Annotated in this window: 44 protein-coding genes, 2 tRNA genes, 2 pseudogenes and 1 riboswitch; of the genes and pseudogenes, 33 read left to right on the top strand and 15 right to left on the bottom strand. The window is 70.0% G+C overall.

Annotated features, from left to right (window positions below; translation table 11 throughout):
• The first annotated feature begins 212 nt into the window (after positions 1-212).
• The 3 genes from serA (at position 213) to L6E10_RS38590 (ending at position 6655) form a co-directional block, all read left to right on the top strand.
• Positions 213-1808 carry a phosphoglycerate dehydrogenase gene (serA, locus tag L6E10_RS38580; protein WP_240012042.1) on the top strand — a complete coding sequence of 532 codons (1596 nt, stop codon included), beginning with the start codon at positions 213-215 and terminating at the stop codon, positions 1806-1808.
• Between the two features lie 237 nt (positions 1809-2045).
• A complete protein-coding gene (locus tag L6E10_RS38585; protein ID WP_374237653.1) occupies positions 2046-5321 on the top strand; it encodes a S8 family serine peptidase in 3276 nt (1091 codons plus the stop codon).
• Between the two features lie 296 nt (positions 5322-5617).
• Positions 5618-6655 carry a 3-isopropylmalate dehydrogenase gene (locus L6E10_RS38590; protein ID WP_191301032.1) on the top strand — a complete coding sequence of 346 codons (1038 nt, stop codon included), beginning with the start codon at positions 5618-5620 and terminating at the stop codon, positions 6653-6655.
• A gap of 73 nt (positions 6656-6728) precedes the next feature.
• On the opposite strand, the gene L6E10_RS38595 is transcribed toward L6E10_RS38590, so the two are convergent.
• Positions 6729-7148 (bottom strand): YciI family protein, encoded by a 420-nt coding sequence (locus L6E10_RS38595; protein WP_236225127.1) that lies wholly within the window; start codon positions 7146-7148, stop codon positions 6729-6731.
• Between the two features lie 131 nt (positions 7149-7279).
• A riboswitch (cobalamin riboswitch) is annotated at positions 7280-7355 on the top strand.
• 53 nt (positions 7356-7408) lie between these two features.
• On the opposite strand from L6E10_RS38595, the gene L6E10_RS38600 reads away from it, so the two are divergent.
• The 6 genes from L6E10_RS38600 to L6E10_RS38625 all read left to right on the top strand — a co-directional run bounded on the left by L6E10_RS38600 (position 7409) and on the right by L6E10_RS38625 (position 13499).
• Entirely contained in the window at positions 7409-8431 is a 1023-nt protein-coding gene (locus L6E10_RS38600) for an iron ABC transporter permease (protein ID WP_236225128.1), read from the top strand.
• Complete coding sequence (locus tag L6E10_RS38605; protein WP_236225129.1) at positions 8431-9171, top strand: ABC transporter ATP-binding protein; 741 nt, start codon at positions 8431-8433, stop codon at positions 9169-9171. Before L6E10_RS38600 ends, L6E10_RS38605 begins: the two co-directional genes overlap by 1 nt.
• A complete protein-coding gene (locus tag L6E10_RS38610; RefSeq protein ID WP_236225130.1) occupies positions 9168-10145 on the top strand; it encodes an ABC transporter substrate-binding protein in 978 nt (325 codons plus the stop codon). The genes L6E10_RS38605 and L6E10_RS38610 overlap by 4 nt, the downstream gene beginning before the upstream one ends.
• A gap of 267 nt (positions 10146-10412) precedes the next feature.
• Entirely contained in the window at positions 10413-11996 is a 1584-nt protein-coding gene (cimA, locus tag L6E10_RS38615; protein WP_236225131.1) for a citramalate synthase, read from the top strand.
• A 17-nt stretch (positions 11997-12013) separates the two neighbouring features.
• Complete coding sequence (locus L6E10_RS38620; protein ID WP_236225132.1) at positions 12014-12772, top strand: fumarylacetoacetate hydrolase family protein; 759 nt, start codon at positions 12014-12016, stop codon at positions 12770-12772.
• 67 nt (positions 12773-12839) lie between these two features.
• Entirely contained in the window at positions 12840-13499 is a 660-nt protein-coding gene (locus tag L6E10_RS38625; protein ID WP_236225133.1) for a response regulator transcription factor, read from the top strand.
• Between the two features lie 3 nt (positions 13500-13502).
• Here the strand turns inward: L6E10_RS38625 and L6E10_RS38630 are convergent, their stop codons facing one another.
• The gene (locus L6E10_RS38630) at positions 13503-14759 is read right to left on the bottom strand and encodes an FAD-dependent oxidoreductase (RefSeq protein WP_236225134.1); all 1257 of its coding nucleotides are present in this window, start codon (positions 14757-14759) and stop codon (positions 13503-13505) included.
• 434 nt (positions 14760-15193) lie between these two features.
• Between L6E10_RS38630 and L6E10_RS38635 the strand changes: the two genes are divergently transcribed.
• The 3 genes from L6E10_RS38635 to L6E10_RS38645 all read left to right on the top strand — a co-directional run bounded on the left by L6E10_RS38635 (position 15194) and on the right by L6E10_RS38645 (position 16292).
• Positions 15194-15877, top strand: a complete 684-nt coding sequence (locus tag L6E10_RS38635) for an HAD family hydrolase (protein WP_236225300.1) — start codon at positions 15194-15196, stop codon at positions 15875-15877.
• Positions 15878-16027: 150 nt separating this feature from the next.
• Positions 16028-16099 (top strand) — tRNA-Gln (locus tag L6E10_RS38640).
• A gap of 120 nt (positions 16100-16219) precedes the next feature.
• Positions 16220-16292, top strand: a tRNA-Glu gene (locus tag L6E10_RS38645).
• 505 nt (positions 16293-16797) lie between these two features.
• Here the strand turns inward: L6E10_RS38645 and L6E10_RS38650 are convergent.
• Positions 16798-17499 (bottom strand): IclR family transcriptional regulator, encoded by a 702-nt coding sequence (locus tag L6E10_RS38650; RefSeq protein ID WP_176929766.1) that lies wholly within the window; start codon positions 17497-17499, stop codon positions 16798-16800.
• A gap of 73 nt (positions 17500-17572) precedes the next feature.
• Here L6E10_RS38650 and leuC point away from each other — a divergent pair, with 73 nt between their 5' ends.
• From leuC to L6E10_RS38665, 3 genes are all read left to right on the top strand, one after another.
• A complete protein-coding gene (leuC, locus tag L6E10_RS38655) occupies positions 17573-18979 on the top strand; it encodes a 3-isopropylmalate dehydratase large subunit (RefSeq protein ID WP_236225135.1) in 1407 nt (468 codons plus the stop codon).
• Between the two features lie 2 nt (positions 18980-18981).
• Positions 18982-19584: a 3-isopropylmalate dehydratase small subunit gene (gene leuD / locus L6E10_RS38660; protein WP_236225136.1), complete on the top strand. Its 603-nt coding sequence runs from the start codon at positions 18982-18984 to the stop codon at positions 19582-19584.
• Between the two features lie 187 nt (positions 19585-19771).
• On the top strand, positions 19772-20470 hold the full coding sequence (locus tag L6E10_RS38665) for an HU family DNA-binding protein (protein ID WP_236225137.1): 699 nt from the start codon (positions 19772-19774) through the stop codon (positions 20468-20470).
• A gap of 547 nt (positions 20471-21017) precedes the next feature.
• On the opposite strand, the gene L6E10_RS38670 is transcribed toward L6E10_RS38665, so the two are convergent.
• The 6 genes from L6E10_RS38670 to cofC all read right to left on the bottom strand — a co-directional run bounded on the left by L6E10_RS38670 (position 21018) and on the right by cofC (position 27547).
• A complete protein-coding gene (locus L6E10_RS38670) occupies positions 21018-21935 on the bottom strand; it encodes an NUDIX hydrolase (protein ID WP_236225301.1) in 918 nt (305 codons plus the stop codon).
• Positions 21935-24214 carry an RNA degradosome polyphosphate kinase gene (locus tag L6E10_RS38675; RefSeq protein WP_236225138.1) on the bottom strand — a complete coding sequence of 760 codons (2280 nt, stop codon included), beginning with the start codon at positions 24212-24214 and terminating at the stop codon, positions 21935-21937. The genes L6E10_RS38670 and L6E10_RS38675 overlap by 1 nt, the downstream gene beginning before the upstream one ends.
• A 59-nt stretch (positions 24215-24273) precedes the next feature.
• Positions 24274-24465 carry a cold-shock protein gene (locus tag L6E10_RS38680; RefSeq protein ID WP_090095394.1) on the bottom strand — a complete coding sequence of 64 codons (192 nt, stop codon included), beginning with the start codon at positions 24463-24465 and terminating at the stop codon, positions 24274-24276.
• 103 nt (positions 24466-24568) lie between these two features.
• Positions 24569-25723 (bottom strand): acyltransferase, encoded by a 1155-nt coding sequence (locus tag L6E10_RS38685; RefSeq protein WP_236225139.1) that lies wholly within the window; start codon positions 25721-25723, stop codon positions 24569-24571.
• 172 nt (positions 25724-25895) lie between these two features.
• On the bottom strand, positions 25896-26870 hold the full coding sequence (locus L6E10_RS38690) for a hypothetical protein (protein WP_236225140.1): 975 nt from the start codon (positions 26868-26870) through the stop codon (positions 25896-25898).
• A 53-nt stretch (positions 26871-26923) separates the two neighbouring features.
• Entirely contained in the window at positions 26924-27547 is a 624-nt protein-coding gene (gene cofC / locus L6E10_RS38695) for a 2-phospho-L-lactate guanylyltransferase (protein ID WP_236225141.1), read from the bottom strand.
• Between the two features lie 136 nt (positions 27548-27683).
• Here cofC and L6E10_RS38700 point away from each other — a divergent pair, with 136 nt between their 5' ends.
• From L6E10_RS38700 to L6E10_RS38715, 4 genes are all read left to right on the top strand, one after another.
• Positions 27684-28331 (top strand): 1-acyl-sn-glycerol-3-phosphate acyltransferase, encoded by a 648-nt coding sequence (locus L6E10_RS38700; RefSeq protein WP_236225302.1) that lies wholly within the window; start codon positions 27684-27686, stop codon positions 28329-28331.
• A gap of 2 nt (positions 28332-28333) precedes the next feature.
• Entirely contained in the window at positions 28334-29344 is a 1011-nt protein-coding gene (locus tag L6E10_RS38705; RefSeq protein ID WP_236225142.1) for an NAD(P)H-dependent glycerol-3-phosphate dehydrogenase, read from the top strand.
• The gene (locus tag L6E10_RS38710; RefSeq protein ID WP_236225143.1) at positions 29341-30408 is read left to right on the top strand and encodes a cystathionine gamma-lyase; all 1068 of its coding nucleotides are present in this window, start codon (positions 29341-29343) and stop codon (positions 30406-30408) included. The genes L6E10_RS38705 and L6E10_RS38710 overlap by 4 nt, the downstream gene beginning before the upstream one ends.
• Positions 30409-30525: 117 nt before the next feature.
• Complete coding sequence (locus tag L6E10_RS38715; RefSeq protein ID WP_236225144.1) at positions 30526-30984, top strand: cysteine dioxygenase family protein; 459 nt, start codon at positions 30526-30528, stop codon at positions 30982-30984.
• On the opposite strand, the gene L6E10_RS38720 is transcribed toward L6E10_RS38715, so the two are convergent.
• Positions 30965-31609, bottom strand: coding sequence for a pyridoxamine 5'-phosphate oxidase family protein (locus L6E10_RS38720; RefSeq protein ID WP_236225145.1), 645 nt, complete (start codon positions 31607-31609; stop codon positions 30965-30967). The two genes, L6E10_RS38715 and L6E10_RS38720, sit on opposite strands and share 20 nt — an antisense overlap.
• Before the next feature lie 168 nt (positions 31610-31777).
• On the opposite strand from L6E10_RS38720, the gene L6E10_RS38725 reads away from it, so the two are divergent.
• Complete coding sequence (locus L6E10_RS38725) at positions 31778-33148, top strand: PLP-dependent aminotransferase family protein (RefSeq protein ID WP_236225146.1); 1371 nt, start codon at positions 31778-31780, stop codon at positions 33146-33148.
• Here L6E10_RS38725 and L6E10_RS38730 read toward each other — a convergent pair.
• Positions 33132-33308: a hypothetical protein gene (locus tag L6E10_RS38730; RefSeq protein WP_236225147.1), complete on the bottom strand. Its 177-nt coding sequence runs from the start codon at positions 33306-33308 to the stop codon at positions 33132-33134. The genes L6E10_RS38725 and L6E10_RS38730 overlap by 17 nt on opposite strands.
• A 100-nt stretch (positions 33309-33408) precedes the next feature.
• On the opposite strand from L6E10_RS38730, the gene L6E10_RS38735 reads away from it, so the two are divergent.
• Complete coding sequence (locus L6E10_RS38735; protein ID WP_236225148.1) at positions 33409-34461, top strand: D-alanine--D-alanine ligase family protein; 1053 nt, start codon at positions 33409-33411, stop codon at positions 34459-34461.
• Here the strand turns inward: L6E10_RS38735 and L6E10_RS38740 are convergent.
• Together L6E10_RS38740 and L6E10_RS38745 are read right to left on the bottom strand one after the other, a co-directional pair.
• Positions 34458-35018: a DUF3515 domain-containing protein gene (locus tag L6E10_RS38740; protein ID WP_236225149.1), complete on the bottom strand. Its 561-nt coding sequence runs from the start codon at positions 35016-35018 to the stop codon at positions 34458-34460. The two genes, L6E10_RS38735 and L6E10_RS38740, sit on opposite strands and share 4 nt — an antisense overlap.
• 19 nt (positions 35019-35037) lie before the next feature.
• On the bottom strand, positions 35038-35271 hold the full coding sequence (locus L6E10_RS38745; RefSeq protein WP_053736927.1) for an Lrp/AsnC ligand binding domain-containing protein: 234 nt from the start codon (positions 35269-35271) through the stop codon (positions 35038-35040).
• A gap of 97 nt (positions 35272-35368) precedes the next feature.
• Between L6E10_RS38745 and L6E10_RS38750 the strand changes: the two genes are divergently transcribed.
• The 7 genes from L6E10_RS38750 (at position 35369) to L6E10_RS38780 (ending at position 41309) form a co-directional block, all read left to right on the top strand.
• Positions 35369-36337, top strand: a complete 969-nt coding sequence (locus tag L6E10_RS38750; protein WP_236225150.1) for a thiamine-phosphate kinase — start codon at positions 35369-35371, stop codon at positions 36335-36337.
• Positions 36338-36347: 10 nt separating this feature from the next.
• Entirely contained in the window at positions 36348-36803 is a 456-nt protein-coding gene (locus tag L6E10_RS38755) for a GNAT family N-acetyltransferase (RefSeq protein WP_236225151.1), read from the top strand.
• 10 nt (positions 36804-36813) lie between these two features.
• Positions 36814-37335: a gamma carbonic anhydrase family protein gene (locus L6E10_RS38760; protein WP_236225152.1), complete on the top strand. Its 522-nt coding sequence runs from the start codon at positions 36814-36816 to the stop codon at positions 37333-37335.
• A 20-nt stretch (positions 37336-37355) separates the two neighbouring features.
• A complete protein-coding gene (locus L6E10_RS38765) occupies positions 37356-38030 on the top strand; it encodes a uracil-DNA glycosylase (RefSeq protein WP_236225153.1) in 675 nt (224 codons plus the stop codon).
• 135 nt (positions 38031-38165) lie between these two features.
• Positions 38166-38525 carry a hypothetical protein gene (locus L6E10_RS38770; protein WP_236225154.1) on the top strand — a complete coding sequence of 120 codons (360 nt, stop codon included), beginning with the start codon at positions 38166-38168 and terminating at the stop codon, positions 38523-38525.
• Entirely contained in the window at positions 38522-40066 is a 1545-nt protein-coding gene (locus L6E10_RS38775; RefSeq protein WP_236225155.1) for a caspase domain-containing protein, read from the top strand. Before L6E10_RS38770 ends, L6E10_RS38775 begins: the two co-directional genes overlap by 4 nt.
• A gap of 40 nt (positions 40067-40106) precedes the next feature.
• Entirely contained in the window at positions 40107-41309 is a 1203-nt protein-coding gene (locus L6E10_RS38780; RefSeq protein ID WP_236225156.1) for an MFS transporter, read from the top strand.
• A gap of 13 nt (positions 41310-41322) precedes the next feature.
• On the opposite strand, the gene rpmB is transcribed toward L6E10_RS38780, so the two are convergent.
• On the bottom strand, positions 41323-41514 hold the full coding sequence (gene rpmB, locus L6E10_RS38785) for a 50S ribosomal protein L28 (protein ID WP_030467945.1): 192 nt from the start codon (positions 41512-41514) through the stop codon (positions 41323-41325).
• 148 nt (positions 41515-41662) lie between these two features.
• Between rpmB and L6E10_RS38790 the strand changes: the two genes are divergently transcribed.
• The 3 genes and pseudogenes from L6E10_RS38790 to L6E10_RS38800 all read left to right on the top strand — a co-directional run.
• On the top strand, positions 41663-43273 hold the full coding sequence (locus L6E10_RS38790; protein ID WP_236225157.1) for a DAK2 domain-containing protein: 1611 nt from the start codon (positions 41663-41665) through the stop codon (positions 43271-43273).
• 14 nt (positions 43274-43287) lie between these two features.
• A pseudogene (locus L6E10_RS38795) lies at positions 43288-43785 on the top strand (OB-fold nucleic acid binding domain-containing protein); the annotation flags it as partial.
• A gap of 1020 nt (positions 43786-44805) precedes the next feature.
• Positions 44806-46470 (top strand): annotated as a pseudogene (locus L6E10_RS38800) (helicase-related protein); the annotation flags it as partial.
• A 238-nt stretch (positions 46471-46708) separates the two neighbouring features.
• Here L6E10_RS38800 and L6E10_RS38805 read toward each other — a convergent pair.
• Positions 46709-48088, bottom strand: a complete 1380-nt coding sequence (locus L6E10_RS38805) for a hypothetical protein (RefSeq protein WP_236225158.1) — start codon at positions 48086-48088, stop codon at positions 46709-46711.
• 319 nt (positions 48089-48407) lie between these two features.
• Between L6E10_RS38805 and L6E10_RS38810 the strand changes: the two genes are divergently transcribed.
• Complete coding sequence (locus tag L6E10_RS38810; RefSeq protein ID WP_236225159.1) at positions 48408-51785, top strand: pyruvate carboxylase; 3378 nt, start codon at positions 48408-48410, stop codon at positions 51783-51785.
• 125 nt (positions 51786-51910) lie between these two features.
• On the top strand, positions 51911-52984 hold the full coding sequence (locus L6E10_RS38815) for an MBL fold metallo-hydrolase (protein ID WP_236225160.1): 1074 nt from the start codon (positions 51911-51913) through the stop codon (positions 52982-52984).
• Positions 52985-53073 lie beyond the last annotated feature (89 nt).

Genomic DNA, 53073 nt, shown 5'->3' on the forward strand with positions numbered 1-53073 from the left:
GGGCGTCACCCTCACAGGTGAACCCCACGTAGACCCCCACCCACTCCCATACTCCAAGACGCCGACAGTGACCTGAGCCACCCGCTGGAAGGCGCGAGCGAGCCCGGTGTCTATGCTCGTTAACAGTCCGGACACATTGCGGTGCCCGGTCGGCGCGGGCCAGCCGCCCCCGACCACGCCCGCGCCCCACGATCCGACCCTTCCTGGGAGCGATGTCCGTGAGCAACACGAGCCGACCCGTTGTCCTCATCGCCGAGAAGCTCGCGCCGTCCGTGCTCGACGCTCTCGGCGACGGCGTCGAAGTGCGCCACGTAGACGGCACCGACCGCCCGGCCCTCCTCAAGGCCGTCGCGGATGCCGACGCCCTGCTGGTCCGCTCCGCCACCCAGGTCAACGCCGAGGTCTTCGCGGCCACCCGCAAGCTCAAGGTCGTTGCCCGTGCCGGTGTCGGTCTCGACAACGTCGAGGTCCCGGCGGCCACGCAGAACGGCGTGATGGTCGTCAACGCGCCGACGTCGAACATCGTCAGCGCCGCCGAGCACGCCGTCGCGCTCCTGCTCAGCGTCGCGCGCCAGATCCCGGCCGCGCACGAGACGCTGCAGAACCACGAGTGGAAGCGCTCCAAGTTCAACGGCGTCGAGATCAACGGCAAGACGGTCGGCGTGGTCGGCCTCGGCAAGATCGGCCAGCTGTTCGCGCAGCGCATCGCCGCGTTCGGCGTCGAGCTCATCGCCTACGACCCGTACGTCTCGGCCGCGCGCGCCGCCCAGCTCGGCATCGAGCTCGTGAGCCTCGAGGAGCTGCTGGAGCGCGCCGACGCGATCAGCATCCACCTGCCGAAGACGCCGGAGACCAAGGGTCTCATCGGCGCCGAGCAGCTGGCCAAGGCCAAGCGCGGCGTCATCATCGTCAACGCCGCCCGCGGTGGCCTCATCGACGAGGAGGCCCTCGCCGAGGCGGTCAAGGAGGGCCAGGTCGGCGGCGCCGGCATCGACGTGTTCTCCACCGAGCCCACGACCGAGAGCCCGCTGTTCAACGTGCCGGGCATCGTCGTCACGCCGCACCTCGGCGCGTCCACGGCCGAGGCGCAGGACCGCGCGGGCACCGACGTCGCGAAGAGCGTCATCCTCGCGCTGGCCGGCGAGTTCGTGCCGGACGCCGTGAACGTCCAGGGCGGCGCTGTCGGCGAGGAGGTCCGCCCGTACCTGCCGCTGGTGCAGAAGCTCGGCACCGTCCTCAGTGCACTCTCGCCCAAGGCCCCGACCAGCGTCACCGTCGAGGTCCGCGGCGAACTGTCCAATGAGGACGTCGAGATCCTGCCGCTCGCCGCTCTGCGCGGTGTGTTCTCCAAGGTCGTCGAGTCGCAGGTGACGTTCGTGAACGCGCCGAGCCTCGCCGCGGACCTCGGCGTGACGGTCGAGCTCACCAAGGAGACCGAGAGCCCGAACCACCGCAGCCTCGTCACGGTCAGGGCCGTGCAGGCGGACGGCACGACGAACAGCGTGTCCGGCACCATCAGCGGCATCGCGCAGGTCGAGAAGCTGGTGAACATCAACGGCCGCAACTTCGACCTCAGGGCCGAAGGCACCGTGCTGCTGCTGGAGTACCCGGACCGCCCGGGCGTCATGGGCACGGTCGGCACGCTGCTCGGCGAGGCCGGCGTGAACATCGAGGCCGCGCAGATCAGCCAGACCGGCAGCGACGCCGTCATGGTGCTGCGCGTCGACCGCCCGGTCGACACGCAGGTCCTCGACCCGATCGGTGCCGCCGTCGGTGCGCGCACGGTCCGCTCTGTCGACTTCGGATAGTCACGACATACGGGAAGGGGACGGTCAAAGTCCCCTTCCCGTGTCTATCGCTGTTCACAACGAACGCGTAACAGGCAACTATCCGTAGACCATATTCATACTTTCGGGGCAATCGCAGAGACACGCTCAGCGATTAGCGTCCCCACGAGGTTGACCCGGTGCCGTAGAGGGCGCGGCGCCGTTCGGGTCGAAGGCACACACCTCGGTTGGGGCAACGTTGTGAAAAGACGATCGAGTCTGGTGGTGTTCTCTGCCATCACCACACTGCTGATCGCACCCGCCACGGCACAGGCTCAGGGCGAACCGCTCGCGCAGCCGGTCAAGGGTGCACAGGGGCTGGACGCGAAAGCGTTGCACCTCAAGGTCTCTCCCAGGCTGAACTCGTCCGGCGCGGTGACCGCGTTCGTCGCGCTCGACCGCAAGCCGGCCGTCGACGCGTTCGACGAGAAGAAGAGCCAGGGCAAGGAGGCCGCCAAGCAGGCGGCCAAGCAGGCGAAGAACGACGTGTCCGCCACCGCGGACCAGGTCGTCGGCCAGCTCAGGAGCGCGGACGCCGGGACCAGGGAGCTGTACCGCACCTCCAACGGCGTCCCCGGCGTCGTCGTGAAGGCGGACGCGGCGAAGGTCCGCGAGCTCGCGCAGCGCCCGGACGTCCTCGCGGTCTACCCGGTCGTGCCGAAGAAGCGCCAGAACTCGAACGCCGTCCAGCTCACCAGGACGCTCAACGTCTGGCAGCAGTACGGCAAGCTCGGCGACGACGTCCGGGTCGGCATCATCGACACCGGCGTCGACCACACCCACGCGAACTTCGGCGGCCCCGGCACGGTGGACGCGTTCCGCGCCGTCGACCCGCGCGTGAAGGACCCGAACTTCCCGACCGCGAAGGTCGTCGGCGGTTACGACTTCGTGGGCGAGGAGTACGACGGCGCCAGCGAGGACCCGGCGATCAACACGCCGAAGCCCGACCCGAACCCGATCGACTGCAACGGCCACGGCTCGCACGTCGCGGGCACCGCGGCCGGCTTCGGCGAGAACGCCGACGGCAGCACGTTCTCCGGTGACTACACCAAGCTCGACGCCGAGAAGCTCAACGCGATGAAGATCGGCCCCGGCACCGCGCCGAAGGCCCTGATCTACGCGCTCAAGGTCTTCGGCTGCGACGGCTCGACCAACGTCACCTCGCAGGCGCTGGACTGGTCGCTCGACCCCGACGGTGACGGCGACTTCTCCGACCACCTCGACGTGGTCAACCTGTCGCTCGGCTCCGACTACGGCGCCCCGGACGACCCCGACAGCCTCTTCGTGAAGAAGCTGTACAAGGTCGGCGTCATGCCGGTCTTCTCCGCGGGCAACGGCGGCGACCTCTACGACATCGGCGGCTCGCCGGGCAACACGCCCGAGGCGCTGACGGTGGCGTCCGTGCGCGACTCGTACGTGCTGCGCGACGGCGCCGAGGTGCAGGGCCAGGGCCTCAAGCCCGGTCAGTACAGCCAGAACTTCGCCGGCTACCTCGGCTACGACAAGACGCTGCCGGTCGTGAAGCTGACGCAGGCGGGCAACCTCGACGGCTGCCAGCCGATCACCGACGCCGTCGCCGGCAGGTTCGTCTGGCTGGAGTGGGACGACAACGACGCCACGCGCCGCTGCGGTTCGGGCGCCCGTGCCAACAACGTGCAGGCCGCCGGTGGCCAGGGCGTGCTGCTGTCCTCCACCCTGGAGAACTTCGCCGCGGGCATCGCGGGCAACGCGGCCATCCCGATGTTCCAGTTCACCGGTTCGGCCACCGCGGCGGTCCGCCCGGCGCTGGACGCGGGCACGCTGACCGTCCGCCTCGCGGGCGAGCTGCGCACGTCGACCCCGACGTACGACCAGTCCATTTCGGACACCCCCAGCGCGTTCACCAGCCGCGGCACCCGCAGCGGTTCGATCAAGCCGGACGTCGCGGCGCCCGGTGACACGATCTCGTCGGCCGCCGTCGGTTCCGGTGACGACCGATCGGTGATCTCCGGCACGTCGATGGCGTCCCCGCACGTCGCCGGCATCGCCGCCCTGGTCCGCCAGGCGCACCCGGACTGGACGCTCGAGGAGGTCAAGGCCTCGATCATGAACACCGCCGGTGCGGACGTGAAGGAGGACGGCAAGACCTTCGCGCCCAACCGGGTCGGCACGGGCCGCGTGGACGGCAAGTCCGCGATCGACAACCAGGTCCTCGCGTACGTGGAGGAGGACAACGGCTACGTCAGCGCGAACTTCGGCGTCGTCGAGGTCTCCGAGCCGGTGCGGAAGACCAAGACCATCAAGATCGTCAACAAGTCGACGAAGGCCGTCGAGTACGAGGTCGGCTACACCGCGGCCACGACGATCCCCGGCGTGAGCTACGTGCTCTCGCAGGACAGGGTGAAGCTGAGCCCGCGCGGCGTCGCCCGCGTCAAGGTGACGCTGAAGATCGACGACCCGAAGGCGCTGCGCAAGACCGTCGACCCGACGGTCGCCCCGACGCAGCTCGACGTGCCGCGCCAGTTCCTCGCGGACGCCTCCGGTCGCGTGACCTTCACGCCGACCGCCGGTGCCGCGGTGCCGCTGCGCCTTTCCGTCTACTCGGCGCCCAAGCCCGTCGCGGACATCTCCACGGCCGGCAGCCTCCGCTTCCGGGGCAAGGACACGCAGGCGGTGCTCAACCTGACCGGCCGCGGCGTCGACCAGGGCACGGGCTCGCAGGCGTACCGCTCGCTCGTCAGCGTGCTCGAGCTGCAGGCCCAGTCGCCGAAGCTGCGCGACTGCCGCCGCAACGTCACCGAGAACTGCGCGCTCAACGAGACCGCCAAGGGCGGCGACCTCCGCTACGTCGGCGCGGCCTCCACGGCCCCGCTCGCCAAGGCGCAGGGCAAGCCCGAGGAGTCGCTGCTCGCGTTCGGTGTCGCGACGTGGGGCAACTGGTACAACCTCGGCATCAACACGGTCCCGTTCGTCGACATCGACACCAACGGTGACGGCACGGCGGACTTCGAGGTCTACGCGAGCCGCCTGACCGACACCGACCTCCTGGTCGCGACCACCGTCGACCTGAAGACGGGCGAGACGGTCGACATCCAGGGCGTCAACGGCCTGTTCGGCGACGTGGACGCGAACGTGTCCGACACCAACGTCGTGGTCCTGCCGGTGCTGCTGTCGGCACTGGGCATCGACGCGACGAAGGACACCTCGCGCCTCACGTACACCGTCGGCACCGCGGGCTACTACCCGGCGCCGGGCAACGCGAACAAGCTGATCGACGTCATCGACCGCCCGCTGTCCTTCGACCCGCTCAAGCCGGGTCTGTGGGCGCAGGGCGGCGGCGACGCGGCGCTGGCACACGTCGCCAAGCCGGGCACCGCTCTCGTGGTGAACAAGGACGACGCGGCTCTCAAGGCCGACAAGTCCGAGGGCCTGCTGGTCCTGCACCACCACAACGCCAACGGCGACCGCGCGTCGGTCGTCACGGTGAGGCCGAGCGGCCGGGGCGGCGCCTACTAGGCACCGCGGGCCACGGCCAGATCGGATGTTTCACGAGAGGCCCGGTTCTCCTCGGAGAGCCGGGCCTCTCGGTCTGTCACAGGGTGGAACTGCCGGTTGTCACCCCTTGACGCGACCCCCTTCCTGCGGTCGAGTGACACTCGAAAGCGGGCAATGGGCCGTGTGAGTGTCCCGCAGTACGGGAGATAACACCCCGAAGGGGTGTCCGGCATGCGGCGAGCGGCCGCGGTGGCGGTAGCCTTTCGCAGAGGAAAGTAGTCCCACCAATTGGGGACTGACACCTGGGAGGTGTGTGGATGCGGCTCGCAGTGATCCCAGGAGACGGGATCGGGCCCGAGGTCATCGCTGAGGCCCTGAAGGTCCTCGGTGAGGTCGTTCCGGCGGCCGAGATCACTCGTTACGACCTCGGCGCGGCGCGCTGGCACGCCACGGGAGAGTTGTTGCCCGAGTCGGTGCTCGGTGAGCTCCGCCAGCACGACGCGATCCTGCTCGGCGCGGTGGGCGACCCGTCGGTGCCGAGCGGAATCCTGGAGCGCGGTCTGCTGCTGCGGCTGCGCTTCGAGCTCGACCACCACGTGAACCTCCGCCCGGCTCGTCTCTACCCCGGTGTCCGCAGCCCGCTCGCGGACCCGCCGGAGATCGACATGGTGGTGGTGCGCGAGGGCACCGAGGGCCCGTACGCGGGCAACGGCGGCCTGCTCCGCAAGGACACGCCGCACGAGATCGCCACCGAGGTCTCGCTGAACACCTCGTTCGGCGTCGAGCGCGTGGTCAGGGACGCCTTCGCGCGTGCCTCGAACCGCCAGCGCCGGCACCTGACGCTGGTGCACAAGACGAACGTCCTCACGCACGCCGGCTCGCTGTGGTCGCGCGTCGTCGAGGAGGTCTCGCTGCAGCACCCGGACGTCACCGTGGCCTACCAGCACGTGGACGCGGCGACCATCCACATGGTCACCGACCCGGGCCGCTACGACGTGATCGTGACGGACAACCTGTTCGGCGACATCCTGACCGACCTCGCCGCCGCCGTCACGGGCGGAATCGGCCTGGCCGCGTCGGGCAACATGGACGTGACCCGTCGCAACCCCTCGATGTTCGAGCCGGTGCACGGTTCCGCGCCGGACATCGCGGGCCAGGGCATCGCCGACCCGACCGCCGCCGTGCTGTCGGTCGCGCTGCTGCTCGACCACCTCGGCGAGCACGAGTCGGCCCGCCGGATCGAGGCCTCCGTGGCGTTCGACCTGGCGACCCGCGACCACCAGTCGCCGGGCGCGACCTACGCGATCGGTGACAGGCTCGCGGCTCTCGTGTCGTCGAACGTGCGCACGGGCTGAGTTCCTCCGCCAGACGTCGTGAAGCCCCGGCCGGGATCTCCCCGGCCGGGGCTTCGGCGTTTCCCCGCACCCGTCAGAGCGAGCCGTTGGCCTCCCGCCACGCGCGCTCCTTCCGGATCCACTCGTTGTCCTGGGGGAACTCGTCGATCGTCGGCACCCTGCGGATCTCGGTCTTGAACCCGGGCCCTGTCATCGGGGCGCGCTTGGCCCACTCGACCGCCTCCTCCCGTGACGAGACGTTGAGGAGGTAGAAGCCGTTGAACAGTTCCTTGGTCTCGCCGTACGGCCCGTCGGTGACGATCGGGGGCTCGGAGGAGAAGTCGACGACGACGCCCTCGGACGCGTCGGCGAGACCCTCGGCGGCGAGCAGGACACCGGCGCGGATCAGTTCCTCGTTGTACTCGCCGACCTCCCGCAGCACCTCGTCGAAGTCGAGCTCGCCCAGGTTCGCGTAACCCTCGTCGGTGGCCCGCATGATCAGCATGTACTTCACGGTGGATCTCCCCGCTCGTGTCCCTGTTCGCCTGCACCCGGAGGTCGAACGGGCCCCCGCCGGATCGACATCACACCGCGAGATTTTCGCGGTTCCTGTTTGCGCAGGTAGGGTCACCGGAGTCGTGCGTGGGGGAAGACCGGTCGAAATCCGGCGCTGACCCGCAACGGTAGGTCCCCGGATGGCCGGGGACGAGCCCGAACACCCGTGCACGGTCGACCGGGAACCAACTCCTGCCGTGGACTGCGGGAAGGGCATCAGTGATCTCCAAGATCAGCGCGCTCGTCGGCGTGCTCGTCGTCAGCGTCGTCGCGGGCGTGGCGCTCGGACCCGTGTCCGTGCCGTTCGGCGTGACGCTCGACCTGCTGCGGGCGGCGCTGACCGGCGGCACGGTCCCCGCGGACCTCGCCGGGCAGTACCACATCGTCTGGGACATCAGGCTGCCGCGCGTCCTGCTCGCCGCCGTCGTCGGGGCGGGGCTCAGCGCGGTCGGCGTCGCGATCCAGGCGATGGTCCGCAACGCCCTGGCCGACCCGTACGTCCTCGGCATCTCCTCGGGCGCGAGCGTGGGCGCGACGGCCGTGGCGACGCTCGGCGTGCTGTCCGGTCTCGGCATCTACGCGTTGTCGGTCGGGGCGTTCCTGACCGGGCTCGGCGCCACCGCCCTCGTCTACATCACCGCGCGCACCAGCCGGGGGCTCACCCCGCTGCGGCTCGTGCTGACCGGGACCGCGCTCGCGTACGGGTTCTCCGCCGTGGCGATGCTGCTGGTGTTCCAGGCGCCGCACGGCGAGGCGGCGCGCGCGGCCATGTTCTGGCTGCTCGGCAGCCTCGGCGGCGCCAACTGGCAGTCGCTGCCGGTCGCCACGGCCGTGACGCTGGCCGGCATCGTCTACCTGGCGGCGAAGGCGCGTCCGCTCAACGCGATGGCGATGGGGGACGAGACCGCGACCACGCTCGGGCTGCGGGTGACGCGGTTCCGCACGCACCTGTTCGTCGTCACCGCGGCGATGACGGGGGTGCTGGTGGCGGTCAGCGGCGCCGTCGGGTTCGTCGGCCTGATGCTGCCGCACCTCACGCGCATGGTCGTCGGCGCGGACCACCGCAAGGTGCTGGCGCTGGCACCGCTCGCCGGGGCCTCGTTCCTCGTGTGGGTGGACGTGGCCGCGCGCATGCTCGCGGCGCCGGAAGAACTGCCCCTCGGCGTCATCACGGCCGCGCTCGGGGTGCCGTGCTTCATCTTCCTGATGCGGCGCCGGTCCTACGTCTTCGGAGGCCGCTGATGCGCGTCGAGCTGCGCGACGTCACCGTCCGGAACATCATCTCCGGCATCACCCTGGACGCCCGCGACGAGGTCGTCGGCATCGTCGGCCCGAACGGCAGCGGCAAGTCGACGACGCTGCGCTGCGTCTACCGCGCCCTGGAACCGGACGCCGGCGTGGTGCTGCTCGACGGCGCGGACGTCCACAAGCGACACGACGTCGCCCGCTCGCTGTCCGCCCTGACGCAGGAGTCGCAGGTCGAGTTCGACTTCACGGTCACCGAGGTCGTGGAGATGGGCAGGCTGCCGCACGACCGCGACCCCGCCCGGGACGCGCGCGTGGTGGCGCGGGCACTGGACGCGGCGGACGTCGCGCACCTGGCGGCGCGCAGCTTCCTCAGCCTCTCCGGCGGCGAACGCCAGCGCGTGCTCATCGCCCGCGCCATCGCCCAGGAACCGCGCGTGCTCGTGCTGGACGAGCCGACCAACCACCTCGACATCCGGCACCAGCTCGACGTGCTGGCGCTGACCCGCGGCCTGGGCGTGACGGTGCTGACCGTGCTGCACGACCTGAACCTCGCCGCGTCCTACTGCGACCGCCTGTACGTCCTCGACGAGGGCCGCGTCGTCGCCTCCGGCACACCCCGCGAGGTGCTGGTGCCGGAGCTCGTCGCCAAGGTCTTCCACGTCACCGCACACGTGGTCACCCATCCCACAACGGGAGTTCCACAGCTCCTGTTCGACCAGGAGGTCACCCCTTGAGGACCGTTCTCTGCGCCGCCCTGCTCCTGCTCTCCGGCTGCGGCGCCACGGTGGCCCAGGAGCCCTCGGACTCCGCGCCGGTGACCGTCACGAACTGCGGTCAGCAGGTCACCTTCGACCGCGTTCCGTCCAAAGTGGTCACGAACGACACCGGCATCACCGAGATGATGTTCGCGCTGGGCCTCGGGGACCGCATGGCGGGCTACGTCGTCAACGGCATCGACACCGTCGACATCCGCACCTCGCCGTGGAAGGCGGACTTCGAGAGCGGGAAACACCTGTCCGACAAGATCTCCAAGGAGGTCGTCCAGGGCGCGAACGCCGACTTCGTCTTCGCCGGCTGGAACTACGGCTTCAGCGAGAGCACCGGCTTCACCCCGGACTCCTTGAAGGAGCTCGGCATCGCGACCTACCAGCTCACCGAGGCGTGCCGCAACGGCGTGGGCAAGCAGCGCGGCATCATGCCCGCCCTCGACGCGCTGTACACGGACCTGCGCAACCTCGGGAAGATCTTCCGCGTCGAGGACGAGGCCGAGGAGCTGGTCAAGGGCTACCAGGAGCAGATCGCCCGCGCCGGCCGGCTGATGGAGGGCAAGCCCCGGCCGAAGGTGTTCCTGTACGACAGCGGGCAGGACCAGCCGTTCACGTCCGGGAGGAACGCGGCGCCGCAGGACGTGATCTCGAAGGCCGGCGGGGAGAACGTCTTCGGCGATCTCAACGACAGCTGGACCACCGTGAACTGGGAGGCCGTGGTGCAGCGCAACCCCGACGTGGTGCTGATCGTGGACTACGCCGACGGGGAGGCCAACACGCCAGAGCAGAAGCAGGCGTTCCTGGAGGGCTTCGCCCCGCTGGCCAACTCGCCCGCGGTGAAGGGCAAGCGGTTCTTCTCACTGCCCTATGCGGCGTTGGTGGAGTCGCCGCGGAACCCGGCCTCTGTCGAGGCGTTCGCGAAGTTCCTCGCCGGGGTCTGATCCCGGGCCGGCTCGCGCGCCCCCGATCCGTTCCGGGCGCACCCGGGCTGCTGTCACACGCGCGACCCCGTGACCAGATAGTGGGAGATTTCCTCCCGTCACTTGGTACCCCGCGCCGGGCTGTGGCAGCATCCCGGACATGGCTCAGCACCTCGCCATCATTATCGACGAGCGCGTCGGGTAGTGCCGCCCCTGGCACCCGACGCGCAGACCTCTCGCATCCCGCGGGGGGTCTTTTTGTTTGCCCGGATGAGGAGATGACCCCCGATGGCCGGCCCGAACGACGACTTCCACGTCTACGACACGACGTTGCGCGATGGCGCACAACGTGAGGGCATTTCGTACTCCGTCACGGACAAGCTCGCTGTGGCGAGGTTGCTGGACGGGCTCGGCGTCGGGTTCATCGAGGGCGGCTGGCCCGGCGCGCTGCCGAAGGACACGGAGTTCTTCGCCCGCGCGGCGGGTGGGGACCTGGAGCTCAAGCACGCAAAGCTGGTGGCGTTCGGGGCCACGCGCAAGGCCGGGCTCAAGGTCGGGGAAGACCCGCAGGTGAAGGCCCTCCTCGACTCCCAGGCGCCGGTGGTCACGCTGGTGGCCAAGTCGGATCTGCGGCACATCGAGCGGGCGTTGCGGACGGACACCGGTGAGAACCTGAAGATGGTGCGCGACACCGTCCGGTTCCTGAAGGACCACGGCAGGCGCGTCTTCCTCGACGCCGAGCACTTCTTCGACGGGTACGCGTTCTCGCCGGACACCAGCCTGCGCGTGCTGGAGTCCGCTGTGGAGGGTGGCGCGGACGTCGTCGTGCTGTGCGACACGAACGGCGGGCAGCTGCCGCTCGGGCTCGCCGAGACCGTCGCGGAGGTCGTCGCGAAGACCGGCTTCCGCGTCGGCATCCACTGCCAGGACGACACGTCCTGCGCCGTGGCGAACACCATCGCGGCCGTTCAGGCGGGCGCGACGCACGTGCAGTGCACTGCCAACGGCTACGGCGAGCGAGCGGGCAACGCGGACCTGTTCGCCGTCGTGGGAAACCTCGTGACCAAGCTCGGCCTGGAGGTGCTCCCGACCGGGGCGCTGGCCGAGCTCACCCGTGTCTCCCATGCGTTGGCCGAGATCGCGAACATCGCACCCGACACCCACCAGGCTTACGTCGGGTCGTCGGCATTCGCCCACAAGGCGGGTCTGCACGCGAGCGCGATCAAGGTGGATCCGGAGCTGTACAACCACATCGATCCGGACACCGTCGGCAACGACATGCGGGTGCTGGTCACCGAGATGGCCGGCCGGGCGAGCATCGAGCTCAAGGGACGTGAGTTCGGGCTCGACCTGGCCGGCCGGTCAGCCGAGGTCGGCAGCGCGCTGAAGCGCGTGAAGGAGCTGGAGGCGAAGGGCTGGTCGTTCGAGGCCGCCGACGCCTCGATGGAGCTGCTGCTGCGGTCCGAGCTGTCCGAGCTGGACACTCCGCCGTTCGCGCTCGAGTCGTACCGGGTGGTGCTCGACCACCGCTCCGACGGCGAGATCGTGTCCGAGGCCACGGTCAAGGTGCACGTGGCGGGGGAGCGGGTCATCGCCACCGCCGAGGGCATCGGGCCCGTGCACGCGCTGGACGCGGCGCTGCGCAAGGCGTTGCTGCCGCACCTGTCCTGGTTGGACGCCGTGGAACTGGCCGACTACAAGGTGCGCATCCTCACCGAGCACCCCGGCACCGACGCCGTGACGCGGGTCCTGGTGGAGTCCACCGACGGCGAGCGCGAGTGGACGACGGTCGGCGTGCACGGCAACATCGTCGAGGCGAGCTGGCTCGCCCTGTGCGACGCCCTCGTCCACAAGGCGATGCGGTCCGGCTGACCTCGTAAACTGGCGCCGTGCGTATCGCCAGGATTGCTCATCCGCAAGGCGTGGCCTTCGTCGAGGTTCAAGGCGACGAGGCCGCGGAAATCGCCGAACACCCCTTCGGCACCCCCACGTTCACCGGCCGCAAGTGGCCGTTGGCGGACGTGCGGCTGCTCGCCCCCATCCTGCCGACGAAGATCATCGGCGTGGGCCGGAACTACGCGGACCACGCCAAGGAGCTCGGCAACGAGGTCCCCGAGGAGCCGCTGCTGTTCTTCAAGCCCAACACGTCGGTGATCGGCCCGAACGTCGAGATCAAGCTCCCGGCGGCGTCCGAGCGCGTCGACTTCGAGGGCGAGGTCGCGGTCATCATCGGCCAGCCGTGCCGGGACGTGCCGCGGTCCAAGGCGGCGGGTGTGGTCATGGGCTACACGATCGCCAACGACGTCACCGCGCGCGACTTGCAGAAGAAGGACGTGCAGTTCACGCGCGCCAAGGGGTTCGACACGTTCTGCCCGTTGGGTCCCTTCATCGAGACCGAGTTCGACCCGTCGGACGTCCGCCTCGTCACCGAGCTGGACGGCGAAGTCAAACAAGACGGACGTACTTCCTCGATGGTGCACGACATCCCGTCGCTCGTGGAGTACGTGTCGGGCATCATGACGTTGCTGCCGGGCGACCTGATCCTGACCGGTACGCCGGCCGGTGTCGGCCCGATGACCGCCGGACAGACGGTCTCGGTGACGGTGGACGGCCTCGGCACGCTCACCAATCCGGTCGCAAATAGGTAGCCGTACGGAGCAATCCGGCGCCCGGCGGCTTACGCACCCGGGTACCCGCGAGTAACTTCCCGGTGTCATGACGGACCCGGCGTCCACCCGTGTGTTGCTGGTCGACGGTTCGCAGCTCATCACCGAAGGGCTGCGGATCTCGCTGCACCGCACGCACTGCTTCCGCGTTGTGGGGATCGCCCACACCGTGGCCGATGCCGCGCGCAGCCTGCGCGGCACACCGGTGGACCTCGTCGTCACGGACTTCGACGTGCCGGGCGCCGGACCGCTGCGCACCGTGCGGGACACGGCGCAGCACCGGCCGGGCGCCCGCGTCGTCGTCCTGTCCAATGCGGACAGTCCGAGCTGGGCCCGCGCGGCGCTGGACGCCGGCGCGGTGGCCTACCTGCTGAAAACCTCGCCCGTGGCCGAGCTGCTGCCGCTGATCGCGGCCGCGGTGCGGGGTGCTCCCGCCACCATCGACGCCAGGGTGGGCTCGCTCGCACGCCTGCCGGCGCGAATGCCCCCGCCCGCGTCGCTCGGCCGCCTGTCCGCGCGCGAGTTCGACGTCCTCGCCGAGATGGCGAAGGGGTTGGACAACGCGCGCATCGCCCAGCGGCTCTTCATCAGCAACGACACCGTGAAAACCCACGTGAAGGCGATCCTGCGCAAGCTGGGCGCCCGCGATCGCGCCCACGCCGTGGCGATGGTGCTCGGCGAGTCCTCGGACGCGTTCGTCACGACCTGATCGTCACGACCTGGTGATGACCCGCGGAGCTCGGCGCGCGAACTCCGGCGCGTGCTCCGGGCGCGGGCCGATCGCGATCACGTAGGCGGGCACGGCCTGCAGGAACGGCAGCTTCTGGGCGATCTTGAGCGGCAGCGGCACGCTGGTGCGCGAAACCGTCTCGGTGCTGCCCAGCTTGCGTCCGAGGAACAGCCGGTGGATCACCCGCTGCACGGTCTGGATCACCAGGGTCGGGAACAGCCTGCGCCCTCGCACCTTCGCGAGCGTCGCGCTCGTGACCCGGCCCTCCCGCAACGGCTTCGCGAGCAGGGTGGCCGCCGCCACGGCGTCCTGCACGGCGAGGTTGATCCCCACGCCGCCGACGGGCGACATCGCGTGCGCCGCGTCACCGATGCACAGCAGCCCGTCGACGTGCCAGCGCCGCAACCGGTCCAGCTTCACGTCGAGCAGCTTGCAGTCGTCGATGCTGCTGATGTGGTCGACGCGGTCCGCGAGCCACGGGACGAGCGTGACGACGCGTTGCCGGAACTTCTCGACACCTTCGGCGCGCAGTGCCTCGTCGGTGCCCTTGCGGATCAGGAAAGCGCACTGGAAGTAGTCACCACGGGGAATCAGGACCATCGCGCTGCCGGCGCTGAACCGGCCGGCGCCGCCCTTGAGGTCGTCGGTCTCCTTGCGCGGCAGGCGGAACCACCACACGTCCATCGGCGCGCCGAAGCTGTGGACGGGGAGTTCCACGGCCGCGCGCAGGATCGAGCTCCTGCCGTCCGCCGCGACGACGAGGTCCGCCGCGATCTCACCCTCGTGCCCGTCGACGCGGTCCCGGTACTTCACGCCCGTGACCCTGTTGCCGCTCTTGGTGATCGCGGTGACCTCGGTGTTCATCCGCAGCGAGAACGCCGGTTCGAGCCTGGCGGCGTCCGCGAGCAGGTCCAGGAAGTCCCACTGCGGCACCATCGCGATGCGCTTGTTCGGGCCGGGAAGTCGTGACAGGTCGGCGATCGTGGCCTTGGCGCCGCCGTCGAGCAGCGCCTCGAGCTTGTCGACGTCCTGGTGCGGCACCTGCTCGAACGCCGGACCGAGCCCCAGTTCGTCCATCAGCGTGAGCGTCGACGCGTGCACCGTGTCGCCGCGGAAGTCGCGCAGGAAGTCGCCGTGCTTCTCCAGCACCGTCACCTCGACGCCCCCGCGCGCCAGCAGCAGCCCCAGCACCATCCCCGCGGGCCCGCCGCCGACGACGAGACAGGTCGTCCTCTCCATGTCGATCCCCTCTTTTCAACCGGTGTTGAATAAACTCAGCATGCTCCTGATCGACAGGCGCGTCAAGCGGAGTCCGGAAGTGGCGTGGACCTCGTTCGGGACCATCCATTGTGGACGGTCTGGGAAACCAGGCCTCGAAAAGGTTGCGGATGGTGCGGAACGCCGCCCCGCCAGCTATGGTGTCGCGCCCGCGGAACGGAGGGGTCCGGCGGTGGTGGTTGCGTTGCCGAACAACACTCGACCGGGCGATTGCTTTGAGCGCTCGGAGGAGTCCGACTAGTTCGTTCGGGGCCTCAAGGTCCGCTTGATCGTGCAAGGACCTGGAGGAATCACCTCGTTAGCCGAATCGGACGAGGCCCCGACGCACCTAACCTTCCTGGGTGACAACTGCGTCCCCGACTTTCACGCGTAAGAGAACCGGCGAGATCCGCGCTGTGTGCCTGGACGTCGACGACACACTTGTCGACTACAGCACTTCTTCGCGAGCCGCGTTGGCATCGATGGTCGGTAACGCCGACGCCTGGTCGTTGTGGCAGCGCATCACCGACGACCACGTGTCCCGCCAGCTCTCCGGCGAGCTCCGCTACGAGGAGATGCGCAACATCCGGACGCAGGCCTTCTTCGCCGCGCTCGGCGAGGACCTGCCGCTCGAGGAAGCGACCCGCCGCGAGGTCGGCCGCCAGGAGGTCCTCTCCGCCGGCTGGTGCCTCTTCCCGGACGTGATCCCGATGCTCGACTGGCTGCGCGCCACGGGCCTGCCCATCGCGGCGATCAGCAACGCCTCAGGCCTCCACCAGCGCGTGAAGATCGCCCAGCTGGGCCTCGCCGAGTACTTCGACGCCGTGCTCATCGCGGGTGAGGTCGGCTGCGCGAAGCCGGACCGGGTGATCTTCCACACCGCGTGCCTCGCCCTCGGCGTCCCGCCCGGCGACACCGTCCACGTGGGAGACCGCCTGCACGCCGACGCCATCGGGGCCCGCGACGCCGGGATGCACGGCGTCTGGATCAACCGCACGGGTCCGACCGGCGGAACGCTGCCCGCGGGACTGTCGTCGATCACGAGCCTCGCGGAACTGCCCGAGCTCCTCGTGTGCGAACTCTCCGCCGCGACCGCCTGAGTTCACCTCCGAGACCGGCCCCCACCTGCGCGTATGCGGTTAGGAGGGGGCCGATTTCACTTCTGGTGGGGGCGTGGTCTAGTATTTCTCCCGGCAGCAACGAGGGCCTCGGAACTCCCCAGGGACAACGAAGTCGATCGTGAAAGCCAATGGGGTATGGTGTAATTGGCAGCACGACTGATTCTGGTTCAGTTAGTCTAGGTTCGAGTCCTGGTACCCCAGCTGCAACGGAAGAACTGCCCTCGGGTAAGGTTCCGGAGCACAGCAAGAAAACGAACTGAATAGCCGGATTTGGACCGGACAGAGCGATCTGATAAGGTTCACACCAGCAAGAAGTTCTAGGGCCCCGTCGTCTAGCGGCCTAGGACGCCGCCCTCTCAAGGCGGTAGCGAGGGTTCGAATCCCTTCGGGGCTACAGAGGTGGGAGAGGCCCGTCTGCGGAGAACGCAGACGGGCCTCTTTCGCATGTGTCCTCTGGGCCGAGCCCCCAGACCCCCAGCCGGCGGGCTGCCGCCCCCGGACCCCCGCCTCGGGGTTGCCCGATTGTTCTGGGGTTGGGCTTCGCTTCGCTCGCCGGCGGCTGGGGCATCGCTTCGCTCGTCGGGTTCGTTTTAATCGGATTGCTTTCGGTATCCCGTATTGCGTTGCTTGTGTTGCCGCACACATTTGTGGGCGTGGACGTCTCGACTTCCTGACGGCTTCGTGTCGGCTGGCTGCCTTCTGTGCCGCACCTCTCTGTCATCGTGTCGCGTTCTCCGCGCCGCGCATGCCTGAGCAACCCCTCCGGCCGTTCCCGGCCGCGTCCTGCGCGGTCCAACCCGCCTGTGCGCCTCGCCTCAGCCCTGCGCCGTCCTGCTCGTGCAGAAGAAAGCAGAAGGCCGCCCTTCCTGTGCGGAGGACGGCCTTGGTGGCGTGGTGCTTCAGAGGCGGCTTTGCAGGGCCTCGGCTGCTGCCAGAAGGTCCGCGGCCCAGCGGGCGCCCGGGCGGCGGCCCATGCGGTCGATGGGGCCCGAGACCGAGACGGCGGCGACGACGGCTCCCGCGGAGTCGCGCACCGGGGCCGAGACCGAAGCCACGCCCGGTTCTCGTTCCGCCACGCTCTGCGCCCAGCCCCGGCGGCGGACTTCGAGCAGGGTGCGTTCGCCGTAGACGGCGTCGGCCAGGACGGCGCGTTGCGTGCCGGGGTCCGACCACGCGGCCAGGACCTTGGCGCCGGAGCCCGCCGTCATCGGGAGCCTGGCGCCGATCGGGACTGTGTCGCGCAGGCCCGAAGGAGGCTCGGCCGAGGAGACGCAGACCCGCTGCATGCCGTCGCGGCGGTACAGCTGCACGCTTTCACCCGTGATGTCGCGCAGGCGTGGCAGCACCGAGGAAGCCGCGTCCAGCAACGGGTCCGTCGCGCCGCCGGCCAGTTCGGCGAGTGCCGCGCCGGGGCGCCAGCGGCCGTCGGAGCCGCGGCGCAGCAACCTGTGCACCTCGAGGCCCACGGCCAGGCGGTGCGCGGTCGCCCGCGGCAGGCCGGTGCGGTTGCACAACTCGGCCAGGCCACACGGATCTTTTGCTACGGCGTTCAACACGGCCACTGCCTTGTCCAGCACGCCGATCCCGCTATGCTGTCCCACAAGCCGATACTAACTTCCCAGACAGTGAGAAGTCCAGATCTGTCGGCACGTCCATACTGTGGGAGATGTCGCGATGAGCCGCACGCTCGCGGAGAAGGTGTGGGAGGCACACGTTGTGCGCCACGGAAGTGGTGCGGAGCCGGACCTGCTCTACATCGACCTCCACCTGCTCCACGAAGTCACCAGCCCCCAGGCGTTCGACGGGCTGCGCCTTGCCAACCGGAAGCTGCGCAGGCCCGACCTGACGATCGCCACCGAGGACCACAACGTCCCGACCGTCGACATCGACAAGCCGATCGCGGACCTCGTCTCGCGCACGCAGGTGGAGACGCTCCGCCGCAACTGCGCCGAGTTCGGGGTGCGGCTGCACCCCATGGGGGACTTCGAGCAGGGCATCGTCCACGTCGTGGGCCCGCAGCTCGGCCTCACGCAGCCCGGGATGACCGTGGTGTGCGGCGACAGCCACACGAGCACGCACGGTGCGTTCGGCGCGCTGGCGTTCGGCATCGGCACGTCCGAGGTCGAGCACGTGATGGCGACACAGACGTTGCCGTTGCGCCCGTTCAAGACGATGGCCATCACCGTCGAAGGCGACCTCGGTCCCGGCGTCACGGCGAAGGACATCATTCTCGCGGTGATCGCGAAGATCGGAACCGGTGGCGGACAGGGCTACGTGCTCGAGTACCGCGGCTCGGCCATCGAGAAGCTGTCGATGGAAGCGCGCATGACGGTTTGCAACATGTCGATCGAAGCGGGCGCGCGCGCCGGCATGATCGCACCGGACGACACGACTTTCGACTACATCCAGGGCCGCCCGCACGCACCGTCCGGCGCGGACTGGGACAAGGCCGTCGAGTACTGGAAGACGCTGCGCACCGACGACGACGCGACGTTCGACGCCGAGGTGCACATCAACGCCGACGAGCTCACCCCGTTCGTCACGTGGGGAACCAACCCCGGCCAGGGACTGCCCCTGGGCGCGAGCATCCCCGACCCCGGGCAGATCGCGGACGAGAACGAGCGCGTGGCCGCTGAGAAGGCGCTGACGTACATGGGCCTGGAGCCCGGCACGCCGCTGCGCGACATCCGCGTGGACACCGTGTTCCTCGGCTCGTGCACGAACGGGCGCATCGAGGACCTGCGTGCCGCCGCGGACGTGCTGAAGGGCAAGCACGTCGCCTCGGGGGTGCGGATGCTCGTCGTCCCCGGGTCGATGCGGGTGCGCAAGCAGGCGGAGGACGAGGGGCTGGACAAGGTCTTCCTCGACGCGGGTGCCGAGTGGCGCCAGGCCGGCTGCTCGATGTGCCTTGGCATGAACCCGGATCAGCTCGCCCCCGGTGAGCGCAGCGCGTCGACCTCCAACCGCAACTTCGAGGGCAGGCAGGGCAAGGGCGGCCGCACGCACCTCGTGTCTCCGCTCGTCGCGGCCGCCACGGCCGTGCGCGGCACCCTGTCGGCCCCCGCAGACCTGGAGAACTGACCATGGAAGCCTTCACCACCCACACGGGCGTCGGTGTGCCGCTGCGCAGGTCCAACGTGGACACCGACCAGATCATCCCGGCCGTCTACCTCAAGCGCGTGACCCGCAGCGGGTTCGAGGACGGGCTCTTCGCCGCCTGGCGCGGCGACGAGCACTTCGTCCTCAACCAGGAGCCGTTCAGGGCGGGCAGCGTCCTCGTCGCGGGCCCCGACTTCGGCACCGGGTCCTCTCGGGAACACGCCGTCTGGGCGTTGATGGACTACGGCTTCCGCGTCGTCGTCTCGTCCCGGTTCGCGGACATCTTCCGGGGCAACGCGGGCAAGCAGGGCCTCGTGGCGGCGCAGTGCAGCCAGTCCGATGTCGAGCTGCTGTGGAAGCTGCTGGAGTCCGAGCCCGGCACGCCGGTCACCGTCGACCTCACCGACAAGACCGTTCGCGCCAAGGACTTGGTCGCCCCCTTCGAGATCGACGACTACACCCGCTGGCGCCTTCTCGAAGGCCTCGACGACATCGCTTTGACGCTGCGCCACGAGCCCGAGATCAGCGCATTTGAAGGCAATCGCCAGACTTGGTTGCCCACAACGGATCCGCTTCCGGCGGTCTGAGAGGGGGCCGGATTCTCCTCTTGAGAGGGGCGAATCCGGCGCCCTGAGTCCCTCGAAGGGGCGCAATTAGCCACGCCACAACGAAAACTTTGGCGTGGCGATTGGTATTTCTCGCGATTTGGGCCTACCGTTGCGTTCTAGTCGGCCCGACGCTAGGGGGCCGTGAGCGTCCTGGGAGGGACTGAAGGTGAACAAGGCCCAACTCATCGAGGCGCTCGCCGAGCGCCTGGGAGACAAGAAGACCGCGGGTGCTGCTGTTGACGGCATCGTCGATGTGATCGTGCGCAGCGTCAACAAGGGCGAGAAGGTCAACATCACGGGCTTCGGCGTCTTCGAGAAGCGTGCCCGTGCGGCTCGCACCGCGCGCAACCCGCGCACGGGCGAGACCGTGAAGGTCAAGAAGACCAACGTGCCCGCGTTCCGCCCCGGCTCGACGTTCAAGGACGTCATCAGCGGTGCGAAGAAGCTGCCGAAGGCCGTTGCCGCCAAGGCCGCCGCCAAGCCCGCCGCCGCTGCCGCCGCGAAGCCCGCGGCCACCAAGGCTCCGGCGACGAAGGCCGCGACGACCCGCGCGACGACCACCACCACGCGCACCCGCACGGCCGCGGCCGCCACCAAGGCGCCCGCGACCCGTCGCACCAGCACGGCCGCCGCGACGAAGACCGCTGCTGCCGCCAAGGCGCCCGCGAAGGCGACCGCCACCAAGGCCGCCACCACGAAGACGGCGGCTGCCAAGGCCCCGGCGAAGCGCACCACGGCTGCTGCGAAGCCGGCTGCCAAGTCGACGGCCGCCGCCGCCAAGACGACGACCGCCGCTGCCAAGCCCGCCGCGAAGACGGCGGCTGCGAAGCCGGCTGCTCGCAAGACGGCTGCCAAGAAGAAGTGAGACGGGCCTCCACGGGGAGGCTGCGTCACTTCAGCAACTACGCGGAAGGCCCCGGTGTGCGCACACCGGGGCCTTCCGCGTGCCTTGGGGCAGGACGTCACCGGGCCGGGAGGTCGTTGGGGCGCAGGGGTCCCCGGAGAAGCCCTTGGCGTGCCTGGGAAGCCGCCCCGTGAGGGCTCTGACCTGCGGCGGAGCCGCACGGTGCGCTTCGGGAACGAGGTCGGTCGATCGAAATCCCGTGTGCCGCAGCGGGACCGCGGCGCCCGCCAAGAACGGTTCCGATCCGATTCCGCTGTCCACCGGCGGACTCGCCCACTTCCGCCGAAGGGCCGAATTCACCGCCGGTTCCGAACGCTCGGCGGCCTCAATGCGCACACCCCCGCAGAGGCGGAAGAATCGCTCTGCGCACCAATAGAAATAACGCCATCACGCCGGTGAACACCCGAGGCGCAAGCGAAACCGCCGCCTTCCCACCCGACTTGGTTGCCAGAGGCGAACTTTCGTCGGAACGGGAAGGCGGCGGCAGCGGAACGCCCGCGCGGGCTCGTCAGGGACGGGGCAGCGCGGAGGGCAGATAGTGCGCCGACACCAGCGTTGGCCAGCGCGAAGGCGAGTCCGAAGTGGACCAGGCGCCGAACGGCCTGGTGAAGGCCAGCACCCACGTGCTGCCCTTCTTGCAGGGGATCTTGTCGAGCCGGAGCCCGCCCATCTCGGCCAGCGACTGCACGACTGCCGGGATCACACCGCCCTGCGAGGACACCACGGCGCGGCCTTCGAGGGCCGCCACCTCCAGCAGGCGCACGAGGCCCGCGTCGGGGTCGGGCCAGTACCCCTCCTCGGACAGCCGGGCCTCCTCGACCACCTCGACGGACAGATCGGCCGCCACGCCCCGCACGGTGTCGATGCAGCGCACCCTGGGGGCCGTGTGGACGCGCACCGGTGCCCACAGCGGCAACAGCGTGCGCAGGGCCGCCGCCTGGCGCCAGCCGGCGTCCGAGAGGGGACGGAGGTCGTCGTCGCCGTCCCACTCGGACCGCTTCCCGGCCTTGGCGTGCCGCACCAGCAGCACCAGCAGCAGGTCCGCGGGCAGGCGGGCGAACTCCTCCAGCACCTCGCGGTCGGGCTCGTAGGTCAGCAGGGAGGACGCGTCGGCGACCGGCAGCCACTTCAGCGCGTCGACCTCGTCGTTCTCCTCGAACGAACCGGAAACGGCCTCGGCCGCGTAGTAGTCGACGGTCTTCGGCACCCCCCGGACCCGGTAGGCGACCTGCCGCAGGTGCCGGCCGAGGACGCAGGAATAGCCGGTCTCCTCGCGGATCTCGCGCACCGCGCAGGCGGGAATGGTCTCCCCGTCGTCGAGCTTCCCCTTCGGCAACGACCAGTCGTCATAACGCTGGCGGTGCACGACCGCGACTTCGACGTCACCGCCGGCGTCGCGCCAGAGCACCGCCCCAGCAGCTTTGATCACCCAAGAGCTCCGTGCTTGTGCAGCAGTTCCATTTGGTGGTCGCGCACCGACGAACCGTCGGACGGTGACGCTTCCCATTCTCCGTCCGCGCGCAGCACCCAGCAGCGCGTGTGCGGGTCGAGCGCGGATTCGAACATGTCGCCGAGCTGTTTGGTGAGCCGCGGGTCGGCCACGCGGACGGCCACCTCGACCCGGCGGTCCAGGTTGCGGTGCATCATGTCCGCGCTGCCGATCCAGTACTCGTCGCAGGCGACGAAGTGGAAGACGCGCGAGTGCTCGAGGAACCGGCCGAGGATCGAACGCACCCGGATGTTCTCCGACAGCCCCTTGATGCCCGGCTTCAGGCCGCAGATGCCGCGCACGACCACGTCCACGGGCACGCCCGCCTGCGACGCCCGGTACAGCGCGTCGATGACCTGCTCGTCCACGAGCGAGTTCACCTTGATGCGCACACCCGACGGCTCACCGGCCTGCGCGCGCTCGATCTCGGAGTTGATCCGCTCCACGATGCCCTTGCGCACGCCGTAGGGCGCGACGAGCAGCGAGCGGTACTCGTCCTGGCGCGCGTAGCCGGTCAGCACGTTGAACAGGTCCGTGAGGTCCGCGCCGATCGTCGGCTCGGCGGTCAGGATGCCGACGTCCTCGTAGAGCCGCGCGGTCTTCGGGTTGTAGTTGCCGGTGCCGATGTGGCAGTAGCGCCGGATCGTCGACCCCTCCTGGCGCACCACGAGCGAGGTCTTGCAGTGCGTTTTCAGGCCCACCAGGCCGTAGACGACGTGCACGCCCGCCTTCTCCAGCGTGCGCGCCCACTTGATGTTCGCCTGCTCGTCGAAGCGCGCCTTGATCTCCACCAGCGCCACGACCTGCTTACCTGCCTCGGCCGCGTCGATCAGCGCGTCGACGATCGGCGAGTCACCGGAGGTGCGGTACAGCGTCTGCTTGATGGCGAGCACGTGCGGGTCGGCCGCCGCCTGCTCGATGAAGCGCTGCACCGACGTGGAGAACGAGTCGTACGGGTGGTGCACGAGCACGTCGCCCTCGCGCAGGGTCGCGAACACGCTCTTCGGCGTCTCGCGCTCCCCGAACGCCGGGTGCGTCGCCGGCACGAACGCCGGGTCCTTCAACGTCTTGCGGTCGATGCCGTAGAGCTGCCACAGGCACGACAGGTCGAGCAGGCCGGGCACCGTCACGACGTCGTGCGGGTCGACGTCCATCTCCCGCAGCAGCAGTTCGAGCATGTGCTCGGTCATGTCGTCGGCCACTTCCAGGCGCACCGGCGGACCGAAGCGGCGCCGCGCGAGCTCGCGTTCGAGCGCCTGCAGCAGGTCCTCGTCGCGGTCTTCCTCGACCTCGAGGTCCGCGTTGCGCGTCACGCGGAACGCGTGGCACTCGATGACCTCCATGCCCGCGAACAGCTCGCCGAGGTGCGCGGCGATGAGCTCCTCCAGCGGCAGGAAGGTCGCCGACGAGGACGACCGGTCCGACTCGACCCGCACGAGGCGCGGCACGTTGTCCGGCACCTTCACGCGGGCGAACCGCTCGCCGCCGCCCTCGGGGTCCCGCACGGTCACCGCGAGGTTCAGCGACAACCCCGAGATGTACGGGAACGGGTGCGCCGGGTCGACCGCGAGCGGCGTCAGGACCGGGAACACCTGCTCGCTGAAGTAGTTGGAGAGCCTCAGCCGGTCGTAGTCCGTGAGGTCGCCCCACGTCACGATGCTGATCTGGTGCTGTTCCAGGCCGGGCCGGATGTGGTCGAGGAACGTGCGGGCGTGCTGCTCCACCAGTTCCTGAGAGCGCTTGAAGATTCCCACGAGCTGCTCGAGCGGCGTGAGCCCGTCCGCGCTGCGCACCGTGAGGCCGGTCTCCGCGCGCCGCTTCAGGCCCGCGACCCGGACCATGTAGAACTCGTCCAGGTTCGAGGCGAAGATCGCGAGGAACTTGGCGCGCTCCAGCAGGGGCTGCGAGGAGTCCTCCGCGAGCGCGAGCACGCGGGCGTTGAAGTCCAACCAGGACAGTTCACGGTTGAAGTACCGGTCGTCCGGGAGGTCCCCGGGCAGGGCGCTCGACGTCACCGCGGGCGGTGCCGAGGGCACGCCGCGCAACGGAGCGGCGGCCGCGGGGCCTCGCTCGACCTTCGCCCGCGTGGTCGAAACCCGCCGGGTAGCCGCACGAGGCTGCTTGCGCGGGGTCGCCGCTTCGCCCTTCGCGCTCGGCGTGCGGCGTCGGGGTGGGGTCGCCTTGCCGTCAGAGTTCTCCGTGCTCACGTCACGCATTGTCGCGCACTATCGCCGTTGGCGCCCCCAGCCAGGACGACCGTCTGGTGAACTCCTCGTCACAGGACAGGCAGGCGCAGAGCTGTGACGACCCCGTCGGGGCTACGTTCGAGGGTCACCCGCTGGCCGGGGCGCAGCATCCGCCAGCCACCCGCGGTGACGGCTTCGGCACTGACGTCGACGAGAACGCCGTCATCTCGCAGGACGACGGCAGAGCCGTCACTGTTGAACGTGGACACGGTCGCCTGCACGGAGCAGAACCCTAGACGTTCGGGCGGGGCCGTGGCGTTCGCGGGCGTGGAGACCGGCCGGGGTGAGCGGCCGGGAACCCGCGCCGCTCACCCCGAACCCGTTCTACGACCGGGCCCGCCCGGTGGCCGCCAACCGCGACGGGTCGGCGGACCGCGGCGCGCCCTGCCGGGCCACGCCGCCCGTGACGGCGACCTTCGCGCGCCGGCGGGTGATCACGCGCCGGCCGAGGTCGATCATCGGGATCTCCACGGTCGCGTAGAGGACGCTCGCCAGCACCAGTCCCAGTGCGGTGACGACGACGGCCTGCCCGAGGCCGGACAGTTCGGGCCAGACGAGCGCGAGGACCGTCGCGGCGATCGTCTGCACGAGGTAGAGCGAGTAGGAACGCTCGCCGACGAACTGCATCGGCTTCGTGGACAGCACCGCCGTGACCGGACCCGGTGTGACCATCGAGGTGAGCAGCACGGCTGTCGCCAGCGCGTACACCGGGACGACCAGCACGTGGCCGGGGATGCCACCCGTGCCGTCGAGGAAGCCCGCCATCGGCTTCACGCCCACGTGGACCATCACGAAGCCGAGGGAGATGAAGACCTGCGCGACCGGGTTCGTGAGCGGGCGCAGCAGGGCGAAGCCGCGCGGGCTGTGCAGCGCGATCGCGAGCAGCACGCCGGTCAGGATCGAGAAGTAGTGCAGCGGCCAGCCGGGGTTGCTGTGCGACACGGTGAAGTTCACGACCACGAGGGCGAGCAGCATGCCGAGGGCGGCGGCACCGGCGCGGCGCCTGAGCACGACGGTGCCCAGCGCGATCGCCACCAGCGGCCAGACGAGGTAGAACTTCTGCTCGATGCCCAGCGACCAGGACTGCCCGTACGGGCTGGGGCCGGCGAACTCGTTGGTGAAGGTGAAGAAGTACTGCAGCGCCGGGCCTGTCCCGTTGCTGACGAACGTGCCCATGACGAGCGAACCGGCGATTGTGGCGAAGAGGACCACGAAGTACACGGGCAGGATTCGGAACGCCCGCCGCAAGTAGAACTCCTCGAGCGAGATCCGCCCGGTCCTGCGCTCCTCGCGGAGCATCAGCGTGGTGATGAGGAATCCGCTGAGGACGAAGAACATCTGGACCCCGGCCCAGCCCTGGAGCCAGTCGGGACCGCCGTAGTGGAAGAAGACGACCAGGACCGCGGCGATGGCGCGAAGGCCGTCGAGAGCGGGGAAGCGGCGCAACGCCAGGTAGTCGGCGTGCGTCAACGACTTCATGCAGGTACACCTCTGAGCAATGCGTCGGGGGAACGGCGTAGGGGGTTGCGCCGTCTGCATCGGGGGATACGGATGTAAAGGTGCCGGGGTTCCCCACCGAGTTGCCCAAACCAACATTTTCGTGTCGTTCGTCACGGAATCAACGCGGCGCGAAAGGGGAACGCGCCGCGCGTCAGCAGGCTTTCAGCGGTGACAGCTCCGAAAGCGGTGCCGCCGCCGCGACGCGCCACCCCTGCCGCGTCAACGCTCCGCCGTGGACCTCGAGCCAGTACGCGCCCTCGGTCGTGTGCACGGTCGCGCCGCTGCGGATGTCCGTCACGTACGAGGACTCCGACTGCCACGACACGAAGTCGCCGCTGACGCGGGGGAACACGATGCCCTCCGTCCTCGGCACCGGCCTGATCGCGGCCAGCTCGCGCGGTTCGGCCCAGCCGTCGCGCCAGCCGCGCAGCTCGTCGTCCTGCGCCCACACCACCGTGCGCCCGTCCGAAGCCACGCTGTCCGAGGGCCTCGCGTCCTCCAGCTGGACCGGCAGCGCCCCCTCCGAGCGGAACTTCCCGTCCTGCAGCCAGATGACCGCGTCGCCCAGGAACACCGGCCTGCCGCCCCGGCCGACGACCCTGTCCTTCTTCCTCGCCAGGTCATAGACGTGCACGCCCGCCTGGTCCGCCCAGGCGGCCTTGCCGTTGTGCAGCACCGCGCCGCTGGCGCCGATCGGCACCGGCGCGCCGTCGTTGCGCGAGTCCCACGCGTAGGTCGTGGTGGTGGCGTCGCCGGGGCCCGGGGACGTGGAGAACGTGACCCAGCGGCCGTCGAACTCGACGCCGAACAGCTGACCGTCGTTCTGGACGGCCATCACCTGCTGGCGCTTGCCGTGGTCGTGCAGCACCAGTTCGGTGGTCCTGTTGCGCGTGGTCTTCACCAGCGTCGTGCCGGCGTCGGCGTCCGCACCGACGACGGTGACCTTCTCGTGCGAACCGACCTCCGTCGTGTTGCGGGACAGCCGGTCCTTCCAGTCCTGGGGCAGGTCCACCCGGCACGTGCCGAGCTTGCTCTCCGCCGTGTAGTCGGAAGGACGGTCGATCGGAAAGGCGGCTACACAGCCCGCGATGGCCGTGACTGCCGCCAGCGCGGTCAGCGCTCGCATCGGTCTCCCAAGTCGTGATCACCCCAGCGACCCGGAAGACGCGCGACGGCTGCTCAGGTTGTCCAGGCGGGCAGGGCGTTCGCGGTGCGGACCCCCAGACCGAGGACGAGAGCGAGGCGCAGGTCCTCCTCCGTGTCCACGTCGCAGCGCAGCGACGGCCACGGCCCGATCAGCTCGGCCGCCCCGGAGAGCCGGTGGTGCCCGGCCGACCCGACGCCGAACCGGGGGTCGAGCTCCCCGCCGGGCGCGGCCAGCAGCAGCGTCGTGCCGGTGCCCTGGCGGTCCGGGACGAACGCGCGGCGGTCCGCGGCGGCGTCGAGCGCCGCCCGGAGCTCGTCGGGCCTGAGCGCCGGGAGGTCGGCCTGGAGCGCGCCGACGCGGGACGACCCGAGCGTGCGCGCGCCGTGCCGCAAGGCGGCGTTGAGCCCGGGCTCGCCGGGTTCCGGCAGCGACTCGACGCCCAAGGCGGCCATTTCGGACGCGACGGCGGGATCGGATGTGATCGTGACCACGCGCCGGACACCCGGCGTGCGCGCAGCCGCGCTCACGGTGTCGAGGGCGAGCGCGAGCGCCAGCGCCGCGTGCGACACCGGATCTCCGCCTGTCGCGCTGGTCAGCCTGGTCTTCGCCCTGTCCAGGGTCTTGACCGGGACCACGAGGTCGACTTCATCCCGCACCTCGCCATAGTCCACGATCCGGCGACTAGTGTGCTCTCGGGTTCAGGTCCACGCAGGTCTGGAGTGAGGAGAGGTCCACGTGGCCAAGGAGAAGGGCGGCTTCTGGGTGGGGGTCGCCGCGGCGATCGTCTACCCCATGTCGTTCGTGCTGGGCAGGCACCGGATCCTGAACGGGGAGCGCATCCCGCGCCAGGGCGCCGCGTTGCTCGTCATGAACCACATCTCGCACCTCGACCCGTGCTACGACGCCGTGTTCGTGCACCGCAACGACCGGGTGCCGCACTTCCTCGCGAAGCACAGCCTGTGGAACGTGCCGATCATGGGCTCGATCCTCAAGGGCGCGAAGCAGATCCCCGTCTACCGGGGCACCACCGACGCCCAGCAGAGCCTGCGCGCGGCGCACAAGGCGCTGGAGGACGGCCTCGTCGTGGTGATCTACCCCGAGGGCACGATCACCAAGGACCCCGACGGCTGGCCCGCGAACTCCCGCACCGGCGTCGCCCGGCTCGCCCTGCAGCACGACGGCCCGGTCATCCCGGTCGCCCGCTGGGGCACCCTCGACCTCTACAACCACTACCGCAAGAAGTTCCGGCCGCTCCCGCGCAAGACGATCACCCACCTCGTCGGCGAGCCGGTCGACCTGTCCGCGTACCGCGGCCGGGAGGAGACCCTGCCGCTGCTGCGCGAGGTGACGGACCTGCTGATGGGCGCGGTCAAGGACAACCTGGCCGAGATCCGGCAGCAGCAGGCCCCCGAGGGCTTCTACGGACCGAGGAAGGCCTGACCATGGCGATCGAACGCGTTGCGGTGCTGGGCTCCGGGTCGTGGGGCACGGCCTTCGCGAAGGTCATCGCGGACTCCGGTCCCGAGGTGGTGATGTGGGCGCGCCGCCAGGAGGTCGCCTCGGAGATCACCGAGACCCGCGTGAACTCCGGCTACCTGCCCGGCATCCCGCTGCCCGCCAACCTCGCGGCCACCTCCGACCCGGCGAAGGCGCTCGACGGGGCGGACGCCGTGGTGCTCGCCGTGCCGTCGCAGACGCTGCGGGCGAACCTCTCGGCCTGGAAGGACCTGCTGCCGCCGGACGCGACCCTGGTGTCGCTGTCCAAGGGCGTCGAGCTCGGCACGCTCAAGCGGATGAGCGAGGTGATCCGCGAGGTCGCCGGCGTCGACGAGTCGCAGGTGGCCGTGGTGTCCGGACCGAACCTGGCCAAGGAGATCGCCGTCGGTCAGCCGACCGCGACGGTCATCGCGTGCACGGACCACGACCGCGCGGTCGACCTGCAGCACGCGTGCTCGAACTCGTACTTCCGCCCGTACACCAACACCGACGTCGTGGGCTGCGAGCTCGGCGGGGCGTGCAAGAACGTCATCGCGCTGGCGTGCGGCATGGCGGCGGGCATGGGCTACGGCGACAACACGATGGCGTCGATCATCACGCGCGGCTTGGCTGAGACCGCACGGCTGGGCGCCGCCCTCGGGGCCGACCCGCTGACGTTCGCGGGCCTCGCCGGCCTGGGCGACCTCGTCGCGACGTGCGCGTCGCCGTTGTCGCGCAACCGGTCCTTCGGCGAGCGGCTCGGCAGGGGCGAGACCCTCGCGCAGGCGCAGGAGGCCGCGCACGGGCAGGTCGCCGAAGGCGTGAAGTCCTGCTCGTCGATCCGCGAGCTCGCCGCGGCGCACGGCGTCGACATGCCGATCACCGAAGGCGTCCACCAGGTCTGCCACGACGGGCTGAGCGTGCGCGAGCTCGGCGCCGCGCTGCTGGGCCGCGACCGCAAGCACGAGCGCCAGTGAACGCCGAGTTCGGCGACGGCACGCGGGTCGTGCACGCCGTCCAGGGCGGGCCGGGCGAGCCGTTCGGCGCGCAGCCGGTGTTCGCGTCGGCGTTCCACCTCGGCGGTGCGGACACCTACGCCAGGTCGGGCAACCCGACGTGGCGGTCGCTGGAGAGCGCTCTCGGCTCGCTGGAGGGCGGCGAGTGCGTCGTGTTCCCGTCCGGGATGGCGGCGATCTCGACGTTGCTGCGCACGGTCCTGTCCACCGGCGACACCCTGGTCCTGCCGTCGGACGGGTACTTCCTGAGCCGCAGGTTCGTGTCCGGAATGGACGTGCGGGTCGTCGAGGCGCCCACGGCGGGCCCGTACCCGTCCTTCGAGGGCGTGCGGCTGGTCCTGCTGGAGACGCCGTCGAACCCCGGTCTGGACGTGTGCGACATCGCCGCCCTGGCCGACGCGGCGCACGAGGCGGGCGCGTTGCTGGCCGTGGACAACACGACGGCGACGCCGCTCGGGCAGCGGCCGCTGGAGCTGGGTGCGGACGTCGTGGTGGCCTCGGACACCAAGGCGGTCGCCGGGCACAGCGACGTCCTGTTCGGACACGTCACGGTCGCGTCGCCCGAGCTCGCGACGCGGTTGCGCGACGCCCGCACGCTGAACGGCGCGATCCCCGGCCCGTTCGAGGCGTGGCTCGTGCTGCGCGGCCTCGGCACCCTGGACCTGCGGCTGGAGCGGCAGGCGAAGAACGCGGCGGCGCTGTACGAGGCGTTGTCCGGCAAGGTCGAGGGCCTGCGCTGGCCCGGCGCCGAGCAGGACCCGGCCTACGTGCTTGCCGCCCAGCAGATGCGGCGGTTCAACGGCGTGCTGACGTTCGAGCTGCCCGACGCCGCGGCGGTGGAGGAGTTCGTGGAGCGCTCGGAGCTGGTGTCGGCGGCGACGTCGTTCGGCGGCCTGCACTCGACGGCGGACCGGCGCGCGCAGTGGGGCGACCCGGTGCCCGAAGGTCTCGTGCGCTTCTCGTGCGGTTGTGAGGACACGGCCGACCTGGTCGCGGACGTGTCCCAAGCTTTGGGACTGGATTGACGGAGGGTCCCGGTTCCGGGACCCTCTGCGGCATGTCCTTCAACACGTGTTGCTGTTGTACCTGGCGATAGTCCCGCGTCCTCTTTCGCGCATTCGCCTGGTTAGGACCTTTTCCCGATGTTCGCCGTTCCCGAGAACAGCGTCGTACTGCCCGAGAACACCCAGCTGCTGCACCCCGTCCGGGTGGCTTTGGCGTGGGCGGCCGACCGCGACCGCTGGAAGCACCTGCTCCGCTACGACCCGGAAGAGCGCTTTTCGGCGTTGGTCGACAAGACCGGCGACCAGGAGATCTGGCTGATGAGCTGGCTGCCCGGCCAGACCGCGTCGCTGCACGACCACTCCACGACCTCCGGCGCGTTCACCGTGGTCAGCGGCCTGCTGACCGAGGTGGTGACGACCCGCATCCAGGTCGTGCACTCGCTGCGCGCCGGCCAGTCGCGCGTGTGGGGCCCCGGCTACGTGCACCAGGTGCGCAACGACGGCGTGGACCCGGCCGTGTCGATCCACGTGTACCGCCACGGCACCCGCGCCATGACCCCGTACCGCTACGACCCGGTCAACGGCCCCGTCCGCTGACGTGCGGCGGCACGGGCTTGTCCGTCTCGTGCGGCACCGGCGCACCCCACGACTGGATGAGCGGCATGTGCCCGCCCCACACCAGGTTCGCCGCGAGGTCCTCGGGCTCCTCGCCGGGCCCGCCCTCGCGCACCTTGACGCTCGCCTCGGTGAGGTCGATCTCGAGCGCGACCGTCGCCGCGAGCTCCTTCTTGGACGGACCGCGCGCGTAGTCCCAGCTGCCCGGCGTGACGTGCTCGACGATGACCTTGAGCGCGTGCTCGGGGTCCTCCGCGACCTTCGCCGTGCCGTGGACGATCGCCGACCGGTAGTTCATGGAGTGGTGGAACACCGACCGCGAGTAGACGACGCCGTCCACCAGCGTGACGGCGACGCACACCGGCTTGCCCTCGAGCATGCTCCTGATGGACCGTGAGCCCGTCGACCCGTGCAGGAAGATGCGGTTGCCGTCCCGCCCGTACGCGGTGGGGACGAGGAACGGCGCCCCGTCGACCTCCACGGCGAGGTGGCAGACCAGGCCGGCGTCGAGGACGTCGTAGAGCACCTGGCGGTCTTGGACGGCCCGGTTCTTGCCGCGGACGACGGTGCTGCGTTCGGTGGGGGAGAGCTGCAGGTCGGAGGTCATGCTCCTACTGTGCGGCGAGAAGTGGCATCATTGAAGCGCCATTTTCCGCTCATTTCAGAAGGCCACTTCGTCGCTTGCGCCCACCAGGAGTGTCAGTGTTGTCCGGGATGATGAAAACAAGGGGTCCCCTTGGCCGGGGGACGCCTGCGCGAGCGTGCGAGGTCACCCGTGGCTGAGACCGCCCTCCCCGTAGCCCTCGACCGCGAGTCCGCCGAACCACTCGCCGTCCAGCTGGCCGACGCCCTCCGCTCCGCCGCCTCCGAGGGCCGCCTCCGGGCGGGCGACCGCCTCCCGTCCACGCGCGCACTGGCCGACAGCCTCGGCGTCTCCCGCACCGTCACCGCCGCCGCCTACGAGCAGCTGCACGCCGAGGGCTGGATCGCGGGCCGGCACGGCTCCGGCACCTACGTCACCACGACCCCGCCCGGTCCGCTGCACACACGTTCGCGCAAGCCGGTCGTGCCCGCCATCACCGACTTCGTCGACCTCGGCACCGGCGCGCCGTGGGCGGGCGGGCTCGACCGGGCGGCCTGGCGCAGGGCGTGGCGGGCGGCGGCCGACACGCCTCCGCTGTCCCGGCCCGAACGCGCGGGGCTGCCCGAGTACCGCGAGGTCATCGCCGAGCACCTGCTGCGCCACCGCGGTCTCGCCGTCAACGCCGACCCCGTGCTGGCCACCGGCGGCACGACGGCCGTCCTCACCGAGATCGCGGTGGCCGTCCTCGAACGAGGAGACGCCGTCGCCGTCGAGGAACCCGGCTACCAGCGGGCGGTGGGCGTCTTCAAGGCGAACGGGCTCAGGGTCGTGCAGGCGGTCGTCGACGCGGAAGGCCTCCTGCCCGACGCCGTCCCCACGGGCGTGAAGGCCGTCTACTGCTCGCCCGCCCACCAGTACCCGCTCGGCGGGCGCATGTCGGCGGGACGCCGCGTGGCACTCGTCGAACGGGCGCGGCGGGACGGCTGGCTCGTCATCGAGGACGACTACGACGGCGAGCTCCGGTACGACGTGGCCCCGCTGCCGTCGCTGGCCGCGCTCGCCCCGGACGTCGTGGTCCACCTCGGCACCACCAGCAAGATCCTCACGCCCACCCTCGGCGCGGGCTGGATGGTGGCGCCCGAGCACATCGCCACGGCCGTCCTCGAGCACCGCGACCTCACCGGCACGAGTCCGGCCGCGGCGGGGCAACGGGTCGTCGTCGAGCTCGCGCGGACCGGTGACCTCGGCCGGCACCTGCGCAAGCTGCGCCGCGAGCTGTCCGAGCGCCGCGCGCTGATCGTCGGCACGTTCGCCGAAGCGGGGATCGAGGTGCTGGGCGACGACGCCGGGGCGCACGTCGTGGTGCCGCTGCCCGGTGCCGAGCAGGAGCGCGAGGTCATGCGGGCGGCGCTGGAACGCGGGCTGCGCGTCGACGGGCTCGGCAGGCACTTCGTCCACCGCGCGAGGTGGCACGGGCTCGCCATCGGCTACAGCGCGTGCTCACGGGAACAGCTGGTCAACGCGCTGCCGGTGCTGACCGAGCTGATCACGGCGAGCGGTTGACCACGACCACCTCGCGGGCCGTCACGAAGCCCAGCCGCTCGTTCACCCGGATCATCGCGGAGTTGGCCGACCCGGTCCCGGTGCCGACGTGCTCGAGCTCCGGCCGGCAGTGCTCGCCCGCGCTGCCCTTGGTGACACCCAGCTCTCCAGCGCGTCCCACCCGTGAGCGCGGCCGCGAACCGGAGCACTTCGCCGAGGTGCGGGTTCGGCTCCGCAGCGATGCGATGGGCACAATCGCCCAAACGGGTAGGGTCCCCGGCATGACGCAGCGCAAGACGAGGGTGGCCGTGGTGTTCGGCGGCCGCAGCTCCGAGCACGAGGTCTCCTGCCAGTCCGCCAAGAGCGTCCTGCCCTACCTGGACCCGGACCGCTTCGAGGTGGTCCCCGTCGGCATCACGCCGCAGGGGCAGTGGGCGCTCGGCACGGACCCGAACGCGCTGGAGGCCGGCGCGGGCAACCTCCCGACGCTGCGCGGCAGGTCCGACATCACCCCGGTCGAGCCCGGCCAGGCGCTGAAGGACGTCGACGTCGTCTTCCCGCTGCTGCACGGCGCGTGGGGTGAGGACGGCACGATCCAGGGCCTGCTCGAGCTGGGCGGCGTCCCGTACGTCGGCCCCGGCGTGTTCGCGAGCGCCGCCGCCATGGACAAGGTCTTCGCCAAGAAGATCCTCCAGGCGGCGGGCCTCGACGTCGGCAGGTTCGTCGCGCTGGACCGCTCCGCCACCACCCTGACGCTCGACGAGCGCGAGCACCTCGGGCTGCCGGTGTTCGTGAAGCCGTCACGTGCGGGCTCGTCCGTCGGCATCTCCAAGGTGAACGACTGGGCCGACCTCGACGCCGCGATCTTCGAGGCCCGCCGGCACGACCCCAAGGTCATCGTCGAGGCCGCCGTCGCGAACCCGCGCGAGATCGAGCTCGCCGTGCTGGAGTTCCCGGACGGCCGCGTCGAGGCCTCGCTGCCCGCCGAGCTGCGCCCGGTCGGTGAGGGCGCCGACTGGTACGACTTCGAGGCCAAGTACGTCAACGACTCCTACGAGGCCGACATCCCGGCGAAGCTCGACGACGAGACCACCGCGCGGGTGCGCGAGCTCGCCGTCACCGCGTTCAAGGCCCTCGACTGCCAGGGCCTGTCCAGGGTGGACTTCTTCCTGACCGAGCAGGACGAGCTCATCGTCAACGAGCTCAACACCATGCCCGGCTTCACGCCGATCTCCATGTACCCCAAGGCGTGGGACGCGACCGGCATCGACTTCCCGACGCTGCTCACCACGCTGGTGGAGACGGCGATCGCGCGCGGCAGCGGCCTGCGCTAGGAGGTCTTGACCGGCTGCTTCGGCAGCAGGTCGCGCACCGTCGTGGAGATGTCCTGCAACGGTCCGGTGCCCGCGTCGTCGGGCACCGTCAGCGCCACGTACACGCCGCGGTCCACGACCACCCACGTCGAGCTGCCCGAACCGGGCAGCTGCAACCACTGGACGTCGGAGATCAGCCGCAGCTGCGACGTCGGCGTCAGCTCCGACGGCCGCGGCAACCCGCAGCGCAGGACCACCGGATCGTGTTTGGCGTCACCCCACGCGACCGTGGCGGGCGGCGCCGGCGAGGCGATCTCCCTGCGCGACAGCATGTCCGTCCCGGACGGCAGCCCGAGCGGCAGCTTCTCGACCAGGGAAGCGCATTCCGGTGAGCCGGCCGACGGCGCGTCGATCGAGACCAGTGCGAGCGGACCCGTGCGGCCGGGGACGTCCTCGGACTGGTTTCCCGTGCCCAGCCACAGACCGAGCCCGGCGACACCGATGGCGAGCAGCACGGCGAGCCCGACCGCCGCGAGCAGCGGCCGGGACAGCGCCGATGTGGTTTCCTGCTGAGTCACCCGGCTATGACAGCACGAGCTAGAGATGGACCACCGGGCAGGTCAGGGTGCGGGTGATGCCCTCGACGTTCTGGATGCGCGCGACCACGAGCTGGCCGAGCTGGTCGACGGTGTCCGCCTCGGCGCGCACGATGACGTCGTACGGACCGGTGACGTCCTCGGCGGTGGCTACCCCGGTGATCCCGGAAATCTCGGAGGCGACTGCGGCGGCCTTGCCGACCTCGGTCTGGATGAGGATGTATGCATGCACCACGGCGTGCCCCTTCGTCGCGACAGGTTGGGTCGGGGTAGGAACGTGTCACGCAACGTACCCCAGTTGGGGTTCCGAATGCTCAGATTGGGAGGCAACTTTGCGTCCGGAGCCGCCGCGCGACGCGGAGACGGTCGCCGACGTGGGTGAGTTCCACCTCATCCACAGGGTGACGACCGGTCGCGCGCAGCCGGAGACGACCATCCTCGGGCCGGGCGACGACGCGGCCGTCGTCGCCGTCCCGGACGGACGGGTCGTCGCCTCCAAGGACCTGCTCGTCGAGGGTGTCCACTTCAGACTCGACTGGTCCACACCCGAGCAGGTGGGCCGAAAAGCGGCCGCGGTGAACCTCGCCGACGTCGTCGCGATGGGCGCCCTGCCCTCGGCCCTGCTGGTCGGTTTCGCGTGTCCCGCGGACACCCCGGCGTCGGTCGTCGAGGGGATCATGGCGGGCCTGTGGGAGGAAGCGGCGAAGGCCGGCGCGGGCATCGTGGGCGGCGACATGGTCAGCTCCGCCACGCTGGTGATCTCCATCACCGCCATGGGTGACATGAACGGGCTCGAGCCGGTCACGCGGTCCGGAGCGCTCGTCGGGGACGTCGTCGCGGTCACCGGGAGACTCGGCTGGGCGGCCGCCGGACTCGCCGTGCTCGGCCGCGGGTTCCGCTCGCCGGTCGGCATCGTCAACGCCCAGCGCAGCCCGGAGCCGCCGTACGAGGAGGGCCCCAAGGCCGCGGAGGCGGGAGCCACGTCGATGATCGACATCTCGGACGGGCTGCTGCAGGACCTCGGCCACATCGCGGACTCCTCCGGCGTGGCGATCGACGTCCGCACCGACCTGCTGCCGCTGCACCCGCGCCTGCTCGACGTCGCCTCGGCGCTCGGTGGTGACGCACGGCACTGGGCGCTGACCGGAGGCGAAGATCACGCCCTCGCGGCGACGTTCCCCGGTCCCAAGTCGGTTCCGGCCGGGTGGACGACGATCGGCACCGTCCGCGCGGGCGAAGGGGTCACGGTCGACGGCAGGGTTTACGAAAAACCTCCCGGCTGGGAGCACTGGCGGGCGTAAACTGGTCGATGTGGAACTATGCACGCGCGCGTATGATCATCCAGATTCGGTCAAGCTGATCGCCGACCTCCAGCAGGTCTTCGTCGAGCGCTACGGCGACGAGGACGCCACCCCCGTGGACCCGGCGCAGTTCGCCGCGCCGCTCGGCTACTTCGTGGTCGGCTACCTCGACGGCACGCCCGTCGCGTGCGGCGGCTGGCGCGTGCACCAGGAGCTCGAGGGCGCCGCCGAGATCAAGCGCATGTACGTCGCCGACGCGCTGCGCGGCCGCGGCCTCTCCCGGCTCGTCCTCACCGACCTGGAGGACACCGCGCGCGCGGCAGGCCACCGGCGGATGGTGCTGGAGACCGGTCTGCGCCAGCCCGAGGCGATCGGCCTGTACCTCGCCACCGGCTACGAGCGCATCGAGAACTTCGGCGTCTACCGCGACCACCCGGAGAGCCGCTGCTACGGGAAGTCGTTGTAGGTTCAAGCTCATGGCCATCTACGCGTTGGGGGACTACACGCCGCAGATCCACCCGGACGCGTACGTCCACCCGGACGCGACGGTGATCGGCGACGTGCGCATCGGTGCTTTCTCGTCGGTGTGGCCGCAGGCCGTGCTGCGCGGTGACTACGGGCGCATCGTCGTGGACGAGCGCACGTCGATCCAGGACGGCACCGTCATCCACTGCACCGAGGTCCACCCGGTGCACATCGGGTCGTCGTGCGTCATCGGCCACAACGTCCACATCGAGGGCGCGACCATCTCCGACGACTGCCTGATCGCGTCCGGTTCGGTGGTGCTCAACGGTTCCATCGTGGAAAAGGGCGCGATCGTCGGCGCCGGCGCGGTGGTGTCGTTCGACGGCCACGTCCGCGAACGCACGATGGTGCTGGGGGTTCCGGCCCGCGAACGCGCCGGACACGTTGTGCCGGAACGGGCCTGGGAGTTCATCGTGGAGAAGTACGTCCAGAACATCGCCTTGTACCGGGAGAAGCTCCGTCGGCTCGATTGAGTGAGATAGGGTTCACAGCCGTGGCTCGTCCCCTCAACGAAGTTGTCGAAGCCGGCTGGGCTGAAGCTCTCGCCCCCGTCGCTGACCAGATCGCCGCCATGGGTGAGTTCCTGCGCGCGGAGGTCGCCGCCGGCCGCACCTACCTGCCGGCGGGCGAGAACGTGCTGCGCGCGTTCCAGCAACCGTTCCACCAGGTGAAGGTGCTGATCGTCGGCCAGGACCCGTACCCGACGTCCGGCCACGCGGTCGGCCTGTCGTTCTCGGTCGCGCCGGACGTCCGTCCCATCCCGAAGTCGCTCATCAACATCTACAAGGAGTACGCCGAGGACCTCGGGTACCCGATCCCGTCCAACGGCGACCTCACGCCGTGGTCCGAGCGCGGTGTGCTGCTGCTCAACAGGGCGCTGACCGTGCAGCCCGGCAAGGCGAACTCCCACCAGGGCAAGGGCTGGGAGGCCGTGACCGAGCAGGCCATCAAGGCGCTCGCGGCCCGCGGGGCGCCCCTGGTCTCGATCCTGTGGGGCCGCAACGCGCGGAACCTGCGCCCGTTGCTGGAACCGTTGCCCGCCATCGAATCCGCGCACCCGTCACCGCTGTCCGCGCACTCCGGGTTCTTCGGGTCGAAGCCGTTCAGCCGTGCCAACGAGCTGCTGGAGGAGCAGGGCGCCGAGCCGATCGACTGGAAGCTCCCGTAATTCGATGCCTGAGCGCTTCAGGGCGCTCAGGCACCCAATCGGGTGACTATCGGTAGAGTCGATCGTCAACGTCGTCACGCTGCGTTAATGTTTGGGGCTAATCGAACTTTGTTCATTGGCCCAGAGGACTTGCTGGTGGCGACCATTTCCGTACACGTCGATCCGCATGGGTCGGACGACGATGCGAGAGCACTCACGCGTTGGCTTCGTGAGGAAGACGATCTACGTGGTTCTGTGAGCCTGCGCGCAGCTCCGATCGCCGAGGGGGAGATGGGCGGAGCGATCGAGACGATCGTCGTCTTGATCACCAGTGGTACCGCGGGGGCATTCGTCAGCTCGCTGTTCGAATGGATCAACAGACGGCGGGACGGCCGCAAAGTCTCGATCAAAATCCAGGACGCCGCAGGCCGTTCGGTCGAGCTCACCTGTGGCAGTCCGGAAGACGCCCAGCGCGTTCTTGACCAGCTACGTGCGATTACCGGCGACGGCAAGTGACTTCCGCGCCTGCCTCGGCTCTTTCTCGTGCCGTTCTCATTGGGACGAGCGACTACGAACGCCATGACCGGCTGCCGAACCTGCCTGCCGTGTCGAACAACCTTGTAGACCTTCGCCAGGCGCTGACACGCCCGGATACCGGTGTGCTCACGTACGACGCCTGTGTAGTGGTCGACAGTCCGGATTCTGCGATGAGCTTCATGAGTCGGCTGAGCAGGGAAGCTTCAAAAGCAGAAGATCTGTTGCTGGTGTACTACGCCGGGCACGGTCTGCGTCACGAGACACGGGATCTGTTGTACCTGGGAGTCCGCGGCACCGATCCGGACAACCTTGCGGCGAGTGCTGTGTCCTACGAGGACGTGCGGGAAGTCGTGGAGCGCAGTCCTGCCCGTGTCAAGCTCGTAGTCCTGGACTGCTGCTACTCCGGCCTGGCGATCGGGGTAATGTCCGGCGATGCGGTCGACACCCGTGAGATCCGCATCTCGGGTACATCGGTGATCACCTCCGTGCCGCGGAACAATCGAGCGCTGTCGCCTCCTGGTGAGCGCCACACGGTGTTCACCGGCGAGTTGATCCACCTGCTGGAGAACGGGCATCAGTTGCCTGGTCAGCCGCTGACCGTACGAACGCTCTATGGCGCCTTGTATGGTGCGATGAGTCGTCGTGAGATGCCCAAGCCCAAGCTGGCGTCGTTCGACAGCGGAGCTGACCTGTTGCTCAGGCGAGAGCTGCCGGTTCCTCCGCCACCATCACCTCCACTTGCCCCACCGTCAACTGCCGCGCCACAGCGCGATCAGCTACTGCCGGAGTCGATGCCTTCTGTCGTGACGTCACCATCACCGAGTCCGGTGGCGTTGACTTCAGTTGTGCCGCCAGTGGAAGTGAGTGCGCGGTTGTTCAAGCTTCCAAGCCTGGAAACCAACGCTCGACCTGTGCCGCCGGAGGTGCCGATCTACAGCAGGAGTAGTCGGCCAACGTCGTTCGGACAGCCGAACTATCTCACTCATCTCGTTTCCGTTTCGGCCTTGCAGTGGCTTGGGTTCTTCTTCCTCGTGGACATGGGCATGATCGGGCTGTTCGACGTGTTCCTCGAGGAGGCGCGGCGAACCGGCGGAGCTGTTGTCGCTTCGATCTTTTTGCCCTTGGCCGCGGTCTACGGCTTCTTCGTCCATCGCCACCGGCGTCATCACGCTCGAAGGGCCAAGCCTGCCCAAGTTCTGCATCTAGGAGCGGTAAGAGCGGTTCGAGCGATCAGGTTGACGAAAGCGGTGCTCGTCGTCATCGCCGGACTGGTCGTTCTGATGTTCACGGTGGCCTCGATAGCGATTCTGCTCGATCCCTCAGCCAGTTCGACGAAGCCCGGCTCGGTCGTGGTGCCGCAGTCGATCAGCGTGTCGCTCACCATCATGATGATTCAGATATTGGTTGGCATCGTGTTGACGTTCCACGACAACCGGCGTCAGCTCGCGGCGCTGTTGCCTGAAGAGGCTTCTCCCTACGAGGAGTGCGGCACCGCCGCAGAGGACTCGCCGCCTTCATGAGTTTCACCTCGGCGCGGCGTGCATCGTTAACGTCACGGGAGTGCGGAGAAACCCCGATCTGACGCTGACGGCCGCCGGTGCGGCCGTCAGCGAGTTCGGCAACGCGTTGTCGTTGCTCGTCCTGCTCTTCTGGGCGACGCCGATCAGCTCGGTGCTCGTCGCCGCGATCCTGATCGCCGAGCTGCTGCCGCTCGTGCTCGGCGCACCCCTCGCCGGTGCCCTCGTCGACCGGCTTCCCAACCGCCGCCTGCTGATCGTCGCCCTGCTGTGCCAGGGCGTCGCGATCGCGGCCATCGCGCCGCTGATGGGGCGCCCCGTCTTCGTCGTGGCGCTGGTGCTCCTCTCCGGCTGCGGCCGTGCGGTCGCGCAGCCCTGCGTCTCCGCTCTCGTGCCGCACATCGCCGGCGAGGAAGAAGCGACGCGCGGCTACGCGTGGCTCGGCACCGGACGCAGCCTCGGCAGCATGGCCGGGGTCACCGGTGGTGCGCTGCTCGCCGGGTTCTTCGGCCACCCCGCCGCGTTGCTCGTCGACGGCGGCACGTTCGTCGCCTACGCGGCGCTGCTGGCGTTCGTGCGCACGGAACGCCGGCCTTCCGGCACGCACGAGGCTCGACCCAGCGCGCTCACGGGCATCCGGCACGTGCGGCGGGACCCCGTGCTGTTCGCGTCGGTCGTCGGACTGGCCTTCTGCGTCGGCGCGGTCGTGGTCGTCAACGTGGCCGATCCCGCGTTCGTCCGGTACGTGCTGCACGGCGACGAGTTCGTGCTCGGCGCGATGCAGGCGTGCTGGATGACCGGGATCCTGGTCGGCAACAGGCTCGCCGCACGGCTGGAGACGATCTCCGGGGTGGTGCACGCGATCGCCGTCGCCGCCGTCACCACGGGCATCGGCGTGCTGATCCCCGCGGCCTTCCCGTTCGTCGTCGCGGCGGGAACGGGCTGGGTGGTCGGCGGCGTGTCGAACGGTGTCCACAACGTGGCCCTGAACGCCGTCGTGCGGATGCGCACGCCCGAGGAGGTGCGCGGGCGGGCGTTCGCCGCCGTCGGGTCGGTGGTGATCGGGGCGAACCTGCTCGGCACGGCTGCCGCGGGCGGGTTGCTGCTGGTCGTGGAGCCCCGGACGGTGTTCGCGCTCGGCGGCACCGGGGCGTTGCTCAGCGGCGTCGCCTGCCTGGTGTTCGTGCGCCGGGCCCTGGAACGCGAAAAGAGCCCGGCCGAAGCCGGGCTCTCTCCGAACTGGTGATCTGTGGCGGTGATCAGCCGCGCACGACCTTGCCGGCCTTCAGGCAGGACGTGCACACGTTGATCCGCTGGCGCTGCGAGGCCGAGACCTTCGCGCGCACAGACTGGATGTTCGGGTTCCAGCGGCGGTTCGTCTTCCGCTGGGAGTGCGAAACCGAATGGCCGAAGCCCGGCCCCTTGCCACAGACGTCGCACACGGCAGCCACGTCAGCCACTCCTTCAGGTTCCTCAAGCGGTAAGTCATGCGTCCCGGTGGGCGCGCAAGCGTGCACAAGCCTCAACCGGGCACGGCAACTCGATGAGGGTAGCCGGTGGCCTCACCTGCGACCAAACCGGGTGGATACTCTCGCCGCCATGCAGGTCATGGATGCGGTCGCGGTGCGCAAATGGGCAGACGCCTGCGTGCGGTCGTTGGACGCCCACCGGGAGGCGATCGACCAGATCAACGTCTTCCCCGTCCCGGACGGTGACACGGGCACGAACCTGCTGCACACGATGCAGTCGGCACTCGACGCGCTGCTGCGCTCACCCATGTCGACGGTGGGGGACGCGCTGTCCGCCCTCGCCCGCGGCGCGCTGGCCGGGGCGCGCGGGAACTCGGGCGTGATCCTGTCGCAGGTGCTCAGGGGCCTCGCGGAGACCGTGCAGGAGGTCTCCCTGGTCACGGGGTCCGCCCTGCGCAAGGGCCTGCACAGGGCCGACGAGCTGGCCACCGCCGCCGTCTCGAAGCCCGTCCCCGGCACGGTGCTGTCCGTGCTGCACGCCGCCTCCGAGGCCGCCCGTGACTGCTCCTCCGACGAGCTCGACGACGTGGTGATGGCGGCGTCGCGCGCGAGTGCCGTCGCACTGGCCGATACGCCCCGTCAGCTCGCCGTGCTGGCCAAGGCGGGGGTGGTCGACGCGGGCGGCCGGGGCCTCGTTGTGTTGTTGGACACACTGGCCGCGGTGGTCACCGGCCGGAGCGTGGAAACGCCGGTGGACGCACCCCTGCTGCCCCGCACGCCCGAGTCGTTGACGACCGCGCGCGAGGCCGGGTCGGCGGAGTTCGAGTACGAGGTCATGTACCTGGTCGACGAGACCTCGCAGGAGCGAGTGGCCGAGCTGCGCGCCACCTTGAACGAGCTGGGCGACTGCGTGTCGGTCGTGGGGGACGGCGCTTCGCTGTGGACCGTCCACGTGCACTGCAACGACATCGGCGCCGCCATCGAGGCGGGTGTGCGCGCCGGGCGCCCGCACCGCATCACGGTGGCGCGGTTCGCGGACCAGATCGCGGCGCAGGCCTCCCGGTTCGTCCGCGACCGGGCGATCGTGGTCGTCGTGAGCGGTGCGGTGGACCTGTTCCGCGCTGAGGGCGCCACGGTGTTCGACCTCTCCACGACTTCGGCGACGCCCACGGACCTGTTGTCGGCAATAGTGTCGACGCGCGCGCGTCACGTCGCAGTGCTGCCCGGTGACCCGGACATCCGTGAGGAGCTGGACGAAGCCGTGGCGTACGCACAAGCCGCGGGGCAGGACGTGGTGGTGGTGCCGACGCTCTCGCCCGTGCAGGCCCTCGCGGCGTTGGCGGTCCACGACTCTTCTCGCCGTGCCGGTGACGACGTCGTCGCGATGGCCGAGGCCGCTGCCGCCACCCGCCGCGGTGAGCTCTCGGTCGCCGCCGACGAGGCCCTGACTTGGGTCGGCCGCTGCCAGCCCGGCGACCTGCTGGGCATGCTGGACGGCGAGGTCGTGCTGATCGAGCCCGGTCCCGCGGCACCGGCCTCGGTGGCGGACCTGGCCTGCCGGCTGGTCGACCGCATGCTGGCGGGCGGGGGTGAGCTGGTGACGCTGCTCCTGGGGGCCGAGGCCCCCGACGGCCTCGTCGACGTGCTGGAGGACCACCTGCGGGTCACCCATCCGGAGGTCGAGGTGACGGCGTATCCGGGCGGCCAGCCCGACGCGCTCATTTTTGTCGGTGTCGAGTAGTTGAATGGGACGCGATGATCTCCTTCGACGACAAGCTGCAGCCGTTGCTCGGCAAGAAGACCGCCGACGCACTGGAGACCGGCCTCGGCCTCACGACGGTCGGTGACCTGCTGCGCCACTACCCGCGCCGCTACGACGAGCGCGGGAAGCTGACGGACATCCGCTCGCTGGAGATCGACGAGCACGTGACGGTGCAGGCCGAGGTGCGCAAGTGCCAGAAGCGCCAGATGAAGGCGCGCCGCGGCCAGATGACCGAGGCCGTGATCACCGACGGCACCTCCGAGCTGCACCTGGTGTTCTTCGGCAAGCCGGCGTTCGTGGCCGAGCAGCAGCTGCTGCCGGGCACGCGCGCGCTGTTCGCGGGCAAGGTGGGCCGCTACCGCCAGAACCTGCAGCTCGTGCACCCGGCGTTCGAGGTCCTCACCGCGGAGCAGGACGGGTCGTCGTTCCTGCAGGCGTTCCTGCCGGTCTACCCGGCGTCGCAGCACATCAACACGTGGAACATCGCGAACTGCGTCAAGCAGCTGCTGGAGATCTGGGACGGACCGGGCGAGGACCCGCTGCCCGCCGACTTCCGCGCCGAGCAGGGCCTGATCGGCCTGGAGGAAGCGCTGCGGGCGATCCACCGCCCCGACAGCTGGGCGCAGATCGCCGTGGCGCAGCAACGCCTGAAGTGGGACGAGGCGCTGGCCGTGCAGCTGGCCCTGGCCCAGCGCCGCAAGGCCTCCACCGCCCGCCCCGCCCCGTCGTGCGCGCGCCGGTCCGGCGGCATCCTGGACGCGTTCGACGCGCGGCTGCCGTTCACGCTCACGGCCGGGCAGGTGGAGGTGGGGGAGCAGATCTCCGCCGACCTCGAGTCCGTGGTGCCGATGAACCGCCTGCTGCAGGGCGAGGTGGGCTCGGGCAAGGCACAACCGCTCGACTCGCTGGTGCTGACGCCGACCGGCTTCAAGCGGATGGGGGACGTTCGGGTCGGCGACGAGGTGATCGCGCCGACCGGCGAGGTCACCGTGGTGACAGGGGTCTTTCCCCAAGGAGAACGGGATGTCTACCGGGTCGTGCTGTCCGACGGGCGCAGTGTGGAGTCCGATCTGGAGCACCTGTGGGCGGTGAACACGACCGTGCGCAGGGATCGGGGAAACCCCCTGAAGGTGCTGACGTTGCGGGAGATCCGCGGCGACCTCGTGACCGCGAACGGCGCGTCCAAGTGGCACCTGCCCGTGGTGGAGGCACCTGAGCTGGAGTGCCTGGAGGAGCGTCCGCTGGATCCGTACCTGCTGGGGTTGCTGGTCGGAGACGGCTCTCTGCTGAACGGTCGGGTGATGTTCACCAGCGCGGACCCGGAACTGCTCGTGAAGTTGACGGCGGCTCTCCCGCACGGGGCTCACCTCGCCAAGACGCCATCGGCGAACAAGTACGACTGGTTCGTCCTGGGGTGCCGTAGAGGTACGAATCCCGTGCTCCAAGCCCTCCGCGACCTGGGCCTCTACGGACATCGTGCCCACGAGAAGTTCCTCCCGGAGCGCTATCTGGTCGCTCCGGTCAAAGTTCGCCACGCGCTCCTGCAGGGTCTCCTCGACACCGACGGCACCATCGACAAGAAGCGCGGATCCAACGTCACGTTCCTGTCCGCTTCTCCGCGGCTCGCCGACCAGGTCGCCTGGCTGGCCGAATCTCTCGGCGGTACTGGCCGAGTGCGGCCGGTCGAGAAGGAGGGCAAGACCTACCACCTGGTCAGCCTCCGGCTGCCGAACGAGTTCCCGCCGTTCCGCCTCGGCAGGAAGGCGGAACTCGTGAAGGAGCGGACGAAGTACGCGAAGCCGGTGCGAGCGATTCGAGCTGTTGAGCTCGTCGGGCGCAAGCCGGTGCAGTGCATCTCCGTGGCGCATCCGGACCAGCTCTACGTCACCGATCACTTCGTGGTCACCCACAACACGATGGTCGCGTTGCGGGCGATGTTGCAGGCCGTCGACGCGGGCCGTCAGGCGGCGATGCTCGCGCCCACGGAAGTCCTCGCGGCACAACACGCCCGCTCGTTGTCGGAGATGCTCGGCGACCTGGCCCAGGCCGGTCAGCTCGGCGGCGCGGAGAACGCGACGCGCGTGACGCTGCTGACGGGTTCGATGAACACGGCCCAGCGGCGCCAGGCGTTGCTCGACATCGTGACCGGCGAGGCGGGCATCGTCGTCGGCACGCACGCGATCATCCAGGAGAAGGTGGAGTTCCACTCCCTGGGTCTGGTCGTCGTCGACGAACAGCACCGCTTCGGCGTGGAGCAGCGGGCGGCCCTGTCGGCACGCGGCGAGCGGGAGAACCCGCACGTGCTCGTGATGACGGCGACACCGATCCCGCGCACGGTGGCCATGACCGTCTACGGCGACCTCGAGGTCTCCGCCCTGCGCGAGCTGCCCGGCGGCCGCTCGCCGATCAAGACCTCGGTGGTGCCGGTCCGCGAGAAGCCCGCGTGGCTCGACCGGGCCTTCGCCCGCGTGCGCGAGGAGGTGGCGGCGGGCCACCAGGCGTACTTCGTGTGCCCGCGCATCGGCGACGAGGAGCCGGCGAAGTCCGACGACGAGGACAAGCGCCCGGCCCTGTCCGTGGTCGACGTGGCGACGATGCTCGCCCAGGGCCCGTTGCGCGGCCTGCGCATCGAGATCCTGCACGGCCGCATGCCCCCGGACGAGAAGGACGCCGTGATGCGCGCCTTCGCGGCCAACGAGGTGCACGTACTCGTGGCCACCACCGTCATCGAGGTGGGCGTGAACGTCCCGAACGCCACCGTCATGGCCATCATGGACGCCGACCGCTTCGGCGTCTCGCAGCTCCACCAGCTCCGCGGCCGCGTGGGCCGCGGCAGCGCGCCGGGCCTCTGCCTCCTGGTGACGGAGATGCCCGAGATGACGGCCACCATGGAACGCCTGCGCGCCGTCGAGTCCACCCTGGACGGCTTCGAACTGGCCCAGCTGGACCTGGAGCTGCGCCGGGAGGGCGACATCCTCGGCGCCGCCCAGTCGGGACGCCGCTCGGGCCTGAAGATGCTGTCGCTGCTGCGCGACGAGGACGTCATCGCCGACGCCCGCACGGCGGCCCAGCAGGTCGTGGACGCCGATCCGGACCTGGAGAAGCACCCCGGGCTGGCGGGCATGGTGGCGACGCTGCTGACGGAGGAGAGCGCGGGCTTCCTGGAGAAGGCCTAGCGGCCGGGAGGAGGCCGCGCTGGTCGTGCCGGTCGCGGGAGCGCTGGTGCCCGGGCAGCGCGCGCCGTGATCTGGGCCGTGCTGGGTGCCTGTCTGCCGTGATCTGGGCCGCGCTGGGTCCCTGGCCGCCGCGACCTGCGCCACCACTCCGGCCGTCCCGTCCCGTCCCCGTCGGCGGCTGACCACGCGAAGAACGGCGGCCGCTGTGATCAGCGTGCCACCGTTCCCAGGTCGGTCGTCAGTCCTTGCGGCGCGGCTTCGGCAGTTGCTCGGTCTTCTGCTCGCTCGCGGCCACGGCCTTGCCCGGCTCCTCCGGCGCACCCGGAGTCACTGCCTTGCCCGAGTCCCCGGCCTTGCTCGAGTCCCCGCTCTTGTCCACGGCCTTGTCCGAGGCCGGAGCGGACTCCGCCTCGTCGGCGTCGGCCGAACCGTCCTCCAGCGGCTTGAGCACCGACATCGCCGTCTCCACCGCGGCCTGCACGGCGTGGAACTGCGTGGCGAGGTTGTCGTGCGCCGCCCTCAGCGACGACTCCTTCTCGGCGGCTGCCGCGGCGCGCTGGTCCGCCTCGGCGACGGCAGCGGCGGACCGCTCCTCGGCGTCGCGCACGAGAGCAGACGTCTTGGCCTCGGCGTCGCGGACGAGGGCGGCGGCCTTCTCGTCGGCCTCGCGGACCGTGGTCTCGGCCTTGCGCGCGGCCTCCTCGACGGTGGCCGTGGCCGCGTCCTCCGCCTCGCGCAGGGTCGTCGTCGCCTTCTCCTCGGCCGCGGTGACCAGGGCGGTCGCCTGCGCGGTGGCGTCGGCGGTGGTCTTCTCGGCGCGGGCGAGCGACTCGGCCTCGAGCTCGGACAGGGCCTTCTCGGCCTCCGCCCGCTTGGCCGCGAGCTCGTCGGCGAGCGACTGCAGCGTCGCGGTCCGCTCGGCCTCGGCCTCGGTGGTGATCCGCTCGGCCTCGGCGCGCGCGTCGGCCAGCACCTTCTGGTGCTCGGCGGTCAGCTTCGCCTTGAGGCCGTCGTACTCCTTGTCCAGCTCGTCGTGGTACGCCTTGTACTTGGCGTCCAGCTCGACGCGGCGGGCGTCCAGGTCGGCCGACTTCTGCTCGAACTCGGCGGCGACGCGCTCGCCGTTCGCGCGCACCTCGGAAACCAGGGTCTCGTGCTCGGTGGCGAGCTTCGCGCGCATCGCCTCGAACTCGGCCTCCAGCTCGGAGCGGCGGCCGGCGACCTGCTGCTCGAGCTCGGCGTGGCGCTGCTGGTAGTTGACCTCGAGCTGCTTGCGGCGCGCCTCGGTCTCGGCGAGCAGGCGCTGGTGGGCCTCTCGCTGCTCCGCCGCCCACTTCTCGGCCTCACCGCGCGTCGCGGCGGCCTTGTCGAGGGCGTCCTTGCGGATGTCCGCGATCTCTTCCTCGGCCAGGCTCATCATCACGCGGACGCGCTCGGTGACGTTCGACGCGCTGACGGGGCTGTTGGCGAGGTTCTGGAGCTGGATCTTGGTCTTGTCCAGGTCCGAGCGCATCGAGTTCAGGAGTTTGGTGAGCTCCGCCACCTGCGCTGCGGCAGCGTCTCGGGAGCGGATCGAGTTCTTGAGGTCGAACTCCAAGCGGGTGACCCGTTCGTTCACCTGTCGCTGGTTGTAACCACGAAGGACAACATCGAAATGCGGTGTGCGGGCAGTAGGCTGCCCGGCTCCATCAGCCCCGGCCATATGGCTCACCCTACCGAGATGGTTCCCAAGATCGTCACTCGATCTGGTTAATCCCACTACCGGGTGGAGTCTGACCGGGTGGCGGGTGTCCACATCGCTCTCACCACGCGAGAATCCACGGGAGCAAGACCGATCAGGATGACACCCATCACGTGGGACAGTCCTCCCAACAGGCAAGAGTCGCACGGTAACGTGCCTCGACTGATGACCGCCGAGCAACACCGGGAGGGCACGGATGTTCCGCAAGGTTCTTGTCGCCAACCGCGGCGAGATCGCGATTCGCGCGTTCCGAGCCGCCTACGAACTGGGCGCGGGAACGGTTGCCGTCTTCCCCCACGAGGACCGCAACTCGCTGCACCGGTTGAAGGCGGACGAGTCCTACGAGATCGGTGAGCCGGGGCATCCCGTCCGCGCCTACCTGTCCGTGGAAGAGATCATCAAGGCCGCCCGCAAGGCCGGCGCCGACGCGATCTACCCGGGCTACGGCTTCCTGTCGGAGAACCCCGAGCTCGCGATGGCGTGCCGTGAGGCAGGTCTCACCTTCATCGGCCCCGTGGCCGAGGTGCTGGAGCTGACGGGCAACAAGGCGCGCGCCATCGCCGCCGCCCGCGAGGCCGGACTGCCGGTGCTGGAATCGAGCGCGCCGTCGTCGAACATCGACGAGCTGCTCGCGGCGTCGGAGTCCATGCGCTTCCCGGTCTTCGTGAAGGCCGTCGCCGGTGGCGGTGGCCGCGGCATGCGCAAGGTCGACGACCCGGCCGCGCTGCGCGAGGCGCTGGAGGCGGCGTCGCGCGAGGCCGAGTCGGCGTTCGGCGACCCGACGGTGTTCCTCGAGCAGGCCGTGGTCGAGCCGCGCCACATCGAGGTGCAGATCCTCGCCGACGGCCAGGGCAACGTGATCCACCTCTTCGAGCGCGACTGCTCCGTGCAGCGGCGCCACCAGAAGGTCATCGAGATCGCGCCCGCGCCGAACCTCGCCCCCGAGCTGCGCGACCGCATCTGCAACGACGCCGTGAAGTTCGCGAGGCACATCGGCTACCGCAACGCGGGCACCGTGGAGTTCCTGCTCGACCCCGACGGCAACTACGTCTTCATCGAGATGAACCCGCGCATCCAGGTCGAGCACACGGTCACGGAAGAGGTGACCGACGTCGACCTGGTGCAGTCGCAGATGCGCATCGCGTCCGGCGAGACGCTGGAGGACCTGGGCCTGTCCCAGGACACCGTCCAGCTGCGCGGCGCGGCGCTGCAGTGCCGCATCACCACCGAGGACCCGGCCAACGGCTTCCGCCCGGACACCGGCACGATCAGCGCCTACCGCTCGCCCGGTGGCTCCGGCATCCGCCTCGACGGCGGCACGGCCGGCGCGGGCATGGCCATCAGCCCGCACTTCGACTCGATGCTCGTGAAGCTCACGTGCCGCGGCCGCAACTTCGGTCTCGCCGTCGCCCGTGCGCGCCGTGCGATCGCCGAGTTCCGCATCCGCGGTGTGTCCACGAACATCCCGTTCATCCAGGCCGTGCTGGACGAGCCCGACTTCTACGAGGGCCGCGTCACCACGTCGTTCATCGAGAAGCGCCCGCACCTGCTGACGGCGCGCCACTCGGCCGACCGCGGCACGCGCCTGCTGACCTACCTCGCGGACGTCACGGTCAACCACCCGAACGGCACCCGCCCGACGGCGGTCGACCCCCGCGAGAAGCTGCCGGTCGCCGACCTCGGCGCCGAACCGCCGGCGGGTTCCAAGCAGAAGCTCGTGGAGCTCGGCCCCGAGGGCTTCGCGCGGTGGATGCGGGAGAGCAAGGCCGTCGGCGTCACCGACACGACGTTCCGCGACGCCCACCAGTCGCTGCTCGCGACCCGCGTGCGCACCAAGGACCTGCTCGCCGTCGCGCCGCACGTGTCGCGCCTGACGCCCGAGCTGCTGTCGCTGGAGTGCTGGGGCGGCGCGACCTACGACGTGGCGCTGCGGTTCCTCGCGGAGGACCCGTGGGAGCGGCTCGCGGCGCTGCGCGAGGCCGTGCCGAACATCAACCTGCAGATGCTGCTGCGCGGCCGCAACACGGTCGGCTACACGCCGTACCCGGAGGCCGTGACCAAGGCGTTCGTGCAGGAGGCGACGAACACCGGCATCGACATCTTCCGGATCTTCGACGCCCTGAACGACGTCGAGCAGATGCGCCCGGCGATCGAGGCCGTGCGCGAGACCGGGACGGCCGTCGCCGAGGTCGCGCTCTGCTACACGAGCGACCTGTCCGACCCGGACGAGCGTCTGTACACACTGGACTACTACCTCAAGCTGGCCGAGCAGATCGTCGGTGCCGGCGCGCACGTGCTGTGCGTCAAGGACATGGCGGGCCTGCTGCGGGCACCGGCGGCGTCGCGCCTGATCACCGCACTGCGCAAGGAGTTCGACCTCCCGGTCCACCTCCACACGCACGACACGGCGGGCGGCCAGCTCGCGACGTACCTCGCGGCGATCCAGGCGGGCGTGGACGCGATCGACGGCGCGACCGCGTCGATGGCGGGCACGACGTCGCAGCCGCCGCTGTCGTCGATCGTGGCGCTGACCGACCACACCGACCGCTCGACGGGCCTGAACCTCCAGAACGTCTGCGACCTGGAGCCCTACTGGGAGGCCGTGCGCAAGATCTACGCGCCGTTCGAGTCCGGCATCCCCGGCCCGACCGGCCGCGTCTACCACCACGAGATCCCCGGTGGTCAGCTCTCGAACCTGCGCACCCAGGCCGTCGCCCTCGGCCTCGGCGAGAAGTTCGAGGAGATCGAGTCGATGTACGCGGCCGCCGACCGCATGCTCGGCCACCTCGTGAAGGTGACGCCGTCGTCGAAGGTCGTCGGCGACCTCGCGCTGCACCTCGTCGGTGCCGGCGTCGAGCCGAAGGAGTTCGAGGAGAACCCCGGCAGGTTCGACATCCCGGCGTCGGTGATCGGCTTCCTGCACGGCGAGCTGGGCGACCCGCCCGGCGGCTGGCCGGAGCCGTTCCGCAGCAAGGCGCTCGAGGGCCGTCCCGCCCCGAAGCCGGTCGAGGAGCTCTCGCCCGAGGACGAGGCGGGCCTGGCCGACGACCGCAGGGCGACCCTGAACAGGCTGCTGTTCCCGGCGCCGACCAGGGAGTTCACCGCGCACCGCGAGGCCTACGGCGACACGTCGGTGCTGCGCTCGAAGGACTTCTTCTACGGCCTGCGCCCCGGCGAGGAGTACTCCGTCGACCTGGAGCCGGGCGTCCGGCTGCTGATCGGCCTGGAGGCGATCTCCGAGGCGGACGCGCGGGGCATCCGCACGGTCATGGCGACCCTGAACGGCCAGCTGCGCCCGATCCAGGTCCGCGACCGCTCCGTGGCGGCGGACATCCCGGCCGCCGAGAAGGCCGACCGCGGCAACCCGAACCACGTCGCGGCCCCGTTCGCCGGCGTGGTGACGGCCGCCGTGGCCGAGGGCGACCGCGTGGACGCCGGTCAGACCGTCGCGACGATCGAGGCCATGAAGATGGAGGCGGCGATCACCGCCCCGAAGGCGGGTGTCGTGCAGCGCCTGGCGTTGCGCGGAGCCCAGCAGGTCGAGGGCGGCGACCTCCTGATCATCCTGGGGTGAACCCTGCTCGTCGAAGGGCCCGGTCTCTGCCCGAGACCGGGCCCTTCGTGCTGCGGGAGGCCTGGAACTCCACGACGATGCCGTGCGTTGCACCGAGCACGGGGTCAGGGAGAGGGAATCGCATCATGAAGAAGGCGTTGGCCGGCCTGCTCGGCCTGGCAGGGGTGGCGTACGCGCTGAAGGACGTGCCGCGACAGCTCGGCGGCAAGCCGGACCCGGTCCGCATGTCGCGCTCACCGCGCTACCGCGACGGCAAGTTCCACAACGACGAGAAGGTCAGCTCGGTCCCGGACCGCGACGCCTTCTCGTTGCGCGACTTCATCTTCGGCGGCGCGGACCGCAAGCCCTCCGTCGCCGTGCCACTGGTCGGACCCGCCGCGCCGGTGACCGACGGCCTGCACATCACCTGGTACGGCCACGCTTCCGCGCTGATCGAGATCGACGGCGCCGCGGTGCTGGTCGATCCCGTGTGGAGCGACCGGGTGTCGCCCTCCGCTCACGTCGGGCCCCGCCGGCTGCACCCTGTTCCGCACCAGTTGTCGGACCTGCCCGCCATCAGCGCGGTCGTCGTTTCGCACGACCACTACGACCACCTCGACATGGACACGGTGCAGAAGCTCACGTCGACCACGTCCGCGGTGTTCGTGGTGCCGCTGGGGCTGGGGGCGCACCTCGCCCGGTGGGACGTGCCGGCTTCCCGCGTGGTCGAGCTGGACTGGGACGAGTCGCACACCGTGGACGGGTTCACGCTCACCTGCACTGCGGCACAACACTTCTCGGGCCGTTCGGTGCAGCGCGACGTGACGCTGTGGGCCTCGTGGGTGATCCGGCGCGGGGACCGGTCCGTGTTCTACAGCGGGGACACCGGGTACTTCGCCGGGTACAAGACGATCGGGGCGGCACACGGGCCGTTCGACGCCGTGCTGATGCAGGTCGGGGCTTACGGGGACGCTTGGCCCGACATCCACATGACGCCCGAGGACGGCGTCCGGGCGTTCGACGACCTGGGCGGTGGCTTGCTGATCCCCGTGCACTGGGCGACGTTCAACCTGGCGCTGCACCCCTGGGGGGAGCCGATCGACCGGGTGTGGCGGGAGGTCAAGGCACGGGGGATGAAGCTGGCGGTGCCCCGGCCCGGGGAGCGGGTCGACGTCGACTCCCCCGGGGAGGTCGACGGGTGGTGGCAGTCGCTCGCCTGATCTTGTGGGCACTCGCCGCCTGCTCTTGTGGGCCTTGGTCGCCTGATCTTGTCGGGGGTGGTGGGTAGGTTGTGTTGCGAGGGGTCCTG

Origin of the sequence: Lentzea sp. CC55, from assembly GCF_021056325.1 — a bacterium.
Taxonomy (GTDB): domain Bacteria; phylum Actinomycetota; class Actinomycetes; order Mycobacteriales; family Pseudonocardiaceae; genus Lentzea; species Lentzea jiangxiensis.

Excerpts from the sequence above, each read along its gene's own strand:
- L6E10_RS38760 (WP_236225152.1), top strand. The coding sequence starts at position 36,814 with ATGGCCATCTACGCGTTGGGGGACTACACGCCGCAGATCCACCCGGAC.
- L6E10_RS38810 (WP_236225159.1), top strand. The coding sequence starts at position 48,408 with ATGTTCCGCAAGGTTCTTGTCGCCAACCGCGGCGAGATCGCGATTCGC.
- cimA (WP_236225131.1), top strand. The coding sequence starts at position 10,413 with ATGGCCGGCCCGAACGACGACTTCCACGTCTACGACACGACGTTGCGC.
- leuD (WP_236225136.1), top strand. The coding sequence starts at position 18,982 with ATGGAAGCCTTCACCACCCACACGGGCGTCGGTGTGCCGCTGCGCAGG.
- serA (WP_240012042.1), top strand. The coding sequence starts at position 213 with ATGTCCGTGAGCAACACGAGCCGACCCGTTGTCCTCATCGCCGAGAAG.
- L6E10_RS38675 (WP_236225138.1), bottom strand. The coding sequence starts at position 24,214 with ATGCGTGACGTGAGCACGGAGAACTCTGACGGCAAGGCGACCCCACCC.
- L6E10_RS38705 (WP_236225142.1), top strand. The coding sequence starts at position 28,334 with ATGGCGATCGAACGCGTTGCGGTGCTGGGCTCCGGGTCGTGGGGCACG.
- L6E10_RS38630 (WP_236225134.1), bottom strand. The coding sequence starts at position 14,759 with ATGGAGAGGACGACCTGTCTCGTCGTCGGCGGCGGGCCCGCGGGGATG.
- L6E10_RS38590 (WP_191301032.1), top strand. The coding sequence starts at position 5,618 with ATGCGGCTCGCAGTGATCCCAGGAGACGGGATCGGGCCCGAGGTCATC.
- L6E10_RS38720 (WP_236225145.1), bottom strand. The coding sequence starts at position 31,609 with ATGACCTCCGACCTGCAGCTCTCCCCCACCGAACGCAGCACCGTCGTC.
- leuC (WP_236225135.1), top strand. The coding sequence starts at position 17,573 with ATGAGCCGCACGCTCGCGGAGAAGGTGTGGGAGGCACACGTTGTGCGC.
- L6E10_RS38790 (WP_236225157.1), top strand. The coding sequence starts at position 41,663 with ATGCAGGTCATGGATGCGGTCGCGGTGCGCAAATGGGCAGACGCCTGC.
- L6E10_RS38690 (WP_236225140.1), bottom strand. The coding sequence starts at position 26,870 with ATGCGAGCGCTGACCGCGCTGGCGGCAGTCACGGCCATCGCGGGCTGT.
- L6E10_RS38815 (WP_236225160.1), top strand. The coding sequence starts at position 51,911 with ATGAAGAAGGCGTTGGCCGGCCTGCTCGGCCTGGCAGGGGTGGCGTAC.
- L6E10_RS38735 (WP_236225148.1), top strand. The coding sequence starts at position 33,409 with ATGACGCAGCGCAAGACGAGGGTGGCCGTGGTGTTCGGCGGCCGCAGC.
- L6E10_RS38685 (WP_236225139.1), bottom strand. The coding sequence starts at position 25,723 with ATGAAGTCGTTGACGCACGCCGACTACCTGGCGTTGCGCCGCTTCCCC.
- L6E10_RS38605 (WP_236225129.1), top strand. The coding sequence starts at position 8,431 with ATGCGCGTCGAGCTGCGCGACGTCACCGTCCGGAACATCATCTCCGGC.
- L6E10_RS38625 (WP_236225133.1), top strand. The coding sequence starts at position 12,840 with ATGACGGACCCGGCGTCCACCCGTGTGTTGCTGGTCGACGGTTCGCAG.
- L6E10_RS38700 (WP_236225302.1), top strand. The coding sequence starts at position 27,684 with ATGTCGTTCGTGCTGGGCAGGCACCGGATCCTGAACGGGGAGCGCATC.
- L6E10_RS38715 (WP_236225144.1), top strand. The coding sequence starts at position 30,526 with ATGTTCGCCGTTCCCGAGAACAGCGTCGTACTGCCCGAGAACACCCAG.